Annotated in this window: 44 protein-coding genes and 1 tRNA gene; 29 read left to right on the top strand and 16 right to left on the bottom strand. The window is 41.2% G+C overall.

The window, feature by feature from the left end; all coding sequences use genetic code 11:
- Positions 1-106: 106 nt before the first annotated feature.
- Complete coding sequence (locus PL9631_RS12820; RefSeq protein ID WP_231516718.1) at positions 107-817, bottom strand: TIGR04283 family arsenosugar biosynthesis glycosyltransferase; 711 nt, start codon at positions 815-817, stop codon at positions 107-109.
- Positions 818-983: 166 nt separating this feature from the next.
- On the opposite strand from PL9631_RS12820, the gene ilvD reads away from it, so the two are divergent.
- Positions 984-2,669: a dihydroxy-acid dehydratase gene (ilvD, locus tag PL9631_RS12825; RefSeq protein ID WP_083620833.1), complete on the top strand. Its 1,686-nt coding sequence runs from the start codon at positions 984-986 to the stop codon at positions 2,667-2,669.
- A 91-nt stretch (positions 2,670-2,760) separates the two neighbouring features.
- On the opposite strand, the gene PL9631_RS12830 is transcribed toward ilvD, so the two are convergent.
- The 6 genes from PL9631_RS12830 to PL9631_RS12855 form a co-directional block, all read right to left on the bottom strand.
- Positions 2,761-3,120: a type II toxin-antitoxin system PemK/MazF family toxin gene (locus PL9631_RS12830; protein ID WP_197046360.1), complete on the bottom strand. Its 360-nt coding sequence runs from the start codon at positions 3,118-3,120 to the stop codon at positions 2,761-2,763.
- Positions 3,117-3,371: a hypothetical protein gene (locus tag PL9631_RS12835; RefSeq protein WP_083620837.1), complete on the bottom strand. Its 255-nt coding sequence runs from the start codon at positions 3,369-3,371 to the stop codon at positions 3,117-3,119. The genes PL9631_RS12830 and PL9631_RS12835 overlap by 4 nt, the downstream gene beginning before the upstream one ends.
- A gap of 75 nt (positions 3,372-3,446) precedes the next feature.
- Positions 3,447-3,665 (bottom strand): hypothetical protein, encoded by a 219-nt coding sequence (locus tag PL9631_RS12840; RefSeq protein WP_083620839.1) that lies wholly within the window; start codon positions 3,663-3,665, stop codon positions 3,447-3,449.
- Between the two features lie 178 nt (positions 3,666-3,843).
- Positions 3,844-5,013, bottom strand: coding sequence for a hormogonium polysaccharide biosynthesis glycosyltransferase HpsP (hpsP, locus tag PL9631_RS12845; RefSeq protein ID WP_083620841.1), 1,170 nt, complete (start codon positions 5,011-5,013; stop codon positions 3,844-3,846).
- A gap of 89 nt (positions 5,014-5,102) precedes the next feature.
- On the bottom strand, positions 5,103-6,401 hold the full coding sequence (locus PL9631_RS12850; RefSeq protein ID WP_083620843.1) for an MFS transporter: 1,299 nt from the start codon (positions 6,399-6,401) through the stop codon (positions 5,103-5,105).
- Between the two features lie 143 nt (positions 6,402-6,544).
- Entirely contained in the window at positions 6,545-7,789 is a 1,245-nt protein-coding gene (locus PL9631_RS12855; protein WP_083620845.1) for a glycosyltransferase, read from the bottom strand.
- A gap of 51 nt (positions 7,790-7,840) precedes the next feature.
- Here PL9631_RS12855 and PL9631_RS12860 point away from each other — a divergent pair, with 51 nt between their 5' ends.
- The 11 genes from PL9631_RS12860 (at position 7,841) to PL9631_RS12905 (ending at position 19,067) form a co-directional block, all read left to right on the top strand.
- Positions 7,841-9,484 (top strand): fatty acyl-AMP ligase, encoded by a 1,644-nt coding sequence (locus PL9631_RS12860; protein WP_083620847.1) that lies wholly within the window; start codon positions 7,841-7,843, stop codon positions 9,482-9,484.
- A gap of 8 nt (positions 9,485-9,492) precedes the next feature.
- The gene (locus tag PL9631_RS12865; protein WP_083620849.1) at positions 9,493-10,116 is read left to right on the top strand and encodes an acyl-CoA synthetase family protein; all 624 of its coding nucleotides are present in this window, start codon (positions 9,493-9,495) and stop codon (positions 10,114-10,116) included.
- Positions 10,117-10,160: 44 nt separating this feature from the next.
- Entirely contained in the window at positions 10,161-11,951 is a 1,791-nt protein-coding gene (locus PL9631_RS12870; protein ID WP_083620851.1) for a fatty acyl-AMP ligase, read from the top strand.
- A gap of 121 nt (positions 11,952-12,072) precedes the next feature.
- Positions 12,073-12,549 (top strand): acyl carrier protein, encoded by a 477-nt coding sequence (locus tag PL9631_RS12875; protein ID WP_083620853.1) that lies wholly within the window; start codon positions 12,073-12,075, stop codon positions 12,547-12,549.
- Entirely contained in the window at positions 12,542-13,867 is a 1,326-nt protein-coding gene (locus PL9631_RS12880; RefSeq protein WP_083620855.1) for an aminotransferase class I/II-fold pyridoxal phosphate-dependent enzyme, read from the top strand. Before PL9631_RS12875 ends, PL9631_RS12880 begins: the two co-directional genes overlap by 8 nt.
- 52 nt (positions 13,868-13,919) lie before the next feature.
- Positions 13,920-15,485, top strand: a complete 1,566-nt coding sequence (locus PL9631_RS12885) for a B12-binding domain-containing radical SAM protein (RefSeq protein ID WP_083620857.1) — start codon at positions 13,920-13,922, stop codon at positions 15,483-15,485.
- 285 nt (positions 15,486-15,770) lie between these two features.
- Positions 15,771-16,814 (top strand): polyamine ABC transporter substrate-binding protein, encoded by a 1,044-nt coding sequence (locus PL9631_RS12890; RefSeq protein ID WP_083620927.1) that lies wholly within the window; start codon positions 15,771-15,773, stop codon positions 16,812-16,814.
- A 94-nt stretch (positions 16,815-16,908) separates the two neighbouring features.
- A complete protein-coding gene (locus PL9631_RS12895; RefSeq protein WP_083620859.1) occupies positions 16,909-17,820 on the top strand; it encodes an ABC transporter permease in 912 nt (303 codons plus the stop codon).
- Positions 17,821-17,839: 19 nt separating this feature from the next.
- Positions 17,840-18,682 (top strand): ABC transporter permease, encoded by an 843-nt coding sequence (locus PL9631_RS12900; RefSeq protein WP_083620861.1) that lies wholly within the window; start codon positions 17,840-17,842, stop codon positions 18,680-18,682.
- Between the two features lie 35 nt (positions 18,683-18,717).
- Positions 18,718-18,822 (top strand): DUF6888 family protein, encoded by a 105-nt coding sequence (locus PL9631_RS27385; protein ID WP_407947584.1) that lies wholly within the window; start codon positions 18,718-18,720, stop codon positions 18,820-18,822.
- The gene (locus PL9631_RS12905; RefSeq protein WP_083620863.1) at positions 18,819-19,067 is read left to right on the top strand and encodes a DUF6887 family protein; all 249 of its coding nucleotides are present in this window, start codon (positions 18,819-18,821) and stop codon (positions 19,065-19,067) included. The genes PL9631_RS27385 and PL9631_RS12905 overlap by 4 nt, the downstream gene beginning before the upstream one ends.
- An 89-nt stretch (positions 19,068-19,156) precedes the next feature.
- On the opposite strand, the gene PL9631_RS12910 is transcribed toward PL9631_RS12905, so the two are convergent.
- The 3 genes from PL9631_RS12910 to metH form a co-directional block, all read right to left on the bottom strand.
- Positions 19,157-19,612, bottom strand: a complete 456-nt coding sequence (locus PL9631_RS12910; RefSeq protein ID WP_231516719.1) for a type II toxin-antitoxin system VapC family toxin — start codon at positions 19,610-19,612, stop codon at positions 19,157-19,159.
- Positions 19,599-19,844: a hypothetical protein gene (locus PL9631_RS12915; protein WP_083620865.1), complete on the bottom strand. Its 246-nt coding sequence runs from the start codon at positions 19,842-19,844 to the stop codon at positions 19,599-19,601. The genes PL9631_RS12910 and PL9631_RS12915 overlap by 14 nt, the downstream gene beginning before the upstream one ends.
- 167 nt (positions 19,845-20,011) lie before the next feature.
- A complete protein-coding gene (metH, locus tag PL9631_RS12920) occupies positions 20,012-23,530 on the bottom strand; it encodes a methionine synthase (RefSeq protein ID WP_083620866.1) in 3,519 nt (1,172 codons plus the stop codon).
- Positions 23,531-23,744: 214 nt separating this feature from the next.
- On the opposite strand from metH, the gene PL9631_RS12925 reads away from it, so the two are divergent.
- Together PL9631_RS12925 and PL9631_RS12930 are read left to right on the top strand one after the other, a co-directional pair.
- Positions 23,745-24,035, top strand: a complete 291-nt coding sequence (locus PL9631_RS12925; RefSeq protein ID WP_083620867.1) for a nucleotidyltransferase family protein — start codon at positions 23,745-23,747, stop codon at positions 24,033-24,035.
- A complete protein-coding gene (locus PL9631_RS12930; protein WP_083620869.1) occupies positions 24,025-24,381 on the top strand; it encodes a HepT-like ribonuclease domain-containing protein in 357 nt (118 codons plus the stop codon). The genes PL9631_RS12925 and PL9631_RS12930 overlap by 11 nt, the downstream gene beginning before the upstream one ends.
- A 62-nt stretch (positions 24,382-24,443) precedes the next feature.
- Here PL9631_RS12930 and PL9631_RS12935 read toward each other — a convergent pair whose 3' ends face one another.
- Positions 24,444-25,118 carry a Uma2 family endonuclease gene (locus PL9631_RS12935; protein ID WP_083620870.1) on the bottom strand — a complete coding sequence of 225 codons (675 nt, stop codon included), beginning with the start codon at positions 25,116-25,118 and terminating at the stop codon, positions 24,444-24,446.
- 228 nt (positions 25,119-25,346) lie between these two features.
- Here PL9631_RS12935 and PL9631_RS12940 point away from each other — a divergent pair, with 228 nt between their 5' ends.
- A complete protein-coding gene (locus PL9631_RS12940) occupies positions 25,347-26,996 on the top strand; it encodes a DNA methyltransferase (RefSeq protein ID WP_083620872.1) in 1,650 nt (549 codons plus the stop codon).
- Between the two features lie 82 nt (positions 26,997-27,078).
- On the opposite strand, the gene PL9631_RS12945 is transcribed toward PL9631_RS12940, so the two are convergent.
- Positions 27,079-27,873, bottom strand: coding sequence for a fasciclin domain-containing protein (locus tag PL9631_RS12945; protein ID WP_083620873.1), 795 nt, complete (start codon positions 27,871-27,873; stop codon positions 27,079-27,081).
- Between the two features lie 235 nt (positions 27,874-28,108).
- Between PL9631_RS12945 and PL9631_RS26155 the strand changes: the two genes are divergently transcribed.
- A complete protein-coding gene (locus tag PL9631_RS26155) occupies positions 28,109-28,285 on the top strand; it encodes a hypothetical protein (RefSeq protein ID WP_197046361.1) in 177 nt (58 codons plus the stop codon).
- A 101-nt stretch (positions 28,286-28,386) separates the two neighbouring features.
- Positions 28,387-29,967, top strand: coding sequence for a peptidoglycan-binding domain-containing protein (locus PL9631_RS12950; protein ID WP_197046362.1), 1,581 nt, complete (start codon positions 28,387-28,389; stop codon positions 29,965-29,967).
- Positions 29,968-30,159: 192 nt separating this feature from the next.
- On the opposite strand, the gene PL9631_RS12955 is transcribed toward PL9631_RS12950, so the two are convergent.
- A complete protein-coding gene (locus PL9631_RS12955) occupies positions 30,160-30,690 on the bottom strand; it encodes a transcriptional repressor (protein ID WP_083620929.1) in 531 nt (176 codons plus the stop codon).
- 150 nt (positions 30,691-30,840) lie between these two features.
- Positions 30,841-32,094 (bottom strand): RNA polymerase sigma factor SigC, encoded by a 1,254-nt coding sequence (sigC, locus tag PL9631_RS12960; RefSeq protein WP_083620875.1) that lies wholly within the window; start codon positions 32,092-32,094, stop codon positions 30,841-30,843.
- A 566-nt stretch (positions 32,095-32,660) separates the two neighbouring features.
- On the opposite strand from sigC, the gene psbZ reads away from it, so the two are divergent.
- From psbZ to PL9631_RS12990, 6 genes are all read left to right on the top strand, one after another.
- Positions 32,661-32,852 carry a photosystem II reaction center protein PsbZ gene (gene psbZ, locus PL9631_RS12965; RefSeq protein ID WP_083620876.1) on the top strand — a complete coding sequence of 64 codons (192 nt, stop codon included), beginning with the start codon at positions 32,661-32,663 and terminating at the stop codon, positions 32,850-32,852.
- Between the two features lie 134 nt (positions 32,853-32,986).
- Positions 32,987-33,547 (top strand): 6,7-dimethyl-8-ribityllumazine synthase, encoded by a 561-nt coding sequence (ribH, locus tag PL9631_RS12970; RefSeq protein ID WP_083620878.1) that lies wholly within the window; start codon positions 32,987-32,989, stop codon positions 33,545-33,547.
- A gap of 101 nt (positions 33,548-33,648) precedes the next feature.
- A tRNA-Gly gene (locus PL9631_RS12975) sits at positions 33,649-33,720 on the top strand.
- Between the two features lie 132 nt (positions 33,721-33,852).
- Positions 33,853-34,368 carry a hypothetical protein gene (locus PL9631_RS12980; protein WP_083620879.1) on the top strand — a complete coding sequence of 172 codons (516 nt, stop codon included), beginning with the start codon at positions 33,853-33,855 and terminating at the stop codon, positions 34,366-34,368.
- A 213-nt stretch (positions 34,369-34,581) separates the two neighbouring features.
- The gene (locus PL9631_RS12985) at positions 34,582-34,986 is read left to right on the top strand and encodes a hypothetical protein (RefSeq protein WP_083620881.1); all 405 of its coding nucleotides are present in this window, start codon (positions 34,582-34,584) and stop codon (positions 34,984-34,986) included.
- Positions 34,987-34,990: 4 nt separating this feature from the next.
- Entirely contained in the window at positions 34,991-36,253 is a 1,263-nt protein-coding gene (locus PL9631_RS12990; protein ID WP_083620883.1) for a glutamate-5-semialdehyde dehydrogenase, read from the top strand.
- Here PL9631_RS12990 and PL9631_RS12995 read toward each other — a convergent pair.
- Complete coding sequence (locus PL9631_RS12995; RefSeq protein WP_083620884.1) at positions 36,250-37,083, bottom strand: acyl-CoA desaturase; 834 nt, start codon at positions 37,081-37,083, stop codon at positions 36,250-36,252. The two genes, PL9631_RS12990 and PL9631_RS12995, sit on opposite strands and share 4 nt — an antisense overlap.
- An 89-nt stretch (positions 37,084-37,172) precedes the next feature.
- Between PL9631_RS12995 and PL9631_RS13000 the strand changes: the two genes are divergently transcribed.
- From PL9631_RS13000 to PL9631_RS13010, 3 genes are all read left to right on the top strand, one after another.
- On the top strand, positions 37,173-38,405 hold the full coding sequence (locus tag PL9631_RS13000; protein WP_197046363.1) for a methionine gamma-lyase family protein: 1,233 nt from the start codon (positions 37,173-37,175) through the stop codon (positions 38,403-38,405).
- Positions 38,406-38,556: 151 nt separating this feature from the next.
- A complete protein-coding gene (locus PL9631_RS13005) occupies positions 38,557-38,817 on the top strand; it encodes a hypothetical protein (RefSeq protein ID WP_083620886.1) in 261 nt (86 codons plus the stop codon).
- Positions 38,818-38,827: 10 nt separating this feature from the next.
- Entirely contained in the window at positions 38,828-39,211 is a 384-nt protein-coding gene (locus PL9631_RS13010; protein ID WP_083620887.1) for a PIN domain-containing protein, read from the top strand.
- A gap of 94 nt (positions 39,212-39,305) precedes the next feature.
- On the opposite strand, the gene PL9631_RS13015 is transcribed toward PL9631_RS13010, so the two are convergent.
- Positions 39,306-42,053, bottom strand: a complete 2,748-nt coding sequence (locus PL9631_RS13015; RefSeq protein ID WP_083620890.1) for a bifunctional acetate--CoA ligase family protein/GNAT family N-acetyltransferase — start codon at positions 42,051-42,053, stop codon at positions 39,306-39,308.
- 298 nt (positions 42,054-42,351) lie between these two features.
- Between PL9631_RS13015 and adhE the strand changes: the two genes are divergently transcribed.
- From adhE to PL9631_RS13025, 3 genes are all read left to right on the top strand, one after another.
- Complete coding sequence (adhE, locus tag PL9631_RS13020; RefSeq protein ID WP_083620892.1) at positions 42,352-45,021, top strand: bifunctional acetaldehyde-CoA/alcohol dehydrogenase; 2,670 nt, start codon at positions 42,352-42,354, stop codon at positions 45,019-45,021.
- A 255-nt stretch (positions 45,022-45,276) separates the two neighbouring features.
- Complete coding sequence (locus PL9631_RS27025; RefSeq protein ID WP_269321697.1) at positions 45,277-45,402, top strand: hypothetical protein; 126 nt, start codon at positions 45,277-45,279, stop codon at positions 45,400-45,402.
- Positions 45,403-45,776: 374 nt separating this feature from the next.
- Complete coding sequence (locus PL9631_RS13025) at positions 45,777-46,112, top strand: hypothetical protein (protein WP_156090559.1); 336 nt, start codon at positions 45,777-45,779, stop codon at positions 46,110-46,112.
- Positions 46,113-46,292 lie beyond the last annotated feature (180 nt).

Here is a 46,292-nt window from a genome sequence, read left to right on the forward strand (position 1 = left end):
ATTCGTAATTCGTAATTCGTAATTACCCATTACCCATTACCCATTACCCATTACCCATTACCCATTACCCATTACCCATTACCCATTACCTATTACCTATTACCCATTACCCATTACCCGCCTTCTTCCGATACCATTGAGCTAATTTTGTTGGTGAAATTCCTAGGGAATATCCAATGACCATGAATTGATTAATTAATGTAGTTTTGAATACCCCTAATTTTTGCCACCGTCGTCCCGATGTGATTACAGAACTTGATAAAATCTCTATTTTTCCTAAACGATTTAAACGACGGATAAACTCAAAATCCTCCATAATCGGTTGTTCAGGAAATCCACCTATCTGCCAAAAAGTGGGGGCTTTGATAAAAATAGCTTGATCTCCATAGGGCATTTGTAAATATTTTGAACGCCAGAATACCGTTTTTTCAATTAACCTTAAACGCAATCGATCACCCTTAATTTTTAACTTAAAAGCTCCAGCAATTATGTTAGAATCGATAAATGTTTTTCGGATTTCTATTTCAAATCCTTGAGGTAATTGAGTATCTCCATGCAGAAATAATAAAATCTCCCCCGTTGCTATTTTTGCCCCCGCATTCATTTGTAGCGCCCGTCCTCGATGGGTAAATATCACTTTTACCCCCAAATTTTGAGCTATTTCAACGGTATTATCCTGACTTCCCCCATCAATAATAATAACTTCTATATTTTCCGCCCGTTGAATCGATGAAATTACTAAACCAATATTTTCGGCTTCATTTAAAACCGGAATAATAATTGAAATTTTTGCAGATTTATAATTAAAATTAATCAAGGTATTCTTGAGCCAATCCCATCAATTTATAAAGCAATTAATAACTTATCACATTTTCTGAGATAATAATAACGATATCAAAAACGGGTCAGATCAGCGAGTAACAACACTACAAAAAACGTCGTTGAACCGTTGGAACACAACCCGCACACAAGAGGAACAATCTATGTCCGATAACCTACGAAGTCAAGCCATTACCCAAGGAACCCAACGCACCCCAAACCGTGCTATGTTGCGCGCTGTGGGATTTGGGGATCAAGATTTTATCAAACCCATTGTCGGGATTGCCAACGGTTACAGTACCATCACCCCTTGCAATATGGGCCTTAACACCCTGGCATTGCGCGCAGAAACCGCCCTCAAACAAGCGGGGGCGATGCCGCAAATGTTCGGAACAATTACCGTCAGCGATGGCATTTCTATGGGGACTGAAGGCATGAAATATTCCTTGGTTTCAAGAGAAGTAATTGCCGACTCCATTGAAACCGCTTGTAATGCCCAAAGTATGGACGCGGTTTTAGCAATTGGCGGCTGTGATAAAAATATGCCGGGGGCGATGATTGCGATTTCCAGAATGAATATTCCGGCGATTTTTGTGTATGGTGGAACAATTAAACCCGGACATTATAATGGTAAAGATTTAACCGTTGTTAGCGCTTTTGAAGCCGTCGGACAATATAGTGCTGGAACAATTGACGAAACAGAATTAATTGAAGTTGAACGTCGGTCATGTCCGGGGGCAGGTTCCTGTGGGGGAATGTACACCGCAAATACCATGTCTTCTGCTATTGAAGCGATGGGAATGAGTTTAATGTATTCCTCCACCATGGCGGCAGAAGATGAGGAAAAAGCCGAAAGTACAGAAAAGTCGGCCTATGTGTTACGAGAAGCGATTAAAAATCAGATTCTTCCCCGTCAAATTATAACCCGAAAAGCCTTTGAAAATGCGATCGCTGTGATTATGGCCGTGGGCGGTTCAACTAATTCGGTTTTACACCTATTAGCGATTGCCAATGCCATCGGAGTTGAACTTAACATTGATGATTTTGAAGCTATTCGGGCTAAGGTTCCCGTGTTATGTGATTTAAAGCCTAGTGGCCGTTATGTTGCCACGGATTTACACAAAGCCGGGGGTATTCCTTTAGTGATGAAAATGTTATTAGAAAAAGGCTTAATTCATGGGGATGCCTTAACAATAACGGGGAAAACTGTTGCCGAACAATTAGCCGATGTTCCCTCCGAACCCAGTGCCGACCAAGATGTAATTCGTCCTTGGAATAATCCCATGTATGCTCAAGGACATTTAGCCATTTTAAAAGGTAATTTAGCCACAGAAGGTGCGGTTGCTAAAATTACCGGCGTTAAAAATCCAGTTATTACTGGCCCAGCCCGAGTTTTTGAATCGGAAGAAGAATGTTTGGATGCAATTTTAGCCGGAAAAATTAGCGCCGGAGATGTGATTGTAATTCGTTATGAAGGGCCGAAAGGCGGGCCAGGAATGCGGGAAATGTTAGCACCAACTTCGGCAATTATTGGGGCAGGTTTGGGGGATAAAGTCGGATTAATTACCGATGGTCGTTTCTCTGGAGGCACCTATGGAATGGTCGTGGGTCATGTCGCCCCAGAAGCGGCTGTTGGTGGGAATATTGGTTTAGTTAAGGAAGGAGATACTATTACCATTGACGCCCATCAACGGTTATTACAAGTGAATATTTCCGAGGAAGAATTAGCCCAACGTCGTCAAACTTGGCAAGCTCCAAAACCCCGTTATACTAAAGGAGTTTTAGCTAAATATGCGAAGTTAGTTTCATCTAGCAGTATTGGTGCGGTCACGGATTTAAACCTAGGTTAATTCTCCCATACCCCGGCGTGAAACCTCGTAGTGAGGCTTTCACGCCTCATAAAAAGGGTTTAATTTTTAATGAGTGACTTCAAAGTTTACTTTATTCTTTATCATCTTCATATTCATCAAGTTGTAATGTATATTCTAATGCTTCTTTTAACATCAATAAATAACTGGAGGAAAGAGTTCCTAACTTTCGGATAAGTCGTTGCTTGTCAATAACGACAATTTGATAACAAAGTGCAACAGATTCTTGAGTTAAACCCGCTTCACCAGCAGCGATAATAATTGTACCTGGTATTCTAGCCCGTTTATAATTACTGGTTAAAGGAACAACGACTACAGTTGTAGTAAAGCGGTCAAGCGTATTTCTTTGAACAACAATAACGGGTCGAATACCTGCTTGTTCTGAACCACGACTTGGATTCAAATCAGCTAAATAAACATCTCCCCGCATCATATCACATCCTCTTGCTGAAGCTGATACAAATAATCGCTTAAAATCCCTTCTGAATAAGCTAAATCTTTATCATAAAACTCAGCTTTTATATCCGCAGCTTCTTGATCAGAAATACTATCCCAATCCTGAAATTGTTGTTTTTTATGTAATAAAAGTGCATATTTCAACACTTCTTCTTGCTTAGGTAAGGATAATTGGGATAAGACTTTCAACAGTTGGGACTGGACAATATCAGGTGTTTTTGTGATCATCAAACGAACCTAACTAAGATTTTAAACAAACTTGATATACTTTAGATACCTATGGGTCAATTATAACCCATTTTATCAATATCTTTCATAAAGTTCCTCTCTATTGAATTGATAGTCATCAGGGAGAGTCAAAGAATGTTTATTTACAAACTCAAAAAATCTTTGCTTTTTGACTTCAATTTCATCTGTTTCTACAAGAATAACTTTAAAACTTTTTCCTTCCCATTCATCACTCAACCTTTCAGAGAGGATCAAGTTACCATTATTACAAGTTGCTTGGATAACTTTGTACATTGTAGTGATAATCTCCTTATATATTAAATCTTTTTAGCAATTATAACCAATAGGAGCAATTTTTGCCAACTTTTTTTAAGTAGTAAAAAGCGATACCTCCGGTAAGCCGCGCTAACACAACGTAACAGCCATTGTTGAGCTTTAGCCCTCTATTCAAGCTAATATAGAAAGGTTTAGTTTAAATCAATTCTTGATAGGCTCGAATCATTTGTTGAGCGATCGCATCCCAACTATAATAATTTAAAGCATAATTTTGAGCATTTAATCCTCGCCGTTGACATTCCTGGGGATTGTTTAAGGCGGTTTCAATTAAACTTGAAATTTCATCAATATTGCCATTTCCCACCCAACCTCCTTGGGCTTTTTCCACATCTTCCCAAATATAAATTCCCTTAGAAATCACCACCGGAGTTCCCACCGCCATCGCCTCTGCGACTGCAATGCCGAAATTTTCATAATAGGAAGGTAAGACAAATAAATCAGCTATTTTTAATAAAGCGGTTTTGATTTCTCCGGTGACAAACCCAGGAATTATTGTTTTTTCCCCTAAAGGAGATTGTTGAATTTGTTGTTTAATTTTGGCTTCATATTCGGGATCTTGAGGATTAGAACCCGCTAAAATAAATTGAAACTCTAATCCGGTTTTTAAGACTTTTTCTAAAGCCGGAATTAAAATATCTAGTCCCTTTTTAGGTTCAATTCGAGATAAAAATAAAATAATCGGAATATCGGGCTTTATTTCTAAATGCGATAAAATTGCTTGAGGAGTTTGGGTTAATTCCGGTAAGGTTACACCTAAAGGAATTACTAAATCATTCGTTTTAACTCCAAATCGTTCCGATATTCGGGCTTCTTCCTGACTGGTAAAATGAATCGCTGCCGCCCCGGCAATATTGGGACGTTCTAATAAGGCTGCATAGAGTTTTTTTAACTGTTTTTTCTTGTTTAAATCGGCGGGGTCAAGGGTTCCTAATGGTCGTAAAATATAGGGTAATTTTTGATAACGGGCGACGGTTGCAGCCGCCGAAGTTACGGGAGAAAATAAGGCATGAATATGGGCTAAATCATATTCAGAAGCGTGGTTTTTTAGCCAGTTTAATAAATCTAAAGAAAATTTATAACGACGAAAGGGAGAACAGGGAAAATAACGCACCTGATAACCCTTTTCCTGTACGGGAATATCCAAAGGAACATCTAAGGGGGGTTGTCCGCGATCGCCATTAGAATTAGTGGTTAAAACTGTGACCTCAACCCCAAGTGTTCCTAAAGCTGAAGATAGACCCCGGATCATTTGACTTGGGCCACCATATACTAAAGAAATTGAAGGAATAATTTGTAGGATTTTCATAATCAGTTAATTGTTAATAGGATTTAGTGACCTGTTAAAAGAGTTAAAAGATTTACAAGAGAGACGCGCCTTGGCACGTCTCTACGGTTTTAACTGATGACGGGAATGGCATCGGGAATTTCTTTTTCAACTCGTCGTAAACGAGGCATTTGATAGGCAATTAAAGCGGCAACAATATTGAGGATACCAATTAACATAAATAATAACCCACTTCCTCGTCCGGCGCCGACTCCAATAATTTGACCGATACTATCTGCTAGGAGTCCACCGGGTTTCATCATGGGTTCTAAAACCCGATCTGCTAAGGGCCCCACGGTTAAATGGGATAGAATTAAAAGCGATCGCTCGACCACACTTTGTAAAGAAAAAATGCGTCCTTGTAATTCAAAAGGAATTTTAGATTGCCAGATTGTATGATTACTACTAACAATAAAAGGACGGGCAAATAAATAACCAAATCCGCCAATTCCAGCTAGGAAAATCGAAGGTCTAAACCCGCTCAAACACAGACATAAACCCTGTAAACCCACTAACCATAAAATTGCTTTCATCCGGTTTTTAGGGCCTCCCGAAACACTGACCGCCACGCTTCCCAGGAGCATTCCACAACCGCTAATAGAAAGAATTAAGCCTAATTGTTGACTACTGGCAAAGGTTAAAACCACAGGCCAGAATAAAATAGCAAGCATTCCTTCGGTAAAGTAGGTGACAGCAAAAAAGCCTAATAATTTTTTTAAACCGGGACGGATGAGAATATAATTCCAGGCGGAACGAGTTTCTTTCCAAAGTCGCTTAAAACTTAAGGGTTTTTGTTGAGATTTTGAAGGTTCTACTTTCGGAAAACGCACAATTAATAAAGTAATTAACCCTAAAACAAAGGTTCCAGAATCGATAATTAAAATCGAACCAATGCCAATACTCCCCACTAAAATTCCCGCAACAGTTGGGCCAGAAATTTTAGCGATCGCCCGAGAAACTTGCACCATCCCATTGGCGCGACTTAAATCATTGCGGGGAACCAGTTGGGGAATAGAAGCCATATAAGCGGGCCATTGGAAGGCATTGGAAATCGAACTCACGCACACCGCAACGTAAATATGCCAGACTTCTAAACGGTTGGAAAACACCAATACCATTAATATTAAGGTTCCGACCGCCGCAATAATATCATTAATAATCATCGCGCCGCGACGACTCGAACGGTCTACCACCGCCCCAGCGAGGGGGGAAATCAACAGGTTAGGAAGATGAATACAAACAGAAATCAGAGCAAACTGGGTAATGGAACCTGTGGTTTGATACACCCAAACCCCCAAGGCAAATTCGGTTAAGCTGGAACCAAACATCGAAACAATTTGTCCCAACCAAACCAGCAAAAAAGTCGGCATACGTTCTTTGTCCCACGGTTTCATCAGTTATAGCTTGCTTATATTAAGTATTGTAAAGAGCATTTGTCAATCTGTTTCAAGATTAGACAACTGATTTGAAGGAAACACAAAGGTACAAAGACACAAAGATATTTAAAATTAGGTTAATGAGATGATATTTGATTGGCTTCATCAAGTTTTTGTTCCCAAATAGCAACTAAATTTTTAATTACCTGATCCCAACTATAATTTCCGACGGATTCTATTCCGCGATTTCCTAGGGTTTTTCTTAATAGGGGATCTTCGATTAATTGCTTTAATTTGTGAGTAAAATCTTCGGAATCTTGAGGAGTATATAAAAATCCATTTTCCCCATCTATAACATTTTCAACTAACCCTCCAGCCCGGGGAACTAATACCGGAATTCCAGATGCAAAAGCTTCTAATACGGTTAATCCTCTCGATTCCCGTTCCGAGGTGGTAATATGAATATCACTATTGGCATAAACCGCCGGAACTTGGTCATAGGCTACCCGACCCAGGAAATAGACATGACGGGTAAATTTAGTTAAACCCTCGATGATTTCGTCCTGCATTTGTCCATCCCCAATAATAATAAAACCTACTTTTTCTAAATCAATTTTTTCTGCAACTTTTGCCATGGTTTTTAAGGTGAAATTCCAGCCTTTATCGGGGGTTAAACGACCGACAAAGATTAATTTAGTTAACCCATCTAATTCGGGTAAATTATAATATTTTTTAAAAAAATCTTCTTCTTTTAAATTGGGGTTAAAGCGTTGGGAGTCAAATCCGGCTAAATTCTCGTAAATTGCATTTGTAATTCCCATCTGGGGGGCGAGTTGATAGGTGATTTTGCTCGTAAATAAAGTAACATCATAACCGTTATAAATCCAAGCAAAAATCCGTCTAAATAGTTCTCTAATTATTTCCACTGCAAATTTAGGTAAGGGAATATAATCTTCTGCATAGGATAAAAACCAAGTTCTAAAAAAAGCAATACAGGGAATCTTAGCTTTTTTAGCATAGTCAATTCCAGCCCGCCTAAATAATCCAAAAAATAGCCTTTCGGGTTCATCAACATGAACTAAATCGGGTTGAAATTTTTCTAATTCTTCTAAAAAGATAGCATAGGAAGCCATCGAAGGATTTCGCTCAAAATCTAATCCTAAAAATGAGGTGCTGGGTAGATTATAAACTCGCACACCGGGTAAAATATTCCCGCTATATTCTCGCCAATTGGGATAAACACTTTCAATGGCACTATAGTCAGGACAAAAAAATAAAACCTCATGTCCCCACTGACTTAAGCGTTGGAGTCGCATCATCGCACTAACAGTAACCCCATCGATCACGGGGAAAAAACCAGAGGAAATAATGGCAATTTTCATACTAAACTGTACCTTGATCGTAGTGAGTCCTTTAGGACTCTATATTAAGGTATGAGCAGTTTTTCTAATTTAATTGATTTATTGCGCGATCGCGCCGAATCTAAACCGGATCAACTCGCCTATCGGTTTTTAGCCGATGGGGAAACGGAGTCGGGGACTCTGACCTATCAACAGTTATATCAACAAGCCCTGGACATCGCAGCTTATCTACAATCATTTTTATCTCCAGGCGATCGGGTTTTAGTCGTTTATCCCTATAGTGCGGGCTTAGAATTTATTGCGGCGTTTTTTGGCTGTTTATATGCGGGTGTGATCGCCGTTACTGATAACCCTCCAGTCTCACCCCAAGCCATTGTTAAGCTACAAACCCGTTTAGAATCCTCTCAATGTCGGGCAATTTTAAGTACAAAAGCGTTAATTGAACATCTACAAACCCAGTTTTCTGTGGAGCAGGAGGATGAGGAGACGCGCCGTGGCACGTCTCTACGTTGGGTGGCAACCGATGACCTTTTGGCTCAAAACCTGGCGACGGACTGGCGAGAACCGTCAATTAACGGGGATACCATCGCTTTTTTACAATATACCTCCGGTTCCACCGGAACCCCAAAAGGGGTAATGGTTACGCATGGAAATGTTCTACATAATTCGGCGATTATTTATAACGCTTTTGGACATCACAGCCAGAGTCAGGGGTTAATTTGGCTACCCCTATTTCATGATATGGGATTAATTGGGGGAGTGGTTCAACCCCTTTATGGCTCATTTCCCGTCACCTTAATGTCCCCGGTTTCTTTAGTACAAAAACCCTTTCGTTGGTTAGAAGCGGTTTCCAAATATCAGGCCACCACCAGTGGCGGGCCAAATTTTGCATACGATTTGGTTTGTCGAAGTGCGACCCCAGAAAAGTTAGAAGCGTTAGATTTGAGTTCCTGGGATGTGGCCTTTTCCGGCGCTGAACCCGTACGCTGGGACACTCTCAAAGGGTTTGCAGAAATTTTCGCCCCCTGTGGGTTCAAACCGGAGGCGTTTTATCCCTGCTACGGAATGGCCGAAACCACTTTGTTTATTTCCGGTGGACACAAACACCAAACCCCCAATATTCTATGGGTCGATCCCGTGGCCCTAGAACACAATCAAGTCATCCCCAAACAACCAACCACCCCTGCCTCCCCTGCCCCCCCTGCCTCCACAACCCCTGCCCGCTCCCTCGTCAGTTGCGGGTTCCCCTGGTTAGGGGATGAGGTGATCATTGTTGATCCCGAACAGTTAACGCCCCGAGATGCCGATCAAGTGGGTGAAATCTTGGTATCGGGGAAAGGGGTGGGTTTGGGATATTGGGATAAACCCGAAGATACGGAAACAACTTTTAAGGTCTATGTAGAAGGACGGGGGCCCTATTTACGCACGGGAGATTTAGGATTTTTGCAGGACGGGGAATTGTATATTACCGGGCGGATCAAGGACATGATGATTCTGTGGGGAAGAAACCGTTATCCCCAGGAAATTGAAGCAACTCTTGATACTTGCCACCCCGCTATTCGTGCGGGACATAGTGCGGCGTTTTCGGTGGAGACGGAATTGGGGGAACAATTGATTATTGCCGCAGAAATTGAACGGCGATATTTACGAAACTTGAACGTTGAGGAGGTCGTCAATACTANCGCTCCCTCGTCAGTTGCGGTTTCCCCTGGTTAGGGGATGAGGTGATCATTGTTGATCCCGAACAGTTAACGCCCCGAGATGCCGATCAAGTGGGTGAAATCTTGGTATCGGGGAAAGGGGTGGGTTTGGGATATTGGGATAAACCCGAAGATACGGAAACAACTTTTAAGGTCTATGTAGAAGGACGGGGGCCCTATTTACGCACGGGAGATTTAGGATTTTTGCAGGACGGGGAATTGTATATTACCGGGCGGATCAAGGACATGATGATTCTGTGGGGAAGAAACCGTTATCCCCAGGAAATTGAAGCAACTCTTGATACTTGCCACCCCGCTATTCGTGCGGGACATAGTGCGGCGTTTTCGGTGGAGACGGAATTGGGGGAACAATTGATTATTGCCGCAGAAATTGAACGGCGATATTTACGAAACTTGAACGTTGAGGAGGTCGTCAATACTATTCGTCAAGCGATCGCCCAACAAAATACCGTGGATGTCTTTGCCATTGTGTTATTAAAAACCACAACTATTCCTAAAACCACCAGTGGTAAAATTCAACGTCGTGCCTGTCGAACTAAATTTTTAGAAGGGAGTTTAGACAGTGTTGGACAATGGAGATTAGACACAGAAACCAGTCAATTGTCGGAATTAGCCAATCGTTCTTGATTTTTTGATTAAGAGATAACAAAACATCACCCTAATTTTTTTACATGACTCAGCAATTCAACTCGTGGCAATGGACAACCTTAATTGAACTTTTAGAATATCGTGCATCCGAACAACCGGATAAAATTGCCTATACTTTTTTGGTAGATGGGGAAACTGAAATATTAACTTTGACCTATCAACAATTAAACCAACAAGCCCAAACTATTGCAGCTAAATTGCAAGCCATTTGTCAACCGCAAGATCGAGTTTTATTACTCTATCAACCGGGGTTAGATTATATTAGCGCGTTTTTTGGATGTTTGTATGCCGGAGTGATTGCTGTTCCCGCCTATCCCCCCAGACCCGATCGATCTTTACCTCGTTTACAAGCTATTATTGGGGATACAAATGCCACGGTTGCCTTAACTACTGAAGCGACATTATCAGGTTTACAGCGCTTTTTTCCCACTCTGTCTGATATTGCGCCCTTAAATTGGTTAGCAACAGATCTCTTAGATAATGAAATAGCAAAGACTTGGCAACGGCCAGTTATTAATCGTCAAACTCTTGCCTTTTTACAATATACTTCTGGTTCCACCGCTACCCCTAAAGGGGTGATGATTTCCCATCAAAACTTATTACATAATTTAACGGCAATTTATCATTGTTTTGGTCATTCTTCCGAAAGTACGGGGGTAATTTGGTTGCCTCCCTATCATGATATGGGTTTAATTGGTGGGGTTTTAGAACCCCTATTCGGAGGATTTCCGGTGGTTTTAATGTCTCCTTTAATGTTTGTGCAAAATCCCTTGCGCTGGTTACAAACTATTTCCAGATATCGAGGAACAACCAGTGGCGGGCCGAATTTTGCATACGATTTATGTGTGAGAAAAGTATTAGGAAAACCAGGAATAAATTCACCTAAACCCTTGGAAAATTTAGATTTAAGTAGTTGGGAAGTGGCATTTAATGGGGCCGAACCTATTTATCATGAAGTGATAGAAAAATTTATTCAAACCTTTGCCCCCTACGGATTTAGGCGCGAGGCTTTTTATCCCTGTTATGGCATGGCTGAAGCCACTTTAATTATTACCGGAGGCTTAAAAACATCGGTTCCAATATTTAAAACCGTTGATGGAAATACTTTAGAGAATCATCAGATTTTAGAGCTTGAATTAGGGTCTGATCCATTAATTGCTAATCCTAAAACCTTGGTGGGTTGTGGTCAATGTTTATCCGACCAAACAGTATTAATTGTTAATCCTGAAACCTTGAACATTTGTGAACCGGGAAAAGTCGGAGAAATTTGGGTGGCTGGGCCGAGTGTGGGCCGGGGCTATTGGAATAAACCCCAGGAAACTGAAATGCTGTTTAATGCTTACTTAACAACCGGAGAAGGGCCGTTTTTAAGGACGGGAGATTTGGGATTTTTAGACGATCAAGAACTATTTATTACCGGAAGAATTAAAGATATTATTATTATTAATGGTCGGAACCACTATCCCCAGGATATTGAATGGACTGTAGAACAAAGTCACCCTCTAATTAAACCCAGTGGAGTTGCGGGATTTTCTATTGATAGGTCGGGGGAAGAACGGTTAGTGCTCGCCGTAGAAGTAGAACGTCAATATTGGCAACAAATTCGCACCTGGGATCAGAATAACGGTTCTGCCAAAACCTCCCCAAAACAAGGGGTGCTTCAGTCCATCCGTCGCGCCGTGTCTCAAAACCATGATTTACAAGTTTATCAAACGGTATTGTTAAAACCGGGAACTTTGCCTAAAACCTCCAGTGGTAAAATTCAACGCCATGCCTGTCGTGCTAGTTTTATAGCGGGCAAATTGGGGGAGTAGGGAATGGGGAATTACGAATTACGAATTACGAATTACGAATGGGTAATGGGTAATGGGCAACTTAAAACAGGATTCTGCTATCTTGGGATGCTAAAGTTTTAGGGTGATGGAGGAGTGATTCATGCAAGTGTTAAATGCGTCTATGAATGGGACAAAACCCCAACAACCATCGGTAACGGTGCATCATCCAGAATCATTGGTGAACGGCATTGAGTCTTTCGAGTCTGTCGCCACAATTCAGGGGTGGTTAGTCAGTCAACTCGCGGAACGGTTGGGTTTAGAAGCGTTGGAGATTGATGTGGAGGAGGATTTTGCCAATTATGGCCTCAATTCTATCGAAGCGATTAACCTCTCTGGAGACTTGGAAACGATGTTGGGGCGCCGACTTCCCCCCACCCTGTTATGGGATTATCCCAATATTTGTACTTTGGCTAAGTATTTAGCCGATAACAACAAATTGGATATGACTCAATATCAAAATGGGATTTCCCCGGAAGATGCAGAACATCTTTTACATTACTTAGATCAATTATCGGATGCGGATGTTGATACGTTATTAAATATTTTGTTATCAGAACAGGAAGAAATCAATGATTAGTTTATTACCTTCTGTTAGTCAGTTATCCGCCCCCGAAAAGCGATCGCTTCTCGCAGAATTACTGGAAAAAAAAGCGAAATCCGCACCTCTGCCGGAAATTCCAGCCGAATATTATCAAATTGAATACTTTCCCGAATATCTGCACCTAAAACAACAACAACAGGAATTAGCAGATTTAGGACTAGGAAATCCTTTTTTTACACCCCAGGAAGGAATTGCCAATGATCGGGCTAGGATTCGAGGTCAAGACTATATTAATTATGCCACTTATAATTATCTAGGAATGTGTGGCGATCCGATGGTTTCTCAGTTTGCCAAAGAGGCAATTGATCGTTATGGAACCTCCGCCTGTGCGAGTCGGTTATTATCAGGTGAAAAGGTAATTCACCAAGAATTAGAACGGGCGATCGCTGATTTTGTTGGGGTAGAAGATAGTATTGTTTTTGTTGGGGGTCATGCGACTAATGTGACCACCGTGGGGCATTTATTCGGACAACATGATCTGATTTTACATGATGCCCTGAGTCATAATAGTTTATTACAAGGAGCTTTATTGTCTGGGGCGACGGCGATCGCTTTTCCCCATAATGATTGGCAAGCTTTAGATCAAATTTTACGAGAACGCCGCCCTCGTTATCAACGGGTTTTAATTATTGTGGAAGGGGTCTACAGCACCGACGGAGATATTCCCAATTTACCCGAATTTATTCAGGTTAAAAAACATCATAAAGCCTTTTTAATGGTGGATGAAGCTCACTCGATTGGTGTATTAGGAAAACAGGGTCGAGGTATTGGAGAACATTTCGGAATTAATCCCCATGATGTGGATTTATGGATGGGAACTTTAAGTAAATCCTTTGCTAGTTGCGGGGGCTATATTGCCGGATCTCAAGCCTTAATTGAATATCTGAAATATACCGCCCCAGGGTTTGTTTTTAGTGTGGGAATCTCTCCACCGAATGCAGCTTCTGTGATTGCGGCGATTCAGGTGTTAAAAAATGAACCTGAAAGGGTAGAAAAGTTACATCAAAGAGCTAAATTATTTTTAACTTTAGCTAAAGATCAAGGCTTAAATACCGGGTTAAGTGAAGATTCTCCGGTGATTCCCATTATTGTTGGAGATTCTTGGAAATCCGTACAACTGTCTCAAAATTTGTTTAAGCGGGGGATTAATGTACCTTTTATGTTTTATCCCTCCGTGCCTAAAAATGGCGCACGTTTACGATTTTTTATTACTTATAACCACAATGAAGAACAAATTCGTTATACTGTAGACACTCTTGCCGAAGAAGTGGCAAAGTTGTCAGAAAATCCATGATTTTCGGAAATTTTGTGAACTTAGATCTTTATCTTTTACAGGGTTAATGATAATGCGTGTTCTTTTAATTTATCCCATTTTTCCCCAAAGTTTCTGGTCATTTGAAAAAGCGCTCGCTTTAGTTAACCGAAAAGCCTTACTTCCACCTTTAGGGTTAATTACGGTAGCAGCAATTTTACCCCAAGAATGGGAGTTTAAATTAGTAGACCGGAATGTTCGAGAGATCACCGAAGCGGAATGGAATTGGGCGGAATTGGTAATGGTTTCGGCAATGATTGTCCAAAAAGATGATTTTTTGGAGCAAATTCGCGAGGCAAAACGACGGGGAAAAAAAGTGGCTGTAGGGGGCCCCTATCCCACATCCACACCCCAATCGGCAGAAATTTCTGGGGCGGATTATTTAGTTTTAGATGAAGGAGAAATCACCTTACCGTTATTAGTAGAAGCGATAGAAAGGGGAGATGAAAAAGGAGTTTTTCGCATAGAAGGGGACAAACCCGATGTTACGACATCTCCTATCCCTCGCTTTGATTTATTGGAGAAAGAAGCCTATGATATGATTTCTTTGCAATACTCCCGGGGCTGTCCGTTTCAGTGTGAGTTTTGCGATATTATTGTGTTATATGGACGTAAATCTCGAACGAAAACTCCGGCTCAACTTTTAGCGGAATTAGATCGGTTAAAAGAATTGAATTTTAGTCAGGGTGTTTTCTTAGTGGATGATAATTTTATTGGCAATAAGCGCAACGTTAAGTTATTGCTGAATGAATTAAAAGTATGGATGAAGGATAATAATTATCCTTTCCGTTTAACCACGGAGGCTTCCATTGATTTAGCCCAGGATCAAGAATTAATGGATTTGATGGTTGAGTGTAATTTTCGGGCTGTATTTTTGGGAATTGAAACCCCTGATGAAGATAGCTTAAACCTAACTAAAAAATTCCAAAATACTCGCGGATCTTTGAGTGATTCCGTGGAAAAAATTATCCGATCTGGGTTACGGGTGATGGCGGGATTTATTATTGGTTTTGATGGGGAAGAAACCGGGGCGGGCGATCGGATTGTGCGATTTGTGGAAAAGACTACTATTCCCATTGCCATGTTTAGTATGTTGCAGGTTTTACCGAATACCGCCCTTTGGCATCGTTTAGAAAAAGAAGGACGATTAATTAAGGAAACTGGGAATGCGAATCAAACTACCTTAATGAATTTTCTGCCCACTCGACCGATTGAAGAAATCGCCCTAGAATATGTCAATGGATTTTATGAATTGTACGATCCTCAACGATATTTAGATCGCACTTACCGTCATTTTATGATGATTGGAGAGCCGAAAACTAATTCTATTGGACGGAAATTAGTGGATCTCAAAACAATGCGAGCGCTCTTGATTTTATGTTGGTATCAAGGGGTTGTGCGGGAAACTCGTTCGACGTTTTGGCGATATTTATGGAATATTTTACGACACAAACCTCGGGTTTTAGATCATTATTTGGTGGTTTGTGGACAGGTAGAACATTTCTATGAATATCGCCAAATTGTTAAGGATCAAATTGAGCAGCAACTGAAAGAGCAACAAGTAGAAAGCCAACGTCAGTTATCGAGTGTAACGCCATAGCTGAGAAACTCAATTTTTATATCCAGAAAACGGGTTTCTGAACCTCAAGTCTAGGTTTTATCTCTTAGCTAAAATTCAGAAACTCAGTTTTTAGATTATCTAAGATAAAATCTAATCTGCAATTTTTGTGAATTTTTTTCCTATCCTATGGGAAAATTAAATTAATTGCTTGATTTGTTAAACTTCCACTGAGAAAAAACAGTGTCTCCGACTTATCCACAAAAACATCGGAATTTTAGGGTGGCTCAAACACGACGTCAGTTTTTGCAAACTTCCGTTGCTGCGATGGCAGCATCATCCCTGTCAAGCTGTGGTTGGACATTAGCTGAGGTCAAAACCACCCCAAACACTCAGATTTCCTCCGATACCTTGTACATTTACACCTGGTCTGGCTACACGGATCAAGATTTGTTAGATCATTTTCGAGAGGAAACGGGGTTAAAAGTTGTGGCTGATGTCTTCGATTCTAATGAAGCCATGTTAGCCCGACTGCAAGCGGGAGGAGCCGGCGCCTATAGTGTCATCTATCCTTCGGGATATATGGTAGAAAAAATGATCGAAATAGGGCTATTAGCGGAACTCGATCACTCTTTATTAGTGGGATTAGAAGATTTATTTCCCCAATTTAAAGACCCAATTTATGATCCCGGTGGTCTTCATAGTGTGCCGATTAGTTGGGGAACAACGGGGTTAATTTATAACCCGAATAAATTAGAAACTCTCCCGAAAGATTGGAGTTATTTATGGGAAAATAAAGATAATTTATCCAAGCGATTCACATTACTTAATGATGTGCGGGAAGTCATGGGAGCCGCGTTAATTATGTTAGGCTACTCCTATAATTCTACTGACCCCAATGAAATTCGACAAGCCTATGAAAAGTTAGTAGAATTACGACCCAAAATTGCTTCTTTTACCACGGATTCTTGGCGACCTCAAATGATTGTCGGGGATTTATCAATAGCCATGTGTTATTCCTCCGATGCGGCAGAAATTAAGGAGGAAAATGAGGATTTAAGATATATTACCCCCTATAGTGGATCATCTTTATGGATTGATACCATGGTCATTCCTAAAAGCGCTCCCAACCCCGACGGGGCCTATAAATGGATTGATTTTATGTTGCGACCCGATGTCGCAGCCACCTTAGTGAAACGCTTAAAATTTGCTACTCCTTCGAGATTAGCCTATGAAAAATTACCCGATGTTTTGAGAAATGATCCCACTTTATTTCCCCCAGAATCAATTCTAGCTCGCAGTGAAATGATTCATGATTTAGGTAAAGCCAATGAAATTTATGAACGGTATTGGACACGGCTAACCAGTTAATTTTTGATTGTTGAGATGTTTACCGTTAAGTGTTATAAGCAGGTTATTTGAGATCTTTTTTCCTGAACTAAAAACTAACAAATGACAACAAATTATGACTATTTCAACAAAAACTCCGATAACTTCTTCTCCACCTCCGATAAAAAAAGGCTGGCGACAACTGGGTTCTCAATTAATTGGCCCCTTGGCATTATTGGGGCCGTCGGGTTTATGGTTATTACTCTTATTAATCCTACCAACTTTATTGATTTTTCAACTCAGTTTAGTTAAGGATATTCGTCCTGGGGATTTGGTAATTCCCAATGGTATTGATAATTATTTAAGAGTCTTTGAACCGATTAATTTATTAGTGATTTGGCGATCGCTCTTTTATGCCTTTGGGACTACCACAATTTGTTTACTACTAGGATTTCCCGTCGCCTATTGGATTGCTCAATTAGCCCCGAAACAGTGGCGAAATATAATATTATTAGCCTTTATTTTACCCCTGTGGACATCTTCTTTATTAAGAACCTATGCTTGGATTACTATATTAAGACCGACAGGAGTATTAAACTCCGTTTTAGGATTAATTGGATTACCCGCCTTAGAACTCTTAAACCGAACTCCGGCGGTTTTAATTGGCATGGCCTATAGTTATTTACCCTATATGGTCACGGTTTTATATGCGTCTTTAGAAAAATTAGATCGGCGATTATTAGAAGCCTCCGCCGACCTAGGAGCGCGACCTGTAGAAACATTTTGGAAAGTCACAGTTCCCCAAACATTGCCCGGAATTGCCGCCGGATCTCTGCTAGTTTTTATTAGTTCCATGGGGGATTTTGTTGACCCGGAACTATTAGGAGGAGCTTCTAGTATGACGGTTTCTCGATTAATTTATAACCAGTTTTTAGGCTCAACTCAAAATTGGGGTTTTGGTTCAGCCTTGAGTATGGTCTTAATTTTTGGGGTGAGTATTGCGATCGCACTTTTAATTAAATATGGAGATAGTAAACCCTCTCGTTAACATCAATTAGGAAAAATTTATGGACGAAATTCAACAACAACCAGAGGAGATCCTTGATATGGCTGCTAAACCAAAGTTTAGAATTTCTTGGCAGGTCATTTTTGTCGGTTTGATGTTTTTTTATATGTACCTGCCGATTTTTGTCTTAACATTTTTTAGTTTTAACAAATCTCGATATAGTGCAGGATGGGAAGGATTTACATTAGAATGGTATGTCAAATTATTCCAAGATGCCAGAATTTTAAGTGCTTTAAAAAATAGTTTAACCGTAGGATTTTTTGCCGTAGGAATTGCCGCCATTATTGGTACATTAATGGCCGTAGGATTAGCCCGTTATCATTTCCCCGGCAAAGGATTATATCAAGGAGCGTCCTATTTACCATTAATTATTCCTGATATTGCCATGGCGGTGGCAACCCTAGTATTTTTAGCCGCCGTTGCCATTCCCCTGAGTTTATGGACAATTGTATCCGCCCATGTTGTCTTTTGTTTAGCCTACGTTGCCTTAGTTGTTTCCACCCGTTTAGCCGATTTAGACCCCCATTTAGAAGAAGCCGCCTTAGACTTAGGAGCAACTCCTATCGAGGCTTTTATTCAAGTCTTATTACCCCAATTAATGCCCGGGATTATATCAGGTTGTTTACTAGCTTTTGTATTAAGTATGGATGATTTTTTAATCGCCAGTTTCACCGCCGGAAGTGGAGCAAATACCTTACCAATGGAAATATTTAGTCGAATTAGAACCGGAGTCAAACCCGATATTAATGCCCTGAGTGTCATCCTAATTTTAGCCTCTGGATTCCTTGCCTTATTTGGCGAATATTTACGCATTCAAGGAGAAGGAAAACGCCTAAAAAACTAAACCCGTAGTAAGCCCTTCAGGGCTTAATCTTTCATATTCATTTATTCCGTTTTGATTCCCAAACTGGAGAGGTTTATATTCTAGCAGGTGAGGAGATAGAAATTATTATTTTAAGCACTGGAATTTGGGAGTTTTTATGATATCAGATTTTGAAAAAATGACCAATGCTGAACTAAGAGCTTATGCTTTAGAACATCGTGGCGAGGAAGATGTTGAAGCGTTGCGCGTGTTATTCCGTCGCCGGAAACCCTATGCCCAAGATTTAACATTCTATCCTGCTAAAAATCAGCAGGATAAACAAGAGCAAATTGAAAGATTTAAACAAATTATTGAAGAAAAACAAGGTCAAAAAATTAAGGATACAACACCCCCTTTAGACGAGTGAAATTCCATCTCTAGTTTTTCAATATAACGATGAGGCAGAGCATCGTCGTCTGATGACTAGGTTCAACCTAGTCATCAGGAATACATTAGTTACTCTGGGACAATCACTTCAATATCCATGTCTCTACACCAAGCAAAATCATCAACATTAAAAGTATATATTCGCCTGATTCCGTGTGACATCATTGTAGCAACGTGCATAACATCAAAAACGGTTGCACCAGTTACCGGATGATTTTCCAACAATTCCAGCAAACGATTAGTCAAGTTTGAGGGTTTTGGTAACAGTTGGATATTGGGCATTTGAATCAGTCTTTTTATTCTCCATATTGTGTCTACTGGTGTAAGGGGTTTTTTGACTTGGCTACTACTGGTCATAACAGAATAAAATTCTGAAAGAATTTGATCTGAAACGCACAATATTTCACGTTCACTGGGTCTTAAAATCTTTAATGATGCTCTGTGTTTATCCCCACTCTGGGTGTCTACAGAATAGACCCATATATTTGTATCTAGGAAGCTTTTTTGCATTTTATCCTGTGTCACATATGTTTGCTCTGTTGATGGGTTCTTTAACGCCAATATTGGCAATCAGCCAACTAAATTCTTCATGAAGTTGCCTGAGTTCATCATCTTCTGGAGTTACGGTTACGTCATCATTACCTCCTTGATTAATTTGTTGATTGTCAGGAACAGACCGAAGTGCTGTTACAATTTCTTCGACAAGAGCAATTTGCTTGTCGCTGAGTCCAGTTACATCAACTACTGTAGTTTTCATAAGGAATCTTTTTTACCTCCAAAAGAGGTGAAAGATAGTGTAAATTGATGGTGAAATGAATACTCTGAAAAGGCAGAACTTAAAAATAAATCTACCTTCTCAGGGACACTCTACACTCATCTTAACACATCTAACCCATAATGGGTTAGTAAAAATGAAAGATGGGGTTAAAGATTGAAATATTTAGAAATAGGATGATAGGTAATAAACGCCGTTGTAGACTGTTCTGGATAAATCTGTTCACTTTCATCCATATACATCTTAATCCGGTCAGTTTGTAATAACTCCACCTGCTTATATTGGTCTTGAATATTCGGACAAGCCGGATATCCAAAACTATAACGAGAACCCCGATGACGTTGGGCTAAAACATCCCGCACATTATCCGGTTCTTCATTTCCAAATCCCAACTCCCGACGAATTTTTGTATGAGTCCATTCTGCCAACGCTTCGGCCGTTTGCACCGCCATTCCATGGAAATACAAATAATTCTTATAGTCATTCTCAGCAAACAATTTTTGCGCGTATTCCGTAGCAATTTCTCCAACAGTTACCGCCTGCATCGGAAAAACATCAATTTTGCCACTTTCTTTAGAAGCAAAAAAGTCCGCAATACACAAGCGTTTTCCTGATTTTTGTCGAGGAAAGTCAAACCGGGCAACCTGTTTTTGATGATTTTCTGGGTCAAAAATTAATAGGGAATTTTCTTCCGATTGACAAGGAAAATATCCATAAATCACCGTGGGATGGAGTAAATTTTCTGCTAAAATTTTGATTTTCCATTCGTCTAAAACTGGATAAACCTTTTCAGCTAAAAATTCATTATATTCTTCCTTAGATTGTTCTCTCGGTTTGCGGAATTGCCATTGACCGACAACCAACGCCTGTAAATCCAAATACCACCAAATATCCTCGATAGGAATATCTTGGGGTTGTAAAATTTTGGTTCCCCAAAAAGGCGGGGTGGGACGGTCAATATTAACATCAACCGCTTCAGAACGTCGGGTATCAATCACAACTTCTTCGGGATTTTCTACAGGCTTTTCAACCGTTTCTAACTTGACTTTAATTTTCTTTGCTTCCGCATATTCCCCTAAAAACCCTTGGGAATCATCCCATTTTTCAGCTTTTTTTGCAGGCATTAATTTATCCATAAAATTCAAGTCGGAAAAGGCATCTTTCCCATAGATGACTTGACCTTGATAGGCATTTTGACAATCTTCATGGACAAATTTCGGGGTTAAAGCCGCCCCACCCAAAATCACCGGAACTTTAATTCCTTCTTTATTAAATACCTCCAAATTTTCCTTCATAAAAGCAGTAGATTTCACCAATAATCCACTCATGGCAATACAGTCCGCACCGTGTTCTTTGTAAGCGTTGATAATATTTTCCACCGGTTGTTTAATCCCTAAATTAATCACCCGATAGCCATTATTTGATAAAATAATATCAACTAAATTTTTACCAATATCATGCACATCCCCTTTAACCGTGGCAATAATAAAGGTTCCTTTGCCATTATTCCCCGCTTCTGATTTCTCCATATAGGGTTCCAAATAGGCAACGGCGGCTTTCATAGTTTGGGCGGATTGTAACACAAAAGGTAGCTGCATTTGCCCAGACCCGAACAATTCTCCCACCACTTTCATCCCATCCAAGAGAATAGTATTAATAATTTCTAGGGGCGGATATTGTTTTAAACCTTCGGCTAAAGCATCATCTAATCCAATCCGTTCTCCGTCAATAATATGACGTTTTAACCGTTCTTCTACTGGGAGGTTAATATCTCCAGAACGATCTCGTTTAGTGGTTTTTCCTTGAAATAAATTGGTCAGTTCTCCTAACGGGTCATAGGTACAAACATCCCCATCAAATCCCCGTTGGTCATAAATTAATTTGCGACAAACTTCTTGATGTTCGGGGTCAATTTTTGCCAATGGTAAAATCTTATTCGCACTAACAATAGCCGCATCTAACCCCACTTGCATAGCTTCATGCAGAAACACCGAATTTAAGACTTGTCGCGCCACCGGATTTAAACCAAAGGAAATATTAGAAACTCCTAAAACAATATGACATCCGGGCAATTCTTGACGAATTTGACGAATAGAATCTATCGTTGCTTTGCCATTATTTCGGTCTTCTTCAATACCCGTAGAAATCGGTAATGCTAAAGGGTCAAAAAAGATTTCATAAGCAGGAATACCATAATTAACAGCCGCATCATAAGCCCGTTTAGCAATTTCAAATTTCTTCTCGGCGGTTCTTCCCATTCCTTCTTCATCAATGGTTCCCACCACAATAGCAGCGCCATATTTTTTAGCAATTTCTAACACTTTATAAAAGCGTTCTTCCCCGTCTTCATAGTTAGTAGAATTAAGTAAACATTTTCCTCCAGAAACCTTTAACCCCGCTTCCATTTTTTGCCATTCCGTCGAGTCTAACATCAAGGGTAAATTAACATTAGTAACAACACGAGAGACTAATTCTTTCATGTCTCGCACGCCATCTCGCCCGACATAATCGACGTTAATATCTAAAATTTGCGCCCCTTCTTTTATCTGGGATTTTGCTAAGGAAACTAACCCATCCCAGTCTTCTAAATTAAGTAAATCTCGGCATTTTTTTGAACCACTGGCGTTCAGACGTTCACCAATAATTAAAAAGGAGTTTTCTTGTTCATAACTTTGGGGACTATAAATCGAAGCCGCCGAGGGGATAAATTGCGGTTCCCGTTGTTTGGGTTTCAGGGTTTGAGAAATTTCAGCTAAGGCTTGAATATGCTCGTAACGGGTTCCACAACAGCCGCCAATTACCTGAACTCCCAAATCTTCAACGAAGTGCATTAACGCCATTTTTAGTTCCAGTGGCGTGAGTTTATAATGGGCTTTTCCCCCCACATTTTCCGGTAAACCCGCATTGGGAATACAGGAAACAATAAAGGGGGAATGTTCCGATAAATAACGAATATGTTCCTTCATTAAATCGGGGCCGGTGGCACAATTTAAACCTAAAATATCAATTTTATAGGGTTCCAAAATCGTTAATGCCGCGCTCATTTCTGACCCCACTAACATAGTTCCAAAGGCTTCCATAGTCACGGAAACCATAATCGGGCGACGTTCACCTTTTTTAGTAAAAACGTCTTCAATGCCGTTTAATGCGGCTTTAATTTGCAGCACATCTTGACAGGTTTCAACGATAAATAAATCCACACCGCCATCAAATAATCCTTCTGCTTGTTCTGCAAAGGCTTGATATAATATGTCAAAATCAATATGTCCGAGGGTGGGAAGTTTAGTCCCCGGCCCAATTGACCCAGCAACAAATCGAGGTTTTTCGGGTGTAGAATATTGGGTGGTTAAACTTTTTGCTAATTCGGCGGCGGTTTTGTTTAAATCATAAGCTTTATCGGCTAAATCATATTCAGCTAAAACAATAGAAGTGGCGCCAAAAGTATCGGTTTCAATAACATCTGCACCCGCTTCTAAAAAGCCGCGATGGACGTTCGCTACGGCTTCAGGTTTGGTATAAACTAAATATTCATTACATCCCTCATAATCTTTTCCGCCAAAATCATCAGCCGTCAGATTTTGGGTTTGTAGGTTAGTTCCCATTCCCCCATCAAACACGATGACGGGACGTTCAGGACTGTGGAGGCGATCTAAAAATGCGCTTTTCATAGGATGTTAATTATAGGGAGCAAGGGTTATTTTACAATTTTACACGAAATTTTCACATCAGCAGGAGTTGTGTGCAGAAACTGGGTTTCTAGTAAAAAGTAGAAGTTTGACCTTGATATATTTAAGAAGAAACCCGGTTTTTAAGTTTTATGATAAAATTGTATTGTCATTATTATCTATGGTAAAATTAAAAATAAGATAGATTTATTGTTTTATGAAAAGAGATCATGCACTGGCAATTTTAGCAAATCATACGGAAGAACTAAAAGCTTTGGGTGTGAAGTCTTTAGATTTATTTGGTTCGGTAGCACGGGATGAAGCACGACCCGATAGTGATATAGACTTTTTAGTTGATTTTTCGATAGAAGCGAGTTTATTTGATTTGTTTCGGGTACAGCACTATTTAGAGGATATTTTAGGTTGTCCTATTGATTTAGGGACAAAAGATGCTTTGAGAGAACATTTGCGAGAAGCTGTTCTCAAGGAGGTAATTCGTGCCTTCTAGGGAGTGGTCAAGACGAATTCAAGATATTTTAGAAGCGATCGCTTGTATTCAAAAAACGACGAATGGGATGATTTTTTCTGATTTTGAAAAAACAGAAGAAATAATTTTTCAAGGAATTCTTTACAACTTTATTATTATCGGTGAAGCGGCTGTTAATATTCCTAGTACAATTCAGTCTCAATATTCTCAGATTCCTTGGCGTGCCATGGCCGACATGAGAAATATAATGGCTCACGAATATTTTCAAGTCAATCAAAGGTTAGTTTGGAATACAATTCAAAATCATTTGCCACCTCTGGTTCTATTGTTAGAGGAATTATTGGAGGAGCAAGTTAGGGAAAATTAGGTTGAAAATCAATGGTAAAGTAGAACCATTATTGGGATGAATCAGCTTAAAAACAAACAAAACTATTGCAAAAATTGTTGATGTTCGGGAGTTGCTAACCCCGTTTGTAATGTAGTAATAACTTCTAACATATCCCCTGCTAAAAGTGCTGAAACTGACAACCATAAACCCGGAAAAACTCGACTATGAATAATTTCTTTTGTATCAGGAGTTAGAGAAATATATTCCCCATCCTGCAAGAAAAACCAATCAAAACGTCCTTCCATCACTTGCCAAACGAGATATTCTTTTACCCCATTCCGACGATAAACTCGCTTTTTGTCTCGTAAATCAATTGACGCGCTACTAGCCGCAATTTCCGCCACAAGTTCAGGTGCTCCTTCAATATAACCGTCATCGCTAAGACGACTTTGACCTCCACAATTTGGATCAATTAATAATACTGCATCGGGTTGAGGTTCGTTATCAAAATCGAGTCTCACCGTCGGGTTATCCCCTAAACGCACTCCTGGTGTTGCTATTTTATAATTACCCAGCCAGATCAATAAGTCAGCATGGGGTTCAGCATGGGATTCAAACCGTAAGGGTGAGGCCATATAAACAATTCCTTCAATTAATTCAGCTTTTTTAACATAAGGCATTGCTTGGTAACGCCGCTCAAATTCCGCACGAGAAAGCAGATCTCCATTTTCTAGGAGTGGAATGATCCGGGGATGTTGATTCGTTGAAGCACTCATGGCTTTTCTATTGTTTTTTGATCGGATTGCCTCCCCTATTCTAGCTTATTTTATTCTTGTGGCTATGTTTATAATGTTAAAGCCTGATTTAACCACAAAGACACCAAGACACAAAGAAGTTTTAAACACTCAGATAAAATATGATATTCTTGGTTTGGATGGTTTCAATTGAGCATCAATAGAAAGTTTATCGCAAAAAAATAATTAAAAATTAATGAATCAAAAAATATGGTTAATCAATTATTCTATGGTGATAATTTAGAGGTTCTGCGGAAATATATTAAGGATGAATCTGTAGATCTATGTTATATCGATCCGCCGTTTAATTCTAAACGTAACTATAATCAAATTTATAATAATTTAGGCAAAGAAGATCAAGCCCCAGCCTTTATTGATACTTGGACTTGGGATGATCAGGCAAATCAAGGTTTAGAGGAGATTTTTAGCAATTATCAAGGTCATTTTACTCAACAAAGTATTGATTTAATTGCCGGATTAACAAAAGTTCTGGGAAAGGGTAGTCTTTTGGCTTATTTAGTTAGTATGACTTTGAGAATTGTAGAAATTCATCGGGTTTTAAAACCAACCGGAAGTTTTTATCTTCATTGTGACCCGACTTCTAGCCATTATTTAAAATTAGTATTAGATGCGGTTTTTTGCTCTCAGGGGGGCAATTTTTTAAATGAAATTATTTGGAAAAGAACTACAGCCCATAATGATCCTCAGAGGTTTGGTAGGATTCAGGATCGTATCTTATTTTATAGTAAAACACAGTCAAAAATCTTTAATTATATAGATTATATTCATTCTCCAGAACAATTATCTCGTTATAAATATTCAGATATTCAAGGTTTATATAGAGCAGAAAATTTAACTGCACCACATTTTTCCGAAACAAGAACTGTAGAATGGAGAGGTGTTCATCCTGGCAATAATAGACAGTGGAGATTTTCTCTTGAAAAACTAGAAGAACTCTATGAAAATGGTCAGATTTTACGTCAAAAGGATGGTAGACCCAGAAAAGATGGGTTAAAACAATATTTACATGAAACCAAGAGTCCTGTATTACAAGATATTTGGACAGATATATTATTTGCTCCTACTACAAAAGAACGTTTAGGTTATCCCACACAAAAACCAGAAGATTTGTTAGAAAGAATTATCAAAACCAGCAGTAATGAAAATGATATAATTCTTGATGCTTATTGTGGCTCTGGAACAACGGTTGAAGTAGCCCAAAAATTAGGGCGTCAATGGATCGGAATTGATATTACTTATCAAAGTATTAGTTTAATTTTAAAACGCTTAGAAGATGCTTTTGGGAAGGGAGTATTAGAACAAATTCAACTCAATGGTATTCCGAAAGATATGAAATCTGCGATCGCCTTAGCCAATAAAAAAGATGATCGCACCCGCCAAGAATTTGAAAAATGGGCGGTTTTAACTTATAGTAATAATCGGGCTATTATTAATCCAAAAAAAGGCGCGGATAAAGGTATTAATGGTATTGCTTATTTTAGAAGTGAACAGGATGAACCGGAAAAAATTATCTTACAAGTAAAATCCGGTAATATTAAATCGGGAGATATTCGGGATTTACAAGGAACATTAACCCTAGAAAAAGCAGCCATGGGAATTTTTATTAGCTTAAAGGAACCCACAAAAGAGATGATTAAAACCGCCAAATCCGCCGGAATTTATCAAAATAAATATATGAGCCAAAGCTATGATATTATCTCTATTGTGACGATTCAAGAAATAATTGAAGATCAAAAAAGGTTATCAATTTTGTTAGGATATGAAGTCTTAAAATCGGCAGAAAAGCAAAAAGAAATCAATGCAACTCAGTTAAAATTGGATATTGATTTTAATTCATAAAAAACCCGGTAACTTTTGCGAAACCGGGCTTTTAGACTCTATCAAAATAGGGAAGTTTTCAATTCAGAGTACCTCCGAAATCCTATTGAGGAGTGGTAGTAGTAGTAGTAGTAGTAGATGTTGCTTCAGGAGATGCAACTTCGGGAGATGCAGCTTCGGGAGATGTACCTTCAGGAGACGCAGCTTCAGGAGATGTAGTCGGAGCGGCAACATCAGGAGGAATAATGACAACCTTAATGACGTGGATAACACCGTTGTTGGCATTAATATCCGGTTGAACAACTTCGGCGCCATTGACTGTAACTTTGCCTTCAGCTACTTCTAAATTTACGGGATCTCCTTCAACGGTAGCGACTTCCCCGGTTTGAATTTCAGCCGCGGCGACTTTGGTGGGTAGAACATGATACTGAAGAATTTTAGCCAAATTTTCTTTATTTTCAGGCTTCATTAATTCTTCTAAAGTTCCCGCAGGTAAAGCGGCAAAGGCTTCATCAGTAGGGGCGAAAACCGTGTAAGCACCTGGAGCAGAGAGAGTTTCAGTTAAACCAGCGGCTTCAACGGCTTTGGTAAAACTGCTAAAAGAAGGGTTAGCAGCAGCAATTTGGACAATACTTTCCGACTCGTTAGAAACTAAATTGGCTGTGGTACCAGTATTTTCAGAAGCAACAGCCGGAGTTGTGGTGGTGGTTGTTGTTGTTGTGGACGTGGATGTGGTTTCTGGAGGGGTTGTAGATCCAGTTGTTCCAGCAGCTTGTTCTGTGGCGGGTTGTTCTGGGTTGGTGGCGCTGGGCTGAGTGCAAGCACCGAGGGCAGCTACACTGCTAACGGCTGCTAAAAGAATCAGGAATTTTTTGGTCATTTGGGCTGTATTGTTCATAGTTAGGCGTTTTGTTTGTAAACGGGTACACAAACTTTGTATGTAATTCTACGCATAGTAACATATCTTCACAAAAATACAAGCTTTGCAGGTAAGAATTCTTCAGATTGATGAAGAAACGTATCTAAACCTAAAGCTTAATTGCAATTCAGACGAAAACCCATAGACTTTATGGCTCTAGGTGATAGGTTAAACCCATTCAAAACTATGGCGTTAATCCAACTTCCCCTAGCTTATGAACCCCAAACCCTCACAACGCGATCCCCTTGAGTCCGCCGTAACCGCAGCATTAGGCGCGGGCGTAGCGACTTCTTTTGCCGTTAGTCAAGGTCAAAGTCCTTGGGTAGCTTTAGGCATTACAGCCTTTGCCGTGATTGTGACGTTAATTTGCGATCGCGCGGGTTGGGTTTAAATCTCACTTTTAAACCTGGACTAGAATAGGGGAAACTAACCTTTCCAGACCTAATTTTTGTAAAGGTTAAAGTTGACTAATAATGTTTCCCCCAAAAAACAATGATTGAATCCTATGGTTTTTTAGCCTTAGCCCTAACTTATGAAGATCCTGGCTCTAATCAATTCTCAGGATCAAATGGCGTTAATTGGAAAAAACTTTCTAGTCAAACCTACCGCTACTTTCTAGCTTTAGCGGTAGCCGTTTCAGTTTTAACGGTCGCCCAAACCGCCCAAGCCTTGGTAATGTCTGGAGATTCTGGAAACCAAGTCAGGCAAGTTCAAGAACGCTTACAAGACTTGGGCTATTTTAATGCCAATCCTACGGGGAATTTTGGCAGTCTGACGAAAGATGCGGTGATTCGGTTTCAAAGAGAGGCGGGTTTATCCGCCGATGGGATTGTTGGCCCTAAAACCCTTGCTGCTTTGAGATTAATTCCCAGCCAACCCTCTGGCCCCGGCCCCAATCGAGATTTAATTGGTTTGGGACGAGGAGATAGTGGCCCTGGGGTTTCGGACTTACAGAGGCGGTTACAAGCCTTGCGTTATTTCAACCAACAACCTACAGGTAACTTTGGAAGCATCACGGAAAATGCTGTGATTCAATTGCAACGGGACTATAATATTCCGGCAACGGGTTTAGTCACCGAAGCCACCCTCGCCATACTCAATAGCGGTATTAATTCTGGTCAAGATGTTATTTTCCCAGGTACAACTTTACTGGAAGGCGATCGCGGGCCAGAGGTTATTGTATTACAAGAAAGATTACAAACCCTAGGTTTTTATCAGGGTGTGATTACAGGTTATTTTGACTCCTTAACCGCAGTCGCTGTTCAACAATTCCAACGTTCCCAGGGCATCCCCGCCACCGGAGTTGCCACATCCACCACTTTAGTGGCTTTAAGTGTTCCCTCTGTTCCCTCGGCTCCTTTATCTGATACTGTTCTGAGATTGGGAAGTCGCGGAGCGGCGGTGAGGGTATTACAAGCACAACTCCAAAGCTTGGGATACTATACCGGAATCGTAGATGGGGTATTTGATCAATCCACTCAACGGGCTGTGGTCAACTTCCAACGGGCTAATAGAATTACAGCCACAGGAGAAGTCGGGCCAACGACAGCTTTTTATATTGTTAGTGCCACGACAACGACACAGACCCTGCAACCCAGACCCATCGCCATTGTCCAAAATCAGACTATTCCAATCACTAATTCCCTATCCACAATTTCTTTAGGAGATGCAGGCCCAGAAGTTAGAAAAATTCAACGGCGTTTGCGGGAATTAAACTATTATAATGGCCCAATTAATGGTTTCTTTGATTATGCAACTCAAGATGCCTTAATCCGGTTTCAAGAATCCCGGGGGGTGACGGTGACTGGGATTGCAGGCCCCACCACCCAAAACTCTTTATTTAATCTGCAATCGGTTTCGCGACCAACAACTCGAATAACCGCAGTGGTCGCCACAACTCCCCCTATTTCCGGTGCAACCAATATCCAACAGTTGCAACAAAGATTAAGAATCCAGGGACTGTATAACGGCCCAATTAATGGGGTTTACGACGGTTTAACTCAACAGGCTGTTAGACAAGCCCGAGCCTTCTATGGCCCCAATGCCGATACCGTTTTATTTGGTAGCCTTTAATTCAGTTATCAGTCATCAGTTATCAGTTATCAGTTTTAGGGGCGGGTTCATCGAGATTTAGGTGATGCACAAAGATCTAAAAAAACCTGCCCGTACCAGAAATTAGTTATTAGTTATTTAGTTAAGTTATTAGTTATTATCCCAAATCAGCTTTCTATAGACTTCAACTGATGACTTATAACTGATGACTGATTACTGACACTCGGTTTCATCCATTTCAAGAGACCCATCAGCGATCGCCTTTGAACAAGACCAATTTGTAGAAACCAAAGACGGCCAACCCATGCGTAAAGCCTCATGGCAAATCGTATGAATGGTTAACTGACAATCTAATAAATGAAACCCCGATTTCTCCGCCTGCTTCATACTGGTTTTAGAAATAGAATCATTTTTAAACTCAAGAGTTTTATTGCACTGAACACAAACTAAATGATGATGGTGATGGGGATAGGGTTGATTAATTTCATAGTGTTTATGACCTTCAGCCAATTCCAATTCCCGCAAAATTCCCATCCGCGCCATTAACTTTAAGGTGCGATAAATTGTCGATAAACTAATCGCTTCCCCTCGGCTTTTGAGTAAAGTATACAAATCCTCCGCACTCAGATGATTTCCTTTCGGTAAATTCTGAAAGACCTGTAAAATCGTTTCCCGTTGGGGCGTTAACCGCCAACCCTTATCATTAAGTTCGGATTTAAAAGAGACTGTTGTATATAAACCCATACGCTCAATTGTTTTCAATAAAGCTTGCATACTGACAATCATACACAAAAAATTTCCTGATTGTCAAAAAAAACAGTTATTGAAACTAAAACCCCCCGTTAACTATAGTTATCGGGGGGTAGAAAAACCCAATCTATAAACGATCAGGGATTAACTCAAAGACTCCAAATAATCCCGAACCCGGTTGCGACGTTTAGGTTGACGCAGTTTTTGTAGAGCTTTAGCTTCAATTTGACGGACACGCTCCCGGGATAATTCCAGTGCCCGACCAATTTCGGCCAGGGAATAGGGGTGTCCATCTCCCAAACCATAGCGCATCAAAATTACATCCCGTTCCCGACTGCTCAAATCTGCTAAAAGATTCTGTAAATCCTTATGCAAAGATTCACGCATCAGCATTTCTTCCGGTGTGACTTCCTCCGTTTCGAGTAAATCCCCTAATTCCGTATCTTTATCCGTTCCTACCTTCGTTTCTAAAGACACAGAACGGGGAACCCGGAGCAACACTTCTCGGACTTGAACCGGAGTCATTTCTAACTCATGGGCAATATCCTCAATTGTCGCGGTACGACCTTTTTCCTGAGAAATTTTCCTTTGTGCTTTTTTAATTTTATTCAGTTTTTCAGTAATATGAACCGGAAGACGAATGGTGCGGCTTTGGGTAGCGATCGCTCGGGTAATGCCTTGGCGAATCCACCAATAAGAATAGGTGCTAAAACGATATCCCCGCGTCGGGTCGAACTTCTCCACCGCCCGCTCAAGTCCTAAAGTTCCTTCTTGAATTAAATCCAGGAGTTCCAAACCTCGGTTCTGATATTTCTTCGCCACCGATACCACTAAACGCAGATTCGCTTTAATCATCCGGTCTTTGGACTGTATCCCTTCGGTTTGAATCCGATCCAATTCCTCAACGGTCAAACCTGCGATTTCTGCCCAACACCTTTTACCTGAAGCTAAAATCGGCTTGAGTTCCGTCACATCAACCCCAGCCTTGGTTGCCCACCGTTCTAAAGACGGACGATGACCCAACTGAGCGGATAATTGATCTCGAGTTTTGATCAGTCGCACATAAGTATTGATCAGTCCCTCATCCTGCTCGGCAGCATTGTCCCGTAATTCAACTAACCTCAGATAACGCTGCACTTTTTGGGCTTCTGATACTTCTTCATCCCGCCCCAACAGACGTACCCGACCAATTTCTTGGAGATACAATCGAACTAAATCTGTAGTGCGACGATTATTGCTAGGCTTCTGGAGTTTCACATCGCTGGCATCTTCTATCTCCAGATCAATTAAATCATCCAAATCAGGCTCAAGATCCTGACTCATTAGCTCATCAGGTTCCGAATCGTCCTGAAAAGAGGGGTTTAAGTTGTTGTCGGCATCGATTTTAGTGGCTGGCATAGTTTCTATCTCAGTTGCTCCAGTAATCAGAGGCTGCACTTACGGGGGTTAGCTATCGCAACGGGACACCCCTGATCGGGGGTGACGTAGGATTGAGCTTTTCCGTTCCGGTGATATTACTTATACTGCCCTACCATCCATGATTTCAGGCAAAGCCTGGAGAATGATTTAATGATGGCCATTTACAAACAGGGGGAGTAAAATCAGGTTAGGAATATTTGTTTTTTATTAACCTCTTAGTTAGTATAAGAATAACTCCGGGATTTCACAGTGATTCTTATCAAACCCTTAATTAATTTCCGTCACTCCCCCTAGGCGTCTGAGATCACCACAGGGCAGTTTTAGATGTTTGTAACGAAAAATCAATAAACTCAGCAAATCTTAGCCCCCCATACAAATTCCCTTCCCCTACCTCCCCTGCTCCCCCACTCCCCCTGGACTAACCGTTTAACTTCTTCTCACTGGTGGCAATTTCTGGTAGTTTTAATAATTAAACCGCTAAACAGGATTCGGTGAGCCTGTCGGCAGTATTTGTACTTACTGCAAAGTTAAGTTGGGAAAAAACAATGTTAACAATTCTGTTTCAAGCTGTCCTTGCGGCACTGGTGATTTTATCTTTTCTCATGGTAGTGGGCGTTCCCTTTGCCTATGCCTCTCCCCAATACTGGAGCCAATCTAAGCCTTTGCTTTATGTGGGTTCTGGTCTTTGGTTCGTGTTGGTGATTTTAGTCGGTGTTTTAAACTACCTAGTGGTTTAATTCAGAAGGGGAATTGAAGGTTAGACGGTTTGGGACAATTGCCCTAAGCGGTTTAACCCAAGATTCCCTATCGGTTTATTTCTTAAATTATATATTTGTTAACTTTTGTTAACAAAAAGGATCGGATAACAAAAATGGCGGTTTTTGAGGGAAATTTTACCCAGACAAATTCCTTAAGGTTTGCCATGGTGATTGGTCGGTTTAATGACTTGATCACAACCAAACTTTTAGAAGGATGTCAGGATTGTTTAAAACGACATGGGATTGATCCCGATCCCCAGGGAACACAAGTTGATTATGCTTGGGTTCCGGGTAGTTTTGAGATTCCATTAGTGGCTCATCAGTTAGCCCTAACCCGTCGCTATGATGCGATTATTTGTTTAGGGGCTGTCATTAAGGGACAAACTCCCCACTTTGATTATGTCTCATCAGAAGTTTCCAAGGGGATCGCGGCTACGGCATTTCAAACGGGTGTTCCGGTAATTTTTGGGGTTCTGACCACCGACACCATGCAGCAAGCCCTAGAACGAGCCGGAATTAAGGCAAATCACGGTTGGAACTATGCGATGGATGCGATTGAGATGGCAAATTTAATGCGTCAAATCAAGCAAAGTGCAGTAACAACGGTGGACTCTACGGCGGTTTTATCTGCGAGTGCTAGTCCAGCTTTAACTGGGGAACGGGGCAAACAGTAACAGTAGCCGGAAACCTTTTAAATTGTGAGGTTCTAAAAAATTTTGGGAAAGGGGTTGACAAATCTCAAGATTTTTGGAATGATAGAAAAGGTGAACGAGTTGCGGGTGTAGCTCAGTGGTAGAGCGCAACCTTGCCAAGGTTGATGTCGTGGGTTCGAATCCCATCACCCGCTTGAAAAAATATATGGTAGCACTTTATCGGGATGATTAATCAATCTTCCCGATAATTTTTTATATTGATCTTTGATGATAAATCTTCATCCCATAATACCGAATTAAAGTCCCAAGCTAATCGGAAAAAGTGTATGAAAATTATAGAGCAGACTTCAAATCAACTGATTCTCAAAAATTCTAGTATCGGTGTTTGGATAATCCGATTGGTTTGTACTCCCTTCTTGCTTTTAGGGGCAATAGGACTTTTTATTGTGATTACAGAAACCCTTTTTCCCTCATTATTCATCATTATTTGTTTGATCTTTGGTACTCTTGGCGTTTTCTTCTCCTGTGAAGAAATAGTTTGTTTAAATAAAAGCCAAAACCAATTCCTGATTCAAACGAAACGATTGTTAGGAACAAAAACCAGGGAATATTCCCTGAATGATATTCATGTCCGGGTGCAAGAAACCCCGTTCCTAGTCAAAACCCACACTTCAATATTAAGAACTCAAAAAAAACCTATTTATCTTGTTATTCTGGAGATTCCCTCCTGCTCCAAAACTATCAAGATTTCTAACAATTATAGTTTTACTCGAGATCAGGCCGTTGAAATAGCTGCTCTGATCCGATCTTTCCTGAATAAATCTTCGGTCAAACCCTTTTAACAGAAGGTTTATCGCTCTAGTTTTAGAAGATTCACAAAAGCTGAGAATTCCAACTTTTAAGGATGCAAATCGAAATTGCCGTGATATAATCCCTAAAGAATGGGAGTTAAGAAAAGATAACCCTTTAAATTTAAAGTTCAACTTGACCATAATTGATTTAATTTACTTTTTTCTTCTCAATTATTACAAAAACATTAAGTTAATTAATCGCTTGTGCCATCTAAAAAAGCCCAAAAGATTGATTTGAATGGGGATTATCCTTGCCCCTGTCGGCGAAAGGGGCGACTGGTTCCCATTGCGCTGACCGAAGCCTTTGGCTGCGATCGCTGTCAGCAAATTTTCGTTGTCGATGAGAGTGGTTATTGCTTAGAACAACTCGCCACCCATTATCCTTATAAACAAGCTTGGCGTTGGACAGGTCATCAATGGAATAGAGCCAGTCCAGGGTTAAAAGCCCACTATTTACCCATGGCTTTAGGGATGCTCTTAATTCCATTAGTGATCTGGTTACCATTAGCCTTGTATTCACCTGGGCCAAATTTGGTGTTATGGGCGATGGTTGCTATTCTGTTAGCGATGTTACCCGCACTGATCGTTTGGCTCGCTTACAGGCGTTAGCGGCATGATAATTGATGATTTCTCTCTCCTACCTCCAGACAATCCTTTCCGTCGTGCTTACCTGGCTAGTTTTGAATTAGCCAAAACCAAAGGAGCAGATCGAAGTCTCGCCTTGCAACTGATGGCGAAGGCATTGCGATCGCGACAGAATGACATCCTAGAAGCCAATACCCTCGACTTAGAAGCCAGTCGCAACCTAGGGCTATCGGAATTAATTACCGACTGGCTGAAACTCACCCCAGAACGCTTAGAAACCACCGTTCAAATTTTAGAACGTCTGGGACAACTTCCCGATCCCATTGGTCGGGTGATGAGTGCTTCCTATCAACTGGAACAGGGACAAACCTACTTTCAACCCATTCCCCTGGGCGTCGTGGCATTAATTTATGAAGCCTTCCCCGAATTAGCAGCCATTGCGACGGGACTCTGTTTAAAAACCGCTAATAGTCTAGTGCTGTTAGGGGGTACAGAAGCCACCCATTCTAATCAGATGATTGTTCAAACCTTACAAATGGCCTTAGAGGAATCGGGACTTCCCCCGGGCTGTTTAGAAATTCTACCGCCAGAACCCCAGACCTCGATGCAATCGTTAGTAACTCAAGACAAATATATCAATTTAGTGATTCCCTATGGACGTCCCCATTTTGTGCAAAAAGTGGTGAATCAATCCACGGTTCCGGTGTTGCGTTCCGCCGTGGGAAATTGTTATTTATATTGGTCATCTACGGCAAGTGTGGATACGGCGCGATGGATGATCTTAGATAGTCATGATGGTAAACCCGATGCGGTGAATGCCATTGAAAAAGTTTTGATTGATCCTAATCAAAAAAGCTCATCCCTAGTACGATTGTGGAATAACCTAAGGGAAGCGGGATTTGAACTGCGAGGAGATGAAGTGCTCGCTCAAGAATTTGCGGAATTGACCTTAGCAGAAACCACAGAATGGTCAGAACCCTATTTAACTAGAACCGTGGCTTTTAAACGGGTGGACAATTTGGAACAAGCCATTATTTGGATGAATACCCATAGTAGCGGTCATGCTAACTGTTTAGCCACCGAATCCTATTCCGAGAGTCGAAAATTTGCCCAGGATGTCAATAGTGCTTTGACCTTTATTAATGCGTCTCCTCGATTTTCCCGTCACTTGAACCGAGGAGACGCAATCTTTCTGGGAATTTCTAACCAGAAAGGATATCGTCGGGGATTAATTGGTTTAGAAGCCCTGATGACCCTGAAGCACGTTGTTCAGGGTAATCGGCAATTTTAGATCCGTTGAGCTTCAGCATTGGCGGGGGGTAATTTTACTTTTTGGGCTAACCCCAACGCTTGTAGAAGCGCAATGGTCATCCAGGTTAAGTCAATTTCCCACCATTGCAAACCGTGACGGGCGGAATATTGAAAAGCATGGTGATTATTGTGCCAACCTTCACCATAGGTGACAACGGCGACCCACCAGCAGTTGCGGGAGGAATCTCCCGACTCGTAGGTTTGATACCCAAATTTGTGAGTCGCACTATTGACAAACCAGGTGCAGTGGAACATTACCACCACCCGAAAGAAAATACCCCAGACCACAAAGGGCCAGCCACCCATCAGATATAACAAAAATCCAAATACCACTTGAATCACCAAGAAGTAGGTTTGGAAGAACTGATATACGGGGTCATCGGAAATATCTTTGGTGAAACGGGGAATTTGTTCATCCGCCGGAGTATGGAACAACATCCACCCCATGTGACTCCACCAAAAACCTTTTGTGGAATCATGGGGATCTTGCTCGTGATCGGAATATTGATGATGGAGACGGTGTAACCCGATCCAATCAATTGGCCCTCCTTGGCAAGCTAGGGTTCCACAAAAGATTAAAAAATATTCTAACCATTTGGGAGCTTCAAAACTGCGATGACTCACGAGGCGGTGAAATCCTAGGGTAATTCCCAAGCCTCCAGTCACCCAATGCAAAAACAGGGCTAGACCTACGGCGGGCCAGCTAAAGTTACTGGGCAAAAATGCCAGCAGCGCAGCAGCATGGAGCGACACCATAAAAGCAATGGTGATCCAGTCGGGCTTATATTGAGGTGAAGTTGCAATCGTCATGAAGAAACGAAAATTCGAGCTTTTTTTTTAACGAAAGAGTCCTATTTGCGTCATAATATCCACCGCCCACAAATTGATTGAGTTCAGTGATGATATCTAGCATCGAACAGCTAAAAGAAGCAGAACAGGAACTATTTCCGATTTTTTCTGGTATTGACACGCAGGTCAAGCATAATCTTAAACGAGTTTTAGATTCCTTCCGTCGCTACCGAGTTGGAACTCACCACTTTGCAGGCGTTACAGGCTATGGCCACGATGATTTGGGACGTCAAACCTTAGATCAAGTCTTTGCTGAGATTATGGGAGCCGAATCGGCTGCGGTACGAGTGCAGTTTGTTTCTGGCACCCACGCCATTACCTGTGCCCTATTTGGCTGTTTGCGTCCTGGGGACGAACTGCTGGCGGTAGCTGGCGCTCCCTACGATACCTTGGAGGAGGTTATCGGTGTGCGCGGTCAAGGTCAAGGTTCATTATTAGACTTTGGCATATCTTACCGCCAATTGGATCTCACTGCCGCAGGAAAAATTGATTGGGAGGGTTTACAGTCGGCAATAACGGCTAAAACCCGGATGGTTTTGATTCAGCGTTCCTGTGGCTATTCCTGGCGTTTGAGTTTATCGATTGATGAGATTGAGAACATTGTTAATATTGTTAAAAAACAGAATCCCAATACTATTTGTTTTGTGGATAATTGTTATGGCGAATTTATTGAAACCCGGGAACCAACCGCCGTTGGTGTGGATTTAATGGCGGGTTCTTTAATTAAAAATCCCGGGGGAACGATTGTGCAAGCGGGGGGTTATGTTGCTGGGCGGGAACATTTAGTGGAAGCGGCGACTTGTCGATTAACTGCGCCGGGTATTGGGAGCAGTGGCGGGGCAACTTTTGATCAAAATCGGATTCTGTTTCAAGGGTTATTTTTAGCGCCTCAAATGGTGGGAGAAGCGATTAAAGGAAGCCATTTAACTTCTTATGTTTTTAATCAATTAGGATATCCAGTTAATCCTTTACCATTTGAAAAAAGAAGGGATGTGATTCAAGCTATTGAGTTGGGTTCTGCTGATAAATTAATTGCCTTTTGTCGGGCGATTCAACAATATTCTCCGATTGGTTCCTACCTGGAACCCGTACCCGCAGAAATGCACGGATATGAAAGTCATTTAGTCATGGCGGGGGGCACTTTTATTGATGGGAGTACCTCGGAATTTTCCGCCGATGGGCCGTTAAGAGAACCTTATATTGTGTTCTGCCAAGGGGGAACCCATTGGACACATATTTCCTTAGCATTAGAAGCGGCTATTGAAGCCGTGGGACAGGTTTAAATCCAGAAACCGGGTTTTTTCGCAATCTTTCGGTTTCTAATTGTAGGGGCGGGTTCTGCAATAACATAAGATATTGACAGATAACTGTTATAAACCCGCCCCGTCTTAACTTATGTTATAATCACGAAAAAAGTTCTATTAAATAGCTAGTATGAGTATAACGATTGAATTACCCCCAGAACTAGAGAATAAATTAAGTACAGAAGCATCTCAACTAAATTTATCTTTGTCTGACTATATTTTACGGATTTTGTTGAGTAAAGAAATTGTTAAGAATCTACCAAAAACAGGAGCAGAATTAGTCAATTATTGGCAAAATGAGGGTGTGATCAATTCTTGTCCTGATATAACTAATAGTCAAGACCAAGCCCGTTATTTGCGTCATCAAGCTGAAACTAGAGCACAAATTTAGGCATTAACGGATGTATTTATTGGATACAGATATTTTAATTGATGTGCAACGGGGGTATCTTCCTGCAATAGCTTGGTTTTCTAGTTTGACAGAAATTCCTAGCGTCCCCGGTTTTGTAATTATGGAGTTAATTCAAGGAACTGGCAATAGTCAACAACTCCGTAACCTTCTTAAGTTAGTTGAGCCACTTCCGATAATCTGGCCTAACGAAACAGATTTCGCTCGTGCTTTATCAGATTTTACAGCTTACCATCTATCGCACAATTTAGGACTATTAGATGCTTTAATTGGGGCTTGTGCGCTTGGACAGAATGCCACACTCTGCACTTTTAATGTTAAACATTATCAAGCTATATCGGGTCTTCAGATAACACAACCCTATTTACGCTCTTGAGCTTGAATTTGGGGTTGGGTACTCAGAAACCGGGTTTTTCCCAAATCTTTCGGTTTCTAACAAAGCTATCTGCAAAAACCCGGTTTCTAGTAAATTACAATTGAATTTCAGCCCTCACCATCGGTTCACCAATAATCCGATTTAAGGTAAATCCTAATTGCTGACAAATATTCTGCATAATCCGATTATCACTGAGAATTTCGGCAAAAATTAGAGGCATTTTCTCTTGACGGGCAATATTGAGTAATTGGCGCAATAACTCCGTACCAATTCCTTGACGTTGGTAACTATCACTCACCAGTAGGGAAAATTCTACCTCATCGTTACCATAGCCTTTACTCAATCGTCCCACCCCAATAATTTTAGTTTCCCCGGTTTCCGGGTGTTGATATTCGGCGACTAGGGCCATTTCCCGGTCATAATCAATAAAACACAGCCGCGATAAGCGTTCATGGGTGACACGGGAACTGAGTTTCACCAGATGAGCATACCGTAAATAAACACTTTCCTCGGATAAACTTTCGTCGAATTTGACCATCAAAGGTTCATCTTCAGGGCGGATGGGCCGAATCGTAATCGCCATGCCTTTTTGGGATGTCCAAGGGGTGATATATTGCCGAGGATAGGGGCGAATGGCGGGTTTTGGTAAATCCTCGGGTTTGGTGTCGGGGGAATGTAACACGACTCGGGCATCTAAGGCAATCAACTCATTTTCCGAAGCCAATAATGGGTTAATGTCAATCTCTTTAATCCAAGGTTGCTCAACGACTAAATTGGAGAACCGGACTAATAACTGTTTAAGGGCTTCCATATCGACCGAATGACGTCCGCGCACCCCTAACAGGGCTTTATAAATTTTGGTTTGTTCCATCATCCGCCTGGCAAGAGTCGTATTTAACGGAGGTAACGCCAAGGCCCGATCTTTGAAGACTTCGACTAATTGCCCTCCCATGCCAAACAACAACACCGGGCCAAATTGGACATCAAGACTACTACCAATAATCAATTCATAGCCTTCTAATTTGACCATCTTCTGTACCGTCACTCCTTGGAAGTGTTCAGCGCCCACCTGTTGCGTCACGGAACTTTCAATGGAGGTATAGGCTTGAAGGACGGCTTCTGGGGTATTGAGGTTGAGTTTAACCCCGCCCACATCGGTTTTATGGGTGATGGTTTTTGAGAGCAGTTTCAAGACTACCGGATAGCCTAACTGTTCGGCTGAGTTCACAGCAGTGTCAGGAGTGGAGGCGATATAGGTTTGTACGGTGGGAATCCCATAGGCCGCCAGCAGGCGTTTAGACTCAAACTCCGTTAATAGGGTGCGTCCTTCGGCTAAAACCGAGTCAATTAGATGTTGTACACAATCACAAACGAGACTATCATCCTCACTAGCCTTTGGTAAACTAGGGGTTTCATACAATCCTTTTAAATTATAGGTGTAGCGCCACATATAGTTAAACATCCGTACCGCCGAGTCGGGATAGGCAAAGGTGGCGATATTCGCCTGATTCAGAATTTTAATCCCCGATTCCACATCCGCTCCCCCCATCCAACTGGCTAAAATCGGTTTATGGGGCATGGTCAGACAACGCTCTTTTAACTGTGCCGCCGTTTTACTCGGGTCAGTCATGGCCTGGGGGGTTAAAATCACTAAAATACCATCATTGTTCGGATCTTCTACAACGATATCAAAGGCTTTGGCATAGCGTTCGGGGTCAGCATCCCCTAAAATATCAATGGGGTTAGCATGACTCCATTGGGGCGGTAACACTTGATTTAGAGCCTCAAGGGTTTCCCCCGAGAGTTGGGCGAGGGTTCCTCCTTCCCCAATTAAGGTATCTGTGGTTAATACCCCTGGCCCTCCAGCATTGGTTAAAATCGTGAGTCGTGGCCCCTTGGGTCGGGGTTGTTTACTCAGAAGTTCCGCAATGGAGAACAAATGGGCAATATGATACACCCGCAGGATGCCACAACGTCTAAAGGCCGCATCTAACACATCATCACTTCCGGCCATAGCCCCGGTGTGGGAGGCGGCGGCTTTAGCGGCGGCTTCGGTGCGTCCCGCCTTAATCACAATAATAGGTTTAGTCAGGGCGACTTCTCTAGCTGCGGATAAAAAAGATCGGGCATCCCCGATAGATTCCATATAGATAACTATACTTTCGGTATGGGGGTCATTGCCCAAATAATAGATTAAATCTCCCCAACCAATATCTAACATTGAACCGATGGAAACGAAGGCACTAAAACCGACATTTTCTCGGAAACTCCAATCTAAAATGGAAGTACATAAAGCCCCACTTTGACTAATAAAGCCAACGGTTCCCGGTTTTGCCATCGCATTTGCAAAGGTGGCATTAAGTCCGGTTAAAGGATTCATTAATCCTAAACAGTTAGGGCCAATAATTCGCATTTTATGCGATCGCGCAATTTGTAAAACTTTCTGTTCTAATTCTATTCCTTTAGGCCCAATTTCTTTGAATCCAGCCGATAGAATAATTACCCCTTTAACCCCTACATTGGCGCACTCTTCCATCACCCCAGGAACACTTGAGGCGGGGGTGGCAATGATGGCTAAATCAACGGGTTCCGGGGTATCTTTAATACTAGGATAAGCCTTAATTCCTAAAATACTATTGCGATGGGGATTAACGGGAAAAACCATCCCCCCAAAGGGACTACTAATTAAATTCCACAGCAGAGTTCTACCCACACTATTTGGCTTTTCTGTCGCGCCAATTACAGCAACGGTTTTGGGGTTAAAAATCGCATTCAGGGATTCATGTTCGTAGCGTAAGACATCATGGGCCGGGTCAGAAATTCGAGTTGTTGTGGCTACCATAGACCACTCCTATAATCAGTTATTATTTGTAGGGGGGCTTGGTGTTAGATATTTATTAATCACCTAAATCTCTATGAACCCGCCCGTATCAGCTATCAGTGTAAGAGTTGATAGGTTTATAGGTCAATGATACAAGGTTTCTGTCCCTAAAAATATGACTTTAATCTTAAATTTATATTAAGTTTATATTAAAATTTAGTAATTTTGTCCCTGCCCGATTCCAAAATCGATAAAAACTATTATGATATGAACGCACACCACAACAACCTGAATCCAAACCGAAACAGGGGGATATATCATAATGGATAAAGTCACCAACATTGATCAACTTGAAGCCCTAATCCAACGGGTGAAGGTAGCCGAACAAAAGTATGCAACCTATACCCAAGAACAGGTAGACTACATTTTTAAAAAAGCCGCACTCGCGGCAAATGCAGCCCGGATTCCCTTAGCAAAAATGGCTGTAGAAGAAACCGCGATGGGGGTTGTAGAGGATAAGGTGATTAAAAACCACTTTGCCTCAGAAATTATTTACAACAAATATAAGCATGAAAAAACCTGTGGGGTGATTGAAGAAGACAAATCCTTTGGGTTTCAAAAAATCGCCGAACCCGTGGGAATTTTAGCCGGAATTGTTCCGACAACAAACCCGACATCAACGGCAATTTTTAAAGCCCTAATTGCCTTAAAAACCCGCAACGGGATCATTTTTTCCCCCCATCCCCGGGCTAGAAAGTGTACCACCGCCGCCGCTAAAATCGTCCTGGATGCAGCCGTCGCCGCCGGAGCCCCAGAAGATATTATAGGCTGGATTGATGAACCCACTGTGCCTTTGTCCCAGGCTTTAATGCAGCACCCAGACATTAAGCTAATTTTAGCGACTGGAGGGCCAGGAATGGTGCGGGCGGCCTATTCTTCCGGTAATCCGTCCCTGGGAGTCGGGGCGGGGAATACCCCGGCTTTAATTGACGACACCGCCCATGTTAAAATGGCCGTTTCCTCAATTATTATTAGTAAAACCTTCGATAATGGCATGATTTGTGCCAGTGAACAATCGGTAATTGTGGTCGATTCTGTTTACGAAGAAGTCAAGCAGGAATTTATTGTGCGCGGTGCCTATTTCCTGAATCCCGAAGAACGGGAACGCATGGCCAAGGTGATTTTTGTTAACGGACATTTGAATGGGGAAATTGTTGGTCAACCCGTACAAAAATTAGCGGAATTAGCTGGAATTAGCCTTTCCGAAGAAACCCGGGTGATTATTGGAGAAGGGATAGAAGTTGACGAAAATGATCCCTTTTCCCATGAAAAACTTTCGCCAATTTTAGCCATGTATCGAGCTAAGGATTTCGAGGATGCGGTGGTAAAAGCTGATACTTTAGTGCAGTTAGGGGGACGGGGACATACGGCTTCTTTGTACACTTCTCCCAACAATATCAACCATATTAAAAAGTTTGAAGATACCGTCCAAACCGCCCGGGTTTTAATTAATACGCCATCTTCTCAAGGGGCAATTGGTGATATTTATAACTTCCGTCTTGACCCTTCTTTAACCTTGGGATGTGGCAGTTGGGGCGGAAATTCTATTAGTGAAAACGTTGAACCTCGGCATTTATTAAACATTAAAACTGTCGCCGAACGTCGGGAAAATATGCTCTGGTTTCGGATTCCTCCGAAGATCTATTTCAAATATGGATCTTTACCCGTTGCCATTCGAGAATTAGCCGGAAAAGAACGGGCTTTTATTGTCACTGATAAACCCCTATTTGATTTAGGAATTACCCGTTCCCTGGAAGGAGTTTTAGAGGAAATTGGGATTAAATATGATGTGTTCTACGATGTTGAACCCGACCCGTCTTTAGATACGGTACAACGGGGATTAACCTTAATGAATACGTTTAAACCCGATGTAATTATTGCCATTGGTGGCGGTTCTCCCATGGATGCAGCTAAAATTATGTGGCTGATGTATGAACATCCTGATATCGAATTTGAAGGGTTAGCCATGCGGTTTATGGATATTCGTAAACGAGTTTATGAACTGCCACCTTTGGGGAAAAAAGCGATGTTAGTTGCGATTCCTACTACCTCTGGAACCGGGTCAGAAGTCACGCCCTTTGCCGTGGTTACCGACCGTCGCACTAATATTAAATATCCTCTAGCCGACTATGCCTTAACACCAAATATGGCAATTATTGACCCGGAATTGGTGTTAAATATGCCCAAAAGTTTAACGTCTTTTGGGGGCGTTGATGCCCTAACCCATGCCCTAGAATCCTATGTTTCGGTGTTGGCTTCGGAATATACCAATGGCTTATCCTTAGAGGCAATTCGGTTAATCTTTAAATACCTGCCGAGTTCCTATAATAATGGAGCAAATGATCCCAAAGCCCGGGAAAAAATGCACTATGCTTCTACCATGGCGGGGATGGCATTTGCTAATGGATTCCTGGGAATTTGTCACTCCTTAGCCCATCAATTAGGGGGCACATTCCACATTCCTCACGGGTTAGCTAATGCCTTAATGATTAGTTATGTAATTCGTTATAATGCCACCGATGTTCCGTTCAAACAAGCCACATTTTCCCAGTATAAATATCCGAATGCAAAATGGCGCTATTCTCGGATTGCGGATTATCTGCGCTTAGGGGGAGACACCGAAGATCAAAAAATCGATTATTTGATTTTAGCCATTGAGGAATTAAAGCGCCAAGTAGGAATTCCAGCTTCTATTAAAGAGGTTTTAAAAGATACCACCGAAGCGCAATTTCTGGCTAAATTGGATGAAGTTGCCGATCAAGCTTTTGATGATCAATGTACCGGAGCAAATCCGCGTTATCCTTTGATTAAAGACTTGAAGCAACTGTTAATTGATGCCTATTATGGTCATCCTTTAGTGTCTAATGATTACAATGGCGATCGCATTTTCCCCGTCTTTGAACCTCAACCAACAATGATTGGCGGTTAAAGATAAAGACACAGAAACCGGGTTTATCAACATAACTGAATTCTAACTAACCAATCAGAATCAGAAACCCGGTTTCTTTTCTATACCTAATACAAATTATCCCATCACAATGGGACAAATCACTCAATTTCTGTGTCTCCCATCACCCAAAACCCCTGATCAACCTCACAATTAGATCAGGATGATATCACGGTAAACCCCAATTGAGAATGGCACAATTTTAAACATAAGGCTAAGTCTTTGGAGTGCTGACCTATGGCAACTCAATCTTCCGGCAAAGAACTGCGCCCCAACCCCTTCATCGCCTACCGTGATCCTGAAACGGGAAAATGGATTGTTGTGAAATCTGAACGTAGGGATGTTGAGGCAGCAGCCGCATAAAGGACAACACGGTTTAATGGCGAAAACTTTTTTCTTCGTCGGCTATTTTGAAAGGATGGCATCCCACACACCATCCAACCCATGGTTTACCGTGTTTTCCTAATCTTCCCTTGGTGTGATCTTGATTTTTTCCTGATTCCCCATGCACTCAACGGAAACCACTAAAACCCTAGACAGTTTTTCCCAACACTAACGAGATTGCTGTGCCATTTCTCAATCTGTCTAATGCACCCTGGAACTTTAGCTTAATCTTTTGAGTCAGGTTTTGTCAATAGGATGAGTCGGAACTGTTCTGGTTGAAATAGTGTCACACTTGCTTCTATTAAATGGGGTGAATCTGGGTAAAGTAAAAACATCGAGTTAAGTTTTTAACCATGAAATCCAACCTGACTTTAACAACTTCTAATGCTGAATCTGCTACCAAATTTTTTAACTCTTGTGATACTTCCTTGAGTATTTCAGAGTTACAAAAAATCATTAATAAGATTGAAACTTTTTCCGGGGATGAATGGCTTTCGTTGTGTCATGATATTGATCAAGGAGAACTTTATCGGCAATGGTTTATCTGTTATGATCCTGAAGTCACTCAAACTTGGGAAGCCTACGATTATTTAACTGATGATTGGTTTGAATCCCCGGAATTATCGCAAGTTAAAGCAATTATTGATCGGATTGAAAATGCTAGAATCTATACCCCTATTGCCGCTTAATGTTTGCTGTTTCTTCACTGTAAAATCCTATGATAATTCCCCAGGGGCTAATTAGCCCCTATATTTTTGAGAACTAATTTGTATAGTAGGGAACAGGGAACAGGGAACAGGGAACAGGGAACAGGGAATAGGGAATAGGGAATAGGGAATAGGGAATAGGGAATAGGGAATAGGGAATAG

The sequence above is a fragment of the Planktothrix paucivesiculata PCC 9631 genome (assembly GCF_900009265.2).
Taxonomy (GTDB): Bacteria; Cyanobacteriota; Cyanobacteriia; order Cyanobacteriales; family Microcoleaceae; genus Planktothrix; species Planktothrix paucivesiculata.

Coding starts and splice junctions, on each gene's coding strand:
- psbZ (WP_083620876.1), top strand. CDS start 32,661: ATGTTAACAATTCTGTTTCAAGCTGTCCTTGCGGCACTGGTGATTTTA.
- PL9631_RS13025 (WP_156090559.1), top strand. CDS start 45,777: ATGAAATCCAACCTGACTTTAACAACTTCTAATGCTGAATCTGCTACC.
- hpsP (WP_083620841.1), bottom strand. CDS start 5,013: ATGAAAATCCTACAAATTATTCCTTCAATTTCTTTAGTATATGGTGGC.
- PL9631_RS12870 (WP_083620851.1), top strand. CDS start 10,161: ATGACTCAGCAATTCAACTCGTGGCAATGGACAACCTTAATTGAACTT.
- PL9631_RS12900 (WP_083620861.1), top strand. CDS start 17,840: ATGGACGAAATTCAACAACAACCAGAGGAGATCCTTGATATGGCTGCT.
- PL9631_RS12935 (WP_083620870.1), bottom strand. CDS start 25,118: ATGAGTGCTTCAACGAATCAACATCCCCGGATCATTCCACTCCTAGAA.
- PL9631_RS12830 (WP_197046360.1), bottom strand. CDS start 3,120: ATGATGCGGGGAGATGTTTATTTAGCTGATTTGAATCCAAGTCGTGGT.
- PL9631_RS12890 (WP_083620927.1), top strand. CDS start 15,771: ATGGCAGCATCATCCCTGTCAAGCTGTGGTTGGACATTAGCTGAGGTC.
- ribH (WP_083620878.1), top strand. CDS start 32,987: ATGGCGGTTTTTGAGGGAAATTTTACCCAGACAAATTCCTTAAGGTTT.
- PL9631_RS13015 (WP_083620890.1), bottom strand. CDS start 42,053: ATGGTAGCCACAACAACTCGAATTTCTGACCCGGCCCATGATGTCTTA.
- metH (WP_083620866.1), bottom strand. CDS start 23,530: ATGAAAAGCGCATTTTTAGATCGCCTCCACAGTCCTGAACGTCCCGTC.
- PL9631_RS12940 (WP_083620872.1), top strand. CDS start 25,347: ATGGTTAATCAATTATTCTATGGTGATAATTTAGAGGTTCTGCGGAAA.
- PL9631_RS12850 (WP_083620843.1), bottom strand. CDS start 6,401: ATGCCGACTTTTTTGCTGGTTTGGTTGGGACAAATTGTTTCGATGTTT.
- PL9631_RS12990 (WP_083620883.1), top strand. CDS start 34,991: ATGATAATTGATGATTTCTCTCTCCTACCTCCAGACAATCCTTTCCGT.
- PL9631_RS12955 (WP_083620929.1), bottom strand. CDS start 30,690: ATGGGTTTATATACAACAGTCTCTTTTAAATCCGAACTTAATGATAAG.
- PL9631_RS12950 (WP_197046362.1), top strand. CDS start 28,387: ATGATTGAATCCTATGGTTTTTTAGCCTTAGCCCTAACTTATGAAGAT.
- PL9631_RS12895 (WP_083620859.1), top strand. CDS start 16,909: ATGACTATTTCAACAAAAACTCCGATAACTTCTTCTCCACCTCCGATA.
- PL9631_RS27025 (WP_269321697.1), top strand. CDS start 45,277: ATGGCAACTCAATCTTCCGGCAAAGAACTGCGCCCCAACCCCTTCATC.
- PL9631_RS12980 (WP_083620879.1), top strand. CDS start 33,853: ATGAAAATTATAGAGCAGACTTCAAATCAACTGATTCTCAAAAATTCT.
- PL9631_RS12855 (WP_083620845.1), bottom strand. CDS start 7,789: ATGAAAATTGCCATTATTTCCTCTGGTTTTTTCCCCGTGATCGATGGG.
- PL9631_RS12880 (WP_083620855.1), top strand. CDS start 12,542: ATGATTAGTTTATTACCTTCTGTTAGTCAGTTATCCGCCCCCGAAAAG.
- PL9631_RS12905 (WP_083620863.1), top strand. CDS start 18,819: ATGATATCAGATTTTGAAAAAATGACCAATGCTGAACTAAGAGCTTAT.
- PL9631_RS12945 (WP_083620873.1), bottom strand. CDS start 27,873: ATGAACAATACAGCCCAAATGACCAAAAAATTCCTGATTCTTTTAGCA.
- PL9631_RS13000 (WP_197046363.1), top strand. CDS start 37,173: ATGATATCTAGCATCGAACAGCTAAAAGAAGCAGAACAGGAACTATTT.
- PL9631_RS12995 (WP_083620884.1), bottom strand. CDS start 37,083: ATGACGATTGCAACTTCACCTCAATATAAGCCCGACTGGATCACCATT.
- sigC (WP_083620875.1), bottom strand. CDS start 32,094: ATGCCAGCCACTAAAATCGATGCCGACAACAACTTAAACCCCTCTTTT.
- PL9631_RS12835 (WP_083620837.1), bottom strand. CDS start 3,371: ATGATCACAAAAACACCTGATATTGTCCAGTCCCAACTGTTGAAAGTC.
- PL9631_RS12885 (WP_083620857.1), top strand. CDS start 13,920: ATGCGTGTTCTTTTAATTTATCCCATTTTTCCCCAAAGTTTCTGGTCA.
- PL9631_RS12925 (WP_083620867.1), top strand. CDS start 23,745: ATGAAAAGAGATCATGCACTGGCAATTTTAGCAAATCATACGGAAGAA.
- PL9631_RS26155 (WP_197046361.1), top strand. CDS start 28,109: ATGAACCCCAAACCCTCACAACGCGATCCCCTTGAGTCCGCCGTAACC.
- PL9631_RS13005 (WP_083620886.1), top strand. CDS start 38,557: ATGAGTATAACGATTGAATTACCCCCAGAACTAGAGAATAAATTAAGT.
- PL9631_RS13010 (WP_083620887.1), top strand. CDS start 38,828: ATGTATTTATTGGATACAGATATTTTAATTGATGTGCAACGGGGGTAT.
- PL9631_RS12840 (WP_083620839.1), bottom strand. CDS start 3,665: ATGTACAAAGTTATCCAAGCAACTTGTAATAATGGTAACTTGATCCTC.
- ilvD (WP_083620833.1), top strand. CDS start 984: ATGTCCGATAACCTACGAAGTCAAGCCATTACCCAAGGAACCCAACGC.
- PL9631_RS12875 (WP_083620853.1), top strand. CDS start 12,073: ATGCAAGTGTTAAATGCGTCTATGAATGGGACAAAACCCCAACAACCA.
- PL9631_RS12915 (WP_083620865.1), bottom strand. CDS start 19,844: ATGAAAACTACAGTAGTTGATGTAACTGGACTCAGCGACAAGCAAATT.